Raw genomic sequence first — 54123 nt, 5'->3', positions numbered from 1 at the left:
GTTTAGAGCGGCGTACCGATAGTTCGGTACAGACCAATTCAGAAAAGTCCTTGGCACGCTCTCCGACCATGGACGGGGATGCCGAGCTGCAGATCCTTCACGAGGTGTTGGCCGAGGATCAGCCGCTGCAGCTGCACGCGGCGTCAGACATTGCGACGTTGATTTGACGGTTCGCTTTGGGTGGCACCAGCGGATCGACGCTTCGGCAATCGTAATTCACCTTGCCGCTTACCGAAGGGCTCTCACGTAAATTCCTTCAGCCCCCACGTCGCAGCGAACCCGCCATCTGCCTTCATCTGTCTTAGCTAAGGTGCGGGGGGCGCCGAAAATAACCTTTAAACATCAGAGCGGCCCCTACGGGCGGGTACGGGGGATAACGCTTTGTTTTCGTTGATCTGTTGCAGATCTGCTCGGGGAGCCAACGATCCCCCAGCCTCCGATCCCGCTCAGGTCACGCGCCTGAACCCTGCGTGCTGCCGTCTCGCGCCGCGCCGGGAACGCGCGTCCCTCCCCTCCTCGCAGGCAGTGGCCCCCTGCACCGCAGGGCCCGGGATCCGTCCTCCGGGATCCGGCGAATGCAACCCGTGCTTGATGCGGCCTGGTAACGCCTCGCGTGCACGATGGTCGGCCTGTGCGGGAGGTGGGTCATGCGGACGTGGATCGTGGCGGGGGTGGCGGTGCTGGCCCTCGCGGGCGGCAGCCAGGAGGCGGAGGCGCGCGGCGGTCGCGGGTTCGGCCGCCTGTTCTCCGGACACGTCCGCACGGTGGACCGGCCGACGGTGCCGGGCCTGTCCCGCGCGGGCCGCCCCGAGGCGCGGACCGGCACGCTGCGCGCCGAGCCCGCGCTCATCCTCACCCCCGGGCGGACGGCTGCGGCGGCCGGCGCGGGCGCGGGCGTCCCGGCGCTGACCGCCGAGGCGGTCCCGGCCGGCGAGCCGGCGGCGCGGCCCGCCCGCGCGGAGACCCCGCGGCCGGTCCAGGAGGCGCGCGCCGTCTACCCGCCCTGCGCCTCGGACCGGCGGGTCGGCGGGCTCGGGCAGGAGGCGACCGGCTTCTGCCTGATCAACTAGCCCGGGCGAAGCGGCTCGCGGGTTCCCCGTCGGGCCGGACGCCCCAGGCGTTCCGGATGGCCGAGCTAGCCGCGGGGCTTCTTCGGCGCCACGCCCTTGTCCGGATCGGGGTTGTGCTCGGGTTTCATCGTGGGACCCGGCGTGCCCTTGCCCGGATGTCCCGTCAGCTCGTCGATGTTGCCGAGCGCGCCGCCCGCATGCGTCGTGCCGGCCTCCGGCTTGGATTTCGTAGGCTTCTTCATGGCGCTTCTCCCAGGCCGCCCGAACTTGCATTTTATTGCAGTATACCGGTCGCGGCGCAGGGAGCGAACGCGCAACCGGCACGATTGTGCCGCTCTCACGCGGCGGGCGGGAGCGGCGTGCGGACGCGGCGGCGCTGGGCGGCATCCCGCACGTGGGCGACGAGCAGCGTGACGAGGCGCATCTCCATGCTCTCCGTCCGCCCGTGCGCCTCCGCCCGGATGGCCTCCGCCGCGAGGGCGTCCGCCTCGGCCTCCAGGGCGTCCAGGGTCTCGTCGGCCGCCGTGCGGACCGCGAGCCAGATCTCCAGGAGCCGCATCACCCGGCTGGACGGCCGCCGCGGCCGGTACCGCTGGTGGAGCGCCATCCCGGCCGCGCTCAGCGAGGCGAGGCCGCTCACCATCAGGCCGAGCCAGTAGGCCGCGTTCTGCGCTTGGTCGGACAGGCTCGGCAGGCTGCCGGACAGGTAGGCGGCCGTCCCCGGATGGATCGGCAGCGCCTGCACCTTGTCGTCGGTGTCCGGCGCCTCGATCCCGGCGAGGTCGTCGTCGAGGGCGACGAGCTTCGGCTTGCCGGTCAGCACCTCCCGGGTGATCTCGCCCGCGAGCCAGTCCGGCATCGCGCTGCGGGCGACGAGCCGGTGGCTCACCGACAGGGTGGTGATGTCGTCCCCCGGCGCCGGCAGGGAGCCGACGAAGGTGCCCTTGGGCAGGTCGATCGTGTCCAGGACCGGGTGCTCGCGGGCGATCGCGGCGGCCTCCTCGACCTCGAACGTGCGCGGCGCCCCGGACCCCTTGCGCAGGGCGGTGTAGAGCGGCAGCCAGACCTTGCCGGCGGCGGGCGCGACCACGAAGACCGCGCTGATGCGCCGGTGCCGGGCCGCCTCGGTGAGCTGGTCGATGGTCAGGATCTCGCGCCGCACGCTGTCGGGCGGGATGCCGAAATGCGCCAGGACGAGGTCGAGCAGGCGCGGGTCGAGCTTGCGCCCGTCGAGGAGCGCCACCGTGGTGCCGCGCAGCTTGAGCACGCTGTCGGCGGGGCTGCCGCCGGGAGCGACGAACACGGCGGCGTCGCGGCGCAGGATGGCCAGCGTCTGCCCGTCCTGGGCGGCCGCGTCGCTGCGCACGATGGCGAGCTGGCTCTCGCCCCGGTCCAGGGCCGCCGCGGCCCCGAGGCGGTCCGGCGCCAGGACGGTCCTGATGCGGACGCGCGGGTGCTGCGCGGCGAAGTGCTGCGTGAGGGCGGCGGCGGCCTGCCGGTCCTCGGCGCTGGTCCCGGCGACGGCGATCGTGAGGGTGAGCAGGCCGAGGAGCAGGTGGGACAGGACGGCGAGGACCGCCGCGGCGACAACGATCAGCGCGACGGCCAGCGTTGCAGCGCGGCCGCGAATCCAGGCCATGCGGGCCTCCCCCTGCGGCGGCTCGGTCCGATGCATCCTGTACGCGCGCCGCGCTCATTCATGCAACTTGACCAAGCAGCCTGACCCGCATCGCCCATCCCCGGCCCGGCCGGAGGATCCGGCGGCGGGGACGGCCCGTCCGGCGGCCGGCGCGCCCGCCGGGCTACCGGTGCGCTCCGGCGCCCCTAGATCGTCGATCGAGAGCGGCGACGGCAGATCCGGGATGATGGGGAAGCTTCCATGAGACTCGTCGCCGCGCGCGCCATGGCCCTGACCGCCGGCCTCCTCGTCGTCGGAGCGGTCCGGGTGCTGGAGATGGCCGGCATCCCCTATCCGGTCGAGGATTGCCTGCTCGCGGCCGCCTGCGCGACGGCCGTGATGCTCGCCGCGGGCTGGTAGGGGCCGGTCGCGGCTCCGCAGGGACGCCGTGCCGCGGCAACCGGCCGGTGCCGGGGCGGGTTGGCGCGGATGGAACCCTGGCGCGCCGGAGTCGCACGCATGAACCGACGGATCGCGGGCCTGGCGGCCCTCTGCCTCGCCGCGACCGGTGCGAGCGGGTCCGCGCTGGCCCGCGGCGGCTCCTACACGCCGCCGGCCGGACAGGCCGCGGCCACGGCGCCCGGCGGGACGCAGGGGCTGGCCGGTCCGCGCAACGTCTCCGAGGCCGTGCGGAGCGGGCAGGCCATCGGCGTGCCCCGGCGGCCCGACCGCGGCGGATTCCCCCGGCCCGGGGAGCGGGCGCCGGGCGTCGTCCCGCCCGGCCCCGGCCGGTTCTGAGCGAGCCGCGCGAAGCACCCGCTACGGCACGGCCACGCCGGATCCGATCTTGGTGGAGACCGCGGTGAACTTGGCATTGATGCTCGTGCCGAGGCTGCGCGCGCCCGCGATGATCGCCACGGCGATCAGGGCCGCGATCAGCCCGTATTCGATGGCTGTTGCGCCGCGCTCATCCGCGGCGAAGCGCCGAAAGATCCGTTTCATCGAGCACCCACCACGCTGAGATCAGATGAAGCGACTGTGTTCCGCTTCTCTTAACAAGCTCCTCACGAGCGTGTGATGTTGCGTGCTCTGATCTCGCCTCTCCACAAGCGCGGAGTCCTGGTCGATACAGGACGAGATCCTTGCCAAGGCAAGCAAATGTCGTCCTTTTAGAGCCGTCTACTGTAGCCGGTCGCTCGCGCCCGCGGCAGGGCGCGCGTCCGTCGGCAGCGGGCGCGCCCTGAACCGGGGCGCGCCTCGTTCGTCTCAGGAGGGCCCGATCCCAAGGGCGCCCACCAAGGGCTTCGCACTCGGCCCGCCCGGCTCGCGCCGCGGCGGGCCTTTTCGTGCGCGTCGGTCACCCGGGGAGCGTGACCGGCCGCCAGCCACCCTGCGGCGCCTCAGCGGCAGGCGTGACGCCGCCCGTCCTTGCCCAGATAGGTGCCCGTCCGCGGATCGTAGGACCGGAAGCGGCGGGCGCAGTAGCCGTCGTCGGCGGTGGCCGCGTAGGGCTCGGTCTCGGCGTAGCCGTAGGTCACCGGCGCGTAGCCGCCGTAATATCCGCCATCGTAGCCGTAGCCGTAGCCCGGGTAGCCGTAGGCCCCGTAGAGGCCGCCGGCGGCGAGCCCGAGCCCGACGCCGAGGCCCAGGCCGCCCACGCCGTAGCCGCGCCGGCCGTAGCCGTAGCCGTACTGACGGCCGTAGAAGCCGCGATTGTAGCCGTAGCCGCGGTTGAAGCCGGCGCCGTGACCGAAGCCGTGACCGCCGAGACCATGGCCGCCGAAGCCGTGCCCCCCGACCCCGGAGCGCCCGAACCCGCCGCCGAGGCCGCGTCCCCCGAAGCCCCCGCCGCCGATCCCGACCGAGCCGCCCCGGAAGCCGCCGCCGCCGATGGCACCGCCCCCGAAGCTGCCCGAGCCCGCCGTCAGCCCGCCCGAGAGGGCGTTGCCGCCGGCATACCCGCCGCCGATCCCTGCGCCGACCGCCTGCGCCTGCGCCGTGCCCGGGATCATCCCGAGCGCACCCGCGAGGAGTGCGCCTGCGATCATCGTGCGTGTCCGTTCCATCTCTGCCTCGTCGGGTGTGATGTGTCTTCAACAGTCAACGTTTCAGTGGGTCCCGCAATCCGGCCGGCGGTTCGGGCTTCGGGCGCGGCGCGTCAGCGGGCCAGCAGCGCCGCCGCGATCTCCGCCCATTCGGCCGCGAGGTCCGCGCCCGCGGCGGGCCGGCCGGCGCGCCGGTACCAGTAGGCGGCGTTGCCGGGGTCGTCCTCGATCCGATGCAGGTGGGCGTGCACCCAGGCGGCGTCCGGCCCGGGCTCGTCCTGGACGAGGGCGTGGGCCCGGGCCCATCCGGCGCCGGACGGGCTGCGGCCGTCCGGCCTGCCCGTCCACCACAGGGCCGCGAGGGGCGCCCCCAGGCCCGGCGGGGGTGCCGGCGCCTCCAGGGTGGCGCGGAAGTCGTCGAGGGTCATCGGTGTCTCCGCCGGTCTCCGGGGAGAACGGGCGGGCGGCGGGCCCCGGTTCCGGCCGCGCGGGCGTCCGGCGCCGGCCGGCGTCCCTCAGGCCTTGTCCGGCGCCCCGGCCGCGCGGCGCAGGCGGGCGCGCTCCGTGGCCTCGGCGCCGGATTTGCGCGCGTGCGCGGCCCGGTTGACCACCTGGAGGTTCGGCAGGCCCCAATAGCCGAGCAGGTCCGGCCAGGGCTCGTGCCGGTGCTCCGCCCAGACGCGGTGCAGCGGCACCCGATGGTCGACCTCCGCGGTGCGCAGCAGCCGCTTGCCCGAATCGGCGCAGCGGTGGCGCTGGCGGGCCTTCAGCACCTTCACCTGCCCGCTCGGGGCGATCCAGAGCTTCCAGGCGGTGACGCAGGCCGTGTGCCAGCGCGCCTGCGCGGTGCGGGCCGCGCCCGTGCCCCAGAGGTCGCGGTGCCAGCCGTAGCGGTAGACCGGCTGGCCGCAGAGGCAGCAATGCCCCGCGCCCCGGGCGTGGGCGGCCTCGCGGTAGGGCGCCGGCGGCAGGCGGAAGCGCAGGGCCGCCTCCCCCGCCGCGGCGGGGGAGGCGGCCGCGGGAGCGTCGGCGGCCGGAAGATCGGTGGCCAGGAGCTCGGCGGCGAGGGTTTCGGCGGCGAGGGTTTCGGCGATCCGTCCGGCCGCGGGTCCACCCCAGCGCCAGCCCGGTGGCGCTCCGGAGCGGGCCGCGAGCGCCCGGGCGAGGCGGTCCGCCCGCAGGACGTGCGCGCGCCAGTAGCTCTCGACGGCGAGCCGCGGCGTCGGCGGCACCAGAGGCCGGGCCAGGGCGTGGCGCAGCACCGCGCCCGGGAAGACCGGCGGCAGGGCCCGGGCGAGGCGCGCCCGCGCGCGCCGGTTCCGCTCCTCCCGCCAGGATGGCGGCTCGGCCGGCGCGGCATCTGATTCGGCGGAGGGCGGGATCGGTCCGGCGGACGGCATGGCGGGCCCTATAACGGGAAGCCCGAGGCCCTTCCAGCGGAGGCACGCACGGCCGGATCAGTCCAAAATCAGCCCAAAAGCGTGCAATTCCGAGTTGCGCCCCTCAAATGGGGGATGAAGGCAGGCTGCGAAGGCGCATCCTGCCCTCAGCCGGGGTCGGCGGGCGGCACGATGTCGCGCCGTCGCCTGAGGCGTGCGCAGGAGGCGACCATGCGGACCCACGAGGATTTCCCCCCCTGGACGCGCAAGCGGGTGCAGCGCTACCTCGACCGCGGGGCCGGGCCCTACGTGGTCCGCTCGATCGCCAAGCCCGGCCGGAAGTCGCGCGCGGCGGCGCCCGATGCCGAGACCGCGGACGCGCAGCCCGCGTCCACGCAGTCCCTGGCGCCGGACTGGTTCCAGGGCTCCAACGTCATCCTGCTGCGGCGCCCGAGCGCCTGACCCGCGCGGGGCAGCGCGAGACCGGCCAGGCCCGCCCGATCCGGGCGGGCGCCGCAGAATTGAGCCGGCCAAGATTGCGCAGGTTCAAGACTGGGCAGACCAAGACCGGGTAGATCCGGCGTTTCCCGACCGCAACAGCGGCCGAAGACCGTCGTCCGGCGGCGTCCCCCGCGCCGATTGCCGATTGCCCGGGCGGGACATCCCTGCCTTACTCAATTCTGCCGTGTGTCGTCCCGCACCCCCGGCGGGGCGCGCGGGCGCGCGACGCGCCGGCCAATCGATACGGGGGAACCATCATGCCAGCGCCCAACCCGACCTTCTCGGTCACGGTCGACGACCCGTCGGGCCAGGTCGCCGACCTGCGCAACGCCATCATCGCCAACGTCGCCTACGCGGGCGCGCTCTGGGCGCAGTTCCTCAACAGCAGCGCCAACATCGAGGTCCGCGTCGAGATCGCCGCGGTCGGCCGCGCGAACGGGGCCAGCGCCTCGAGCGGGGCGATCGGCACCTCGGGCGGCCTGACCCTCTACCAGGACGGCGCGCCGCTGGAGCTCGCCACCGGCCGCGACGTCACGGGCGCCGGCGCCGACATCCTGATCCGCCTCGACCCGACCTACGCCCGCAACGAGCTCTGGCTCGACCCGACCCCGGGGGCCACGCCCGCCATCCCCCAGAACCGCACGGACGCGGTCTCGGTCTTCACCCACGAGCTCGGCCACGGCCTCGGCTTCACGGGCTTCCGGGACGGCACGACCGGCGCCCTGCCGGGCAACTACCTCAACACCTTCGACCAGAACGTCGCGGGCTCCTCCGGCGGCCTCAGCTTCGTCGGGGCGACCGCCCAGGCGATCTACGGCGGGCCGGTGCCGCTCACGGTGGGCAATTACGGGCATTACGGGAACACCTCCGCGCCCCCCGGGGCCGACCCGCTGAACGGCCTGATGAACGGCGTCGTCTACTACCGGGGCCTGCGCTACGGCATCGGCGAGCTCGACCTCGCGATCCTGACCGATGTCGGCGACCCGGTCTTGGTGCGGCGCACCGGGACCGACGGGGCGGACACCATCACGGACGGCGCCCTCCCCTCCGAGATCGTGCTCGGCCTCGGCGACGACGGCGCCTTCGCGGGCGGCGGCAACGACATCGTCTACGGCAACCAGGGCAACGACGCGCTGTTCGGCAACCAGGGCGCCGACACGCTGTTCGGGGGCCAGGGCGGTGACGTGCTCTACGGCGGCCAGGGCGACGACGGGGTGTTCGGCAACCTCGGCGACGACATCCTGTTCGGCAACATCGGCGCGGACCAGGTCTTCGGCGGCCAGGGCAACGACACGCTCTACGGCGGCCAGGGCGACGACGTGCTCTCGGGCGATCTCGGCAACGACGTGCTCTCGGGCGACCTCGGCGCGGATCGCTTCGTGTTCGGAGCGAATTCCGGCGCCGACCTGATCCTCGGCTTCAGCCAGGCGCAGGGCGACCGCCTCGTGCTCGGCGGCCAGACCTACACGCTCGGAAGCGCCGCCAACGGCGACGCCCTGCTCACGCTGTCGGGCGGCGGCACGGTGCAACTCGCAGGCGTGCAGGCCAGCGCCGTCACGGCCGCCGCCTTCGCCTGAGCCCGGATCCGGGCGGTCGCCTCGGCCGTCCCGCGGGGGCCTTCAGGCCGGGCGGGGCGTCGTCGCGGCGGCCTGGAGCGCCTGCGCGCAGGCGGCGGCCTGTTCGGGCGGGAAGGTCAGGACGAGCTGCGCGCCCCCGAGCAGGGTCGGCAGCAGCACCGGCAGGCCGGTCGCGTTCAGGATTCCGGTCTGCCACTGCACCACGGGCAGGTGCGCGTCCCGGATGGCGCTGCCCTCGGGGGGCCGCGGGTTGCCGGGGGCGCAGAGGGCGCTCGCGGCCAGCAGCGCGACCCCGAGCTCGGCCGCCTGGGCGGGCTCGATCTCGACGGGGATCGCCCGCGCGCCGATGGTGATGCGGATGCGCGGCGCGTGCGCGCCCATCTCCACGCCGAAGCTCGGCGGGGCGCCGGCTCCGCTCGGGGCGCCAGGATCACTCACCACGATCACTCACGGAGGCGGCCTCTCCTTGCTGCGGGCTTCGCGGGCGCGGCCGTCGGTCCCGGGATCGGGACCGGCGGCCGCGTCGGGCGAGCGGGGTCACGCGACGTCCGTGCCACAACCCGCGCCCTGCCTCCAGCCCGGACGCGTCCGGCCCTGGAGGCGCAGGCCCGCGGAGACCGGGCGTCCGGCGCGGGCCGTCAGGCGGCGTCGCGGGTCCGCTCGGCCTGGCCGCCGACGCGGCCGAGGCCGATCGCCTTGGCCAGGGCGGAGCGCTGGGCCGCGTAGCCCGGGGCGACCATCGGGTAGTCGGCCGGCAGGCCGTAGCGCTCGCGGTAGCTGCGCGGATCGAGGCCGTGCACGCCGAGATGGCGCTTCAGGGTCTTGTAGCTCCGGCCGTCGACGAAGCTGACCAGCCCCTCGCGGGTGACGGAGCGGCGGATCTCGGCCGGCGTCGGCTTCTCGACCGGCTCGGCCGGCGCCGGGACCGGCTCCCCGGTGAGGCCCGCGAGCGCGCCGTGCACGCTGCGGATGAGGACCGGCAGATCAGCGACCGGGACGGGATTGTTCGACACGTAGGCAGCGACGATCTCGCCGGTCAGCTCGGCCAATTCGGGGTTCAGCCCCTGGTTTTCTTCTGTCATCATCCATTTCCGATTACACGCCCCCGGAGCCACAGATTGCATTTCGGGCCCCGAGATCAAGGGCGTACGGCGACTATGCAGTGCAGCCCACCTCGGATGTATACGCATATCGCCCTCGACGGACCGCGTCCCGCGGCGGCGGATGGACGCGGCGGCCCGGCCCCAGGCATCGCGAGCGGCGCCGGAATCGCGAGGCCTCGGGCCGGTTGACGGGGCGGGGCTTTCAGCCTATCCCGTGCGCCTCCGGCCGATCCGCCCCTCCGGGGGCTCATGGCCCGGAAGCCACGGACGCCAAATCCGTGAATGGCCGCAAGGGCTTGTTGGGGGATAGTTTAACGGTAGAACAGTGGACTCTGACTCCTCTAGTCCAGGTTCGAATCCTGGTCCCCCAGCCACTTGATACCCTTAAGCCTTTCCGACCTCCTCCCAGAACATCCAGGCTACCGGCATTGCCGCTCGTCCCGACGCGAAGGAACCCCTGACGTGCGGGCGCGGGTGCTGATCGTTGCCCTCCTCCTGGCCCTGTCCGCGGCCCCCGCGGCGGCCGCCGGACAGGATCCGCCGGACGAGGCGATCGAGCGCGGGGTCGGTGCGTTCGCGGCGACCGTCCGGCGCGGGTCGGTGGCCGAGGTGCGCCGGCGGATCCAGGATTGCTGGGACCAGCTCGCCCGCGCGCCGCGCGACCTGCAGGGCGCCTTCTACTGCGCGGCGCTGAATTTCGCGGCGGAGGCGTTCGACAAGCGGGCCGCCGCGACCTTCGGCGCCGGCCCGGAAGTCTCCCTCGACGATGCGCGCGTGAACGCGCGGCGCGCGCTGAGCGCCGCCGGCATCTCGCCCACGAGCGCGGCCGGGATCATCGAGGTGATCCGGGAGCGGTCGATCGCGGCGACCGCGCGGCACTTCTGAGCGGTGCGGCCGGCGCTGCCCTCACCGGCGGGGGCGCCGTGAGGCCCGGCGGACGACCGCCGCGCTGTGTCCACTACGTCGGCTTCCGGGACGATCGCTACTGGAACGCCTTCCGGATCTTCGGCGGCCCGCGGGTCATCCACCGGCGCTGGGACTTCTACGCGACCCGCGACGTCGGGCCCGACGACGTGGTGATCTTCGCGGAGGGGGACGAGACCCAGCCCCTGGCCGAGCGCAACGCCAGCGACATCGACGAGCGCTGGCTCTGAGGACGCCCGCGCGCCCGCACGGGGATCGTCCGGCCGTCAGGCGTCCGCCGGCACGGCCGAGTCGAGGAGGCGGTGCACCTGCGCGTCGCGCCGCGCCTGACGGAGGATGATCCGGGCGGCCGCGCGCGCGTTCGCGGCCCGGAGGTCGGCGTGCGGGCCTCCGTCGCGCCGCGCGCGCCAGGACAGGGCCCGGAACCAGTTCGCATTCGCAGCAGCCACGGATCGACGTTCAGCAAACGACCAGTGACCCGTCGGCCGGTTGGCAGCGAGCGTCGACATCGAGACAATCCGATTTGGATGATTCGCCTACGGCGATTGATCGAATGCGGAATGACACCGGCGTCTGAATTTGTAAACGGGAAAATCTACAAAAACGAGCGATCAGTCCGGGCGCGAGTACTGAGCCCTCGCCTCGCATGATTGAAGAGGCTCCCGCTTCGTCTACACCGCGAAGGTAACGCCCAGGCAGTGCGCAGTGCGTCGGGCAACCGTGCAGGGCCGGTCGAGACCCGCGCGCTCGATGGTCAGCCGGAAGGTCTCCGGAATGCCAGCGGTCGTCCGGACCTCGAGCAGCGCGCCCTCGCCGGAGATGTTGCGAACGAGGCAGTCGACGGGTTCGGGCTCATCCTGCAACCACAACTCTCCGATGCGAAACAGATCCGCACGCGGAACGCGACGACGCTCTGCCCTCATGGTCGATCCCCAGCCCGAATGACCGAAAATTCACTGACTCGTCTTGGGGGGCGCCCATCTCGATCCACGATCACATCTGACTTTTCGCCAGATCACGGACGAGACCGCACCCTTCACTGTCCTTCCATAGCTGGACAGACATTAATCAATCTTCAAGAAACGCAATCCAGAATAGAAATTGCAGGGGTTGCGGTTGTTTCTCCTCCCTCTGGAACGACTGCTTTGGCGTCTCGAACCCGGCATTCTCGAATGCCAGGGCTCCTTCGCCGCCCCTGCGACCCGAACCCGAGTTGGCGGCCGATGGCTCCCCGCCCGAACATGGTCACCGCCCTTCAGGAGCGACCGCGCCCGAGCGCGTGGACGTTCCGTGCCACGCAAGGCCTCGGCGTCCTCCTCGTGATCCTCGTGCTCGACGCGGCCGTCCTCGATTGGCGCATGTGCCGCGAGGTGCAGGCCGGTTCCAGGCAGCTGCACCACGGCGTGACGCAGGCGATCACGGTCCTCAGGCTCCGGGTGGGCTGGTGGTGATCGTCCCGCGCGCCTGAGCCCGCGCCGTCCGGATCGGCCCGCCCGGAACGACGAAGCCCCGCAGCCTCTCGGCCACGGGGCTCCTCGGTTTCCGCAGCGAGGGGCTCAGGCGAGGTAGCCCGCCCCCGTACCGAAGGTCGGCTGCGTCACGCCCGAGAGCTCCACCGTGCCGCCGCCGGAGAGCGTCAGCAGGGCGTTGCCGCTGGCGGCCGTCCCCACCGTGTAGGTCTGGCCCTGGAGGTCGAGGCGGTCGCCCTGGCCCTGGCTGAAGCCGAGGATCAGGTCGCGGCCCGAGTTCTGGCCGAACACGTAGCGGTCGGCCCCGAGGTCGCCCGACAGCACGTCGTCGCCGAGGTCGCCGGAGAGCACGTCGTCCCCCTGCCCCCCGAACAGCGTGTCGGCGCCCTGGCCGCCGTAGAGGCTGTCGGCGCCCTGGCCCCCGAGCAGCAGGTCCGCGCCGAGGTTGCCGAACACGAGGTCGTTGCCGCGGTCGCCGGACAGGCGGTCGTCGCCGAGGTCTCCCTGCACCCGGTCATCGCCCTGCCCGCCATAGGCCGCGTCCCCGCCCTGGCCGCCGTAGAGCGTGTCCGCCCCCTGGTTGCCGAACAGCAGGTCGCGGCCCTGGTTGCCGAACACGAGGTCGTTGCCCGCGCCCCCCGAGAGCGCGTTGTCGAGGCCGTTGCCCGTGACGGTGTTGTTGCCGGTCCCCGCCGTCAGGTCGGCGTTCTCGACCGTGCCCGGCAGGCGCAGGGCGCCGAAGCCCGCATAGGCGGCGGTGTCGATGGAAGCCGTCCCGGCCGCGGCCGTGAGGGCCGCCGGCACGCTCACGTCGATGCGGCGGCCGCCGGTCGCCGGGTCCGTGACGGCCGTGTAGCCGGCGCCCGGCGTGCCGTAGGGCGTGCCGACGAGGGCCGCGAGCCGGTCGTAGGCGGCGGCGTCGGTGCTCGCGTAGCTGCCGTCGATGGGGCTGATCGTGATGCGCCCGGCCGCGAAGGCCGTGGCTTCCGCGTTGGGGTCGCTGCTCGCCACGGCGCCCGTCGTGGTGAACCGCGCCTGGCTGGCGCTGCCCGCGACCGACAGGTCGGCGTCGGTGCCCCGGTCGATGGTGGTGAAGGCGTAGCGCGCCTCGCTCGCGCCGGTGGGCACGTTGACGCTGAGGCCGATGCCCGCCGGCAGGAGGGTCGCGGCGCCGCCCCGGGTGGCCTGGAGGTTCGCCACGAGCTTGCCGACGAAATCCGCCGCCGTGGCGAAGTCCGCGCCGCTGCCGCTCGCGGCGGTGAGCGCGATCGAGGGGATGCCGTAGTTGAACAGGGCGGTGGCGGCCGCCGCGACGGTGGCCGAATGGTTGGCGTTCTCGATGCCGACGGCGCGGCCCTGGTCGGCGCCCACCACCACGAGGTCCGGGCGCGGCATGGCCTGCAAGAGCCCCTGGGGGTCGAGGGCCACGGAAACCAGGGAGGCCGGCGTCGCGTTGCCCGCGTAGCTGCGCGCGTCGTAGGTGGTGATCGTCACCGGGTTGAGGAACAGGGCCGAGCCGACCCCGCTCTGGTCCGTCGTCGGGGCCAGGATCGTCACCCCGTAGCCGCGCGCCAGCAGGGCGTCCCGGGTGGCGTTGAGGCCGGGGGCGCCGATGCCGTCCTCGTTGATCAGCAGGACGTTGAGCGGGCCGCCCGCCGGGGCGGTTCCGGCGAGGTCGACCCCCGACAGGCGCGCCGCGAGGGCGTCGCGCGCGGCCGCCGTCGCGCCGAAGTTCCCGTCGACCGGCGAGACCGTGATCCGGTTGGCGAGGAACTGCGCCCCCTCCGCGGTCGCGCTGCCCGACGGGCTGGTGTTCGGGACGAAGCCCTCCGCGTAGGTCCCGTCCGCCTGCCGGGCATACGGGAAGGCGCTGCTCGATTCCGGGGTCACCTGCGTCACCGCCACGCCCGCCAGCGTGGCGGCGCCCGGCACGTTGATGGACAGGGCCTGGCCGGCGGGCAGAAGCGGCGCGCCGGCCTGCCGGGCCGCCGCGAGGCGGGCGACGAGGTCCGTCGTGAAGGTCGCCGCGTTGGCGAAGGCGGCGTCGTAGCTGCCGCCGGCCGATCCCGCCGAGACGGCAATGGCCGGCACGCCCTCGAACAGGCCCTGCAGCGCCCCGTTGACGGTGCCCGAGATGGTTTCGCTGGTGCCGATGTTCTCGCCCCGGTTCGTGCCGGAGATCACGAGGTCCGGAGCGGCGCCCCCGAACAGGCTCGGGCCGAGCACGTCGAGCCCGACGAGGGCGGCCGTCGCCGGGCGCCCGTCCACGTAGAAGTTGCCCGGGGCGAAGGGCGTGATCGCGATCGGCCCCGCGAGCGCCGCCGCGCCGCCGAGCGAGCTGCCCTGGGCGCTCTGGTTCACCGCCGGGGCGACGATGCGGACGTTGTTCCCCGCCGCGACCAGCGCGTTGTAGAGCGTCTGGATGCCGGGCGCGTTGTAGCCGTCGTCGTTCGTCAGGACGATGTTGAGAGCCATGGAGCGAGCCTCCGCCACGCAATTCGACTTACCTGTAGGCGGTAAATTTCTCGCGCGACGGATTAATGACAGGCCCGAATACGTTCGCGCGGGCGCGAATACCTTTGCCGGCTTCGCGGCGGGGCGCGGCGCACCGCCTCCGCCGGGTCCCCACCCCTCGGTCTCGCCCACAGTCTCAAGGGTGTCATGAGACTCCGCTCTGATGCCCGCGCGAGGGCCCGGGCGAGGACGTCCGAGGGACAGGCCCCGGGGGAAGAGTGCGATGCCCGAGGACGAGAGCGGCGGCGAGGCCGCGATGCTGGCGGCGATCCGCCGGGAGCTGATCGACAGCTACGACGAGGAGCTCGAGCAGAACCTGGAGGAGGAGCGCCTCGCGCGGCTCGACGGGGGCGGCAGCGGCCACGGCCTCGACCGCGGGCTCTACTTCCGCGAGCTGCTGCGCCTGCAGCACGAGCTCGTCCGCCTGCAGGACTGGGTGCAGCACCGCGGCCTGCGGGTGGTGATCCTGTTCGAGGGGCGCGACTCGGCCGGCAAGGGCGGCGTCATCAAGCGCATCACCCAGCGCCTCAACCCCCGCGTCTGCCGCGTCGCGGCGCTGCCCGCCCCGAGCGAGCGCGAGCGCACGCAATGGTACTTCCAGCGCTACGTGGCCCACCTGCCGGCCGCGGGCGAGATCGTGCTGTTCGACCGGTCCTGGTACAACCGGGCCGGCGTCGAGCGCGTGATGGGCTTCTGCTCCGAGGCCGAGGTGGAGGAGTTCTTCCGATCCGTGCCCGAATTCGAGCGGATGCTGGTGCGCTCCGGCATCGTGCTGCTGAAATACTGGTTCTCGATCACCGACGCCGAGCAGGCGCTGCGCTTCCACATGCGGATCGCGGACCCGCTGAAGCAGTGGAAGCTCTCGCCGATGGACGTGGAATCGCGCCGCCGCTGGGAGGACTACACCCGGGCCAAGGAGGAGATGCTGGCCCGCACCCACATCCCCGAGGCGCCCTGGTGGGTGGTCGAGGCCGTAGACAAGAAGCGGGCGCGGCTCAACTGCATCAGCCATCTCCTGGCACAGATCCCCTACGGCGAGGTCGCCCATCCGCCCGTGCACCTGCCCGACCGGGTCCGCCACGACGACTACATCCGCGCGCCGGTGCCGGCGGAGCTGATCGTGCCGGCCCGCTACTGAGCGGGGCCGCGCCACGGCCGGCCGCCGGCGCGCCGGCCGTGCCGCATCCCGCCCGCCCGGGGGCGCTCGCAGGCCCGATCGCGCGGCTCGCCGCGCTGCTGATCCTCGCCTTGCAGATCCTCGCCTTGCAGATCCTGGCGGGGGCGCCGGCCGCCGCCCAGGGGCTGCTGCCGCTGACGGGCGCGGGCGGCGACCCGCAGACCGCTGTGGCGCAGTCGCAGACCTCCGACCAGGTCTCGGTGACGATCGGCACCTCGATCCAGTCCTCCCTCGGCCCCTACGGCGACCCGTTCGGCCTGCGGGCCTACTTGGCGCAGCGCGGCGTCACCTACGTCCTCACCTACATCGGCGAGGGGCTCGGCAACGTCTCCGGGGGCCTGCGCCGCGGCGCCACCTACGGGGGGCGCCTCGACGCCTCGCTCGACGTCGACCTCGACCGGCTGGCGGGGCTGTCCGGCGCCCGCTTCCACACCGACGTCTTCCAGATCCACGGCCACGGCATGTCGCGGGCCTACGTGAACAACCTGACGACGGTCTCGGGCATCGAGGCCCTGCCGGCGACCCGGCTGTTCGAATTGTGGGTGGAGCAGCGCCTCCTCGACGACAAGCTTTCCGTGAAGGTCGGCCAGGTCTCCGCCGACACCGAGTTCGCCATCGCCCAGTCGGCGGTGGTGTTCCTCAACGCCGGCTTCGGCTGGCCGAACATCGGCGCCGTGGTGCTGCCGAGCGGCGGGCCGATCTACCCCCTCGCGACCCCGGCGGTGCGGGTGAAGTGGGTGCCGACCGAGGCCCTCTCCTTCCAGGTGGGCCTGTTCAACGGCGATCCGGCGGGCGTGCCGGCCCAGGGCGACACCACGGACCCGCAGCGGCGCAACCGCACCGGCACGAGCTTCCGGGTGAACGACCCCGCCCTCCTGATCGGCGAGGTCGCCTACGCCTACGCGGGCCTGCCCTTCGCCGAGGTTTTGCCCTTCGCCGAGGGCCTGTCCTTCGGCGAGGGCCTGCCCGGCACCGCGACGCTGGGCGCCTGGCATCATTTCGGCCGCTTCGACAGCCCGCGGCTCGACAGCGTCGGCGGCCGCCTCCTCGCCGACCCGGAGGCCAGCGGCATCGCCCGGCGCTTCCGCGGCGACAGCGGGATCTACGCCATCCTCGACCAGACGCTCTACCGGGAGCCCGGCGCTCCCGAGCGGGGCGCCTCGGCCTTCCTGCGCCTCTCGGGCGTGCCGGGCGACCGCAACCTGATCGACCTCTACGTGGATGCCGGCATCGCCTACAAGGGCCTGCTGCCGGGCCGCCCGAACGACACGGCGGCCCTCGGGGTCATCCACTCCCGCATCGGCCCGGCCGCGCGGGCCTTCGACCGCGACGCGATCCGCCTCGGCAGCGGCACGGGGCCGATCCGGAGCAGCGAGACGGTGATCGAGGCGACCTACCAGGCCGAGGTGGTGCCGGGCTTCACGGTGCAGCCCGACCTCCAGTACGTGATGCGCCCGGGCGGCGGCCTCGCGGACGCGAACGGCCGCCGCCTGCGCAACGCCACGGTGCTGGGGCTGCGGGCGACGGTCAACTATTAGGAGATGCCGCGTCTTAACCGAAGCCATGGGCGGCTCGCGACCCGTGGCGCGCCGCGGGATGGTCCGCTTCGAGGCGCTGGGTGAAGCAGAGAAGCACGACTGCTATGGGGTGGATTTCTGCCGGTCCGCTCTCGAAGCGATTGAATGCCAAAGCGGCCGTGGCTAACCATGCACGATGGGCGACTGTTCAAGAGTCGCCATGGGTGTGCTCCTCGGGTTGAACCTCAGCGCTTCACAAAGCCAATGTCGGCGGCCACTGCGCTCAGCCGCTCCGGCTCGCGCTCCTTCCGCTCGCTGTAGCGATCGACCAGGTAGTCGGCCCGATCGCGGGTCAGGAGCGTGAACTTCATCAGCTCCTCACACACGTCCACGACGCGCTCATAGAGCGGCCCCGGCTTCATCCGGCCGGCGTCGTCGAACTCCTTGTAGGCCATTGGCACCGACGACTGGTTCGGGATGGTGATCATCCGCATCCAGCGGCCGAGCAGGCGCAGGCTGTTCACCGCGTTGAAGCTCTGCGACCCGCCAGAGACCTGCATCACGGCAAGGGTGCGCCCCTGGGTCGGCCGGACGGAGCCCTCGGACAGGGGCAGCCAGTCGACCTGGCTCTTCATCACGCCGGTCATGTTGCCGTGCCGTTCGGGACTGACCCAGACCTGCCCCTCGGACCAGATCGACAGCATCCGCAGCTCCTGCACCTTCGGGTGGTCGGCGGTGCTGTCGTCCGGCAGCGGTAGGCCGTGCGCGTCGTAGATCCGCACCTCGCCGCCCATCGCCTCCAGCAGGCGCGCTGCCTCGTAGGCCAGGAACCGGCTGAACGAGCGCTCCCGGAGCGAGCCGTAGAGGATCAGGAAGCGCGGTGCGTGAGTGAACGCCGCCGGCACCTGCAACTGCTCGGTGGTCGGTACCTCGAAGTGCGCCTCGCTCAGGTTCGGCAAGCCATCGGTGAAGGGCTGGGCGGGCTTGTCCAAGGATCAGCTTTCTTGTACGTTCAAACGATAATTTGAAGATTGTAGCGAAAATGGACGAACCGCAAGCCCTCGCAGCGTTCGCGGCTCTCGCCCAGGAGCATCGCCTACGCCTGGTGCGGTCGCTCGTGACCGCCGGCCCGGACGGCATGGCCTCGGGCGTGCTGGCCGAGGCGGTCGGCGTCTCCGCCGCCGCCGTGTCCCATCACCTCAAGGAACTGAGCCGCGCCGGGCTGGTCGCCTCGCGGCGTGAGGGCCGCTCGATTATCTACAGCGCCGCCTACCCTGTTCTGTCCGACCTGATCGCCTTCCTCATGCGCGACTGCTGTCAGGGCCGCCCGGAAGTCTGTGCCCCGGCGATGGCCGCACTGGCCAACTGCTGTCCCCCAAACGGAGAGACTGTCCGTACCTGAGATGTTCGACGTCGTGATCTACCACAACCCCAAGTGCGGCACGTCCCGCAACAGCTGCATGCCGTCGGACTACCTGGCGTAGGGATCTGGCTGGTGCTCTACGGCGGCGGCAACGGGATCTATTCGATCGCGCGAGGGACGGTGCCTTTGGCCCTGTTCGGCCCCGTGCGCTACCCGCTGGTGGTCGGCCGCTTGGCCCGGCCGGGACTGATCACGCAGGCGCTCGCCCCGCCAGCCGGGGCGTTCGTGCTAACCCACGCCAGCCCGGGTGCCCTGTGGTGGCTGTTGCTCGCCCTAAGCCTCGCCAACCTCTCCCTCGTCGTAGCGCTATGGCAGGCGCGATAGCTGATCCGACCGCGCCATTCGACTCGACCTCTGATCCGAGCTTGCCATTGGCAAGTAGCGGACGACCGCTTTGAGGAAGGCCAAGCGCCTATCCGATAGTCCGGCATGGGTCGATAAAGGACCGTCCGGTTTCGGCCGCGGCGTCGAAGTCTGCTCCCTGACCCCCGGTCGCCCTTCGCGCTGTCGAGCGGATCGGGCTTCGACCTGCGATCCTGCGGCGGCCGGTCCGCCTCAGGCCCTAGGGCCGCCGCCGCGCCCGCCCGTAGGCCCGATGCCGAGGCCGCGGATCAGCGCGAAGGCGGCGAGCGCCGAGGCGACGGCGAGCAGGATCGCCAGGGTCGAGCCGTCCTCGTACTCGGCCAGCGGCAGGCCCTTGGTGTTCATGCCGAACAGGCCGGTGACGAGGGTCGGGGGCAGGAACAGGGCCGTCAGGATCGAGAGCGTGTAGAGCTGGCGGTTCGATTGCCGGGCGAGGTGGGCGGAGAGCTCCTCCTGCAGGAGCCGGCTGCGGTCGGCCAGCACGCACATGTCCCGGTCGAGGGCGTCGAGGCGCTGCGCCACCCGCGCCGCCGTGGTGCCGGCCGCCTCGGGCAGGCGCTCGCCCTCCTGACCCTCCAGCCGGTGGAAGACCGCCCGCAGGCCGAGGAGCTGGCGGTGCAGGCGCACGGCGTCGCGGCGGATCGGCCCGAGCCGGCGGCTCTCGTGGCGGATCCGCTCCTCCAGGATGTGGTCCTCGATCTCGTCGAGCTCGTCGGAGAGCCGCGTGCCGGCCGCCGCCATGGCCTCGACCACGTGCCCGACGAGGTGCTCGAGGAGCGCCACCGGCCCGGCGAGGCTTTGGCCCTCGGCGGCCGCGTCGCGGGAGGCCGCGGGGCCGCGGATCGGGTGGCGCCGCCCGCTGACCAGGACGTCCCGGCCCATCACGAAGTGCAGCCGCCCGCCCGCATCGGTGCCCGGGCGGCGGGCGGCCTCGGGGCCGGCCGCGGCCTCGCCCGTGGGATCGGCCACAAGGTCCGCCACCACCCCGCCGACATGGTCGCCCGAGACCGCGACGCGCTGGTGCGGGTCGGCCCCGAAGGCGGCGGCTACGAGGGCCGGCGGCCCGAGGCGGCCCGCGGCGGCGAGGGCGGGGAGGCGCGCGTCGTTGAGGTTGAGGTGGAGCCAGACGAAGCCCTCGCCGAAGCTGCCGGGCGCCGGCACCGGCTCCCCGGGGCCGAGCAGGCGGCCGCGGCCCGCGCCGTCGAAGCGCATCGCCCAGATCAGGCCGGGCAGCGCCGGCTCGTCGGTGAGGAGGCGCGCCGGCGCCGCGGACACGGCTCAGAAGACCTTCGAGAACAGGACGTAGAGGGTGCCCGAGAGGATCATCGCCACGGGCAGCGTCAGCACCCAGGCCAGGGCGAGCGCCCGCAGGGTCGAGAGCTGGAGCCCGGAGCGGTTGGCCGCCATGGTGCCGGCGACGCCCGAGGAGAGCACGTGGGTGGTCGAGACCGGCAGGCCGAACATGTCCGCCGCCCCGATGGTGCCCGCCGCCACGAGCTCGGCCGAGGCGCCCTGCGCGTAGGTGAGGTGGGTCTTGCCGATCTTCTCCCCGACCGTGATCACGATGCGCTTCCAGCCCACCATGGTGCCGAGGCCCAGCGCCACCGCCACCGCGATCTTGACCCAGAGCGGGATGAAGCGCGTCGCGGCGTCGAGGCTGCCCTTGTAGGCCTTCAGCGTCTCGACCTCGGCGGGCGAGAGCGCGCTCTCCTTGTCCTTCATCAGGAAGCGGATCGCCTCCGAGGCGAGGTACATGTCGTTGCGGGTGTTGCCGACCGCCTCGGCCGGGACCTTGGCGAGGGTGCCGTAGCGGTCGACGGCCTCGCCGATCTGCCGGATCAGCACGCTGAGCGAGGGGTAGGTGCCGCCCTCGATGGTGTGGGCGGCCACGTAGGCGGTCACCGCGGGCCGCGGGTCGCCGATCACGTCGTAGCCGGCGGCCTTGCGGGCCACGACCTCGGAGGCGGCCTGCGAGGTCGTCCGGAAGGTGGCCACGGCCGAGTCCGGCAGGGCGCGGTTGAGCGCGTAGGCGGTGGGCACCGTGCCGATCAGGATCAGCATGATCAGGCCCATGCCCTTCTGGCCGTCGTTCGAGCCGTGGGCGAAGGAGACGCCCGTGCAGGTCGCGATCAGGAGGCCGCGGATCCACAGGGGCGGCGGGGCCTTACCCTTCGGCTCGGCGTAGAGGGCGGGGTTGCGCACCACGGTCTTCAGCACGAGGAGCAGGGCGCCGGCCGCCACGAAGCCGAAGACCGGCGAGAGCAGCAGCGACCAGCCGATCTCGGTGGCCTTCGACCAGTCGACGCCCGAGGTGCCCGAGCGCCCGTGCAGGAGGGCGTTGGCGACGCCGACGCCGATGATCGAGCCGATCAGCGTGTGCGAGGAGGAGGCCGGCAGGCCGAGGTACCAGGTGCCGAGGTTCCACAGGATCGCGGCGATGAGGAGCGCGAACACCATCGCGAAGCCCGCCCCGGAGCCGACCTGCAGGATCAGCTCGACGGGCAGCAGGCTGACGATGCCGAAGGCCACCGCGCCCGAGGAGAGCAGAACGCCGAGGAAATTGAAGAAGCCGGACCAGACCACGGCGACGTTCGCGGGCAGGGAGTGGGTGTAGATCACCGTCGCCACGGCGTTCGCGGTGTCGTGGAAGCCGTTCACGAACTCGAAGCCGAGGGCGATCACCAGCGCCACGAAGAGCAGGAGGTAGGGCAGGTAGGTGGTGATCCGGACGCCCGTGGCCTCGACATCCGCGTAGATGCTGTAGCCGACGTAGAGCAGCGCCGCGGCGATCAGGGCCGTGAACAGTGCCGTGACCAGGAGGGAGCGCGAGCCGTCGAGGTTCGGCCGCCCGTGCGGCTCCAGCGCGGGCTGCGGGGCGAGGCCGCCGCCGAAGCCCTGTGCGGGGGAATGCGACATGGTTCAGCTCCCGGACGGCCGACGATGGATTACAAATCCTTGCCGTTCGTGCGATCGACACCAGAGGTTGACGACAGGTTGATGACGGCCCGCGACGCGCGAGCCGGATCGCCCGCGGCCCTGCATGCACCGCGGGGCTGCCTCCCGCGCGGACCCGCTCCCAAGCGGACCCCGGGTCCCTAACTCGGGGCCTCGCGCAACGCGGAGCCGCCCATGCCCACCTACTCGCTCGCCGTCGCCGACGGCGTCCTGTTCGTCTGCCTTCCCGACGGGGCCGACCTCGCGGGCGCCATCCGGCAGGAGACCTGCACGGCCTACGGGGCCGGGATCGAGCTGGAGATCGCCCGCGGGCTCGTCCTCACCGACGCCCTCGCCCCGGGCGACGAGGTGGTCTGGCAGGACGGGCCCGGGGGCGAGCTCCTCGACGATCGCGGCACGCGCTACCGCTACGCCGTCCGCCGGGAGGCGGGGCGGGCCCGGACGGCCCACTAGGCGCGCTTGCGCAGGGGCCGGACCCGGCAGGTGGCCGCCTCCGAGAAGCCCGTCGCGGCGCAGAAGGCGGCGAGTTCCGGCGCGTCCGGCCCGGCGCAGATCCGCAGGTCGCCGCAGCCGGCCGAGCGGGCCGCCTGGGCGGCGGCCTTGAGGAGCAGGCGGCCGATGCCGCGCCGGCGCTCCTCGGGATCGACCAGCAGCGTCGTGATCTCGGCGGAGGGCAGGTCGGCCGCGAGGGTCGGGTGCCAGTGGAGCACCACGAGGCCGCTCGGCGGCCCCCAGGCGCCGGCGAGCAGCGCGGCCCCGGGGCCCTGGCGCAGGGCCTCGAGGCGCTCCGCGAGGCGCGGCGCCGGCAGCGCCCACCCGGCCCCGCGCAGGAGCTCGGCGAGCCCCGGCGCGTCGGCCGCGGTCGCCGTGCGGATCTCGATGCCGTAGCGCTGCCCCACGCTCCCTCCGATTTCGCCCCGAACCCGGCCCGCGGGCCGATCCGGACTCCAAACCCCTGCGCCCGCCCCGCGGCTCCGTCCGGGGAAGATCCTGACCCCCGAAGATCCTGACCCGAAGATCCTGACCCGAAGCCCACGGGGGCAGTCGGGCGAACCGGACGCTGGCCGGCGCCGTTCCCCCTCCCCGTCCCTGTGCCCCCTCGATCCGCCCGCCCCGCGGGCCCGAAAGCTCCCGACCTTGCCCCGCTGGCTCTTCCTCGTCCTCTGCGCGGCCCTGGCGCTGGCCATCCTGGGCAGCGTGCTCCTCGTCCTGCGGGGCACGGTGTAGAGCCTTCGCCCTGAGGCGCGGGGTTTGTCACCGGGTTCCGGCCTCCGGCCCTTGAAACCCGGGCCGCCCGCCGTCGCTTGTGCGGCAGGCGGGATCGGCAGGCCGGGCTGGCAGGCCGAGTCTTCACGCAAGGAGGGCGCGCGATGGCCGAGGCGATGCGGGAGCGGCCGGCGGCCGGGGGGGCGGGGCGGCTCGGCCGCGATCTCGTCGCCGGGCTCGGCCTCGCCTTCGTGGCGGGCTTCGTGGACGCGGCGGCCTTCGTGGCGCTCGCGGGGCTGTTCACCGCCCACGTCACCGGCAACTTCGTGCTGATCGGGGCCGAGCTCGTCTCCACCTCGAGCGGCGTCCTCGCCAAGCTCCTGGCGCTGCCGGCCTTCGTGCTGGCGGTGGCGGGCGCGCGCCTCCTCGCCCTGGCGTTGGAGGCGCGGGGCCGGCCGCCCCTGCGCTGGCTCCTCGCCCTGGAGGCCGGGCTGCTCGCGGCCTTCGCGGGCGCCGGGCTCGGCCTCGCGCCCCTCGGCAACCCGGACGGCCCCGCCGCGGTGTTCGTCGGGATGCTCGGCGTCGCGGCCATGGGGGTGCAGAACGCGCTGGGCCGCCTCGCCCTCGCCCACCTCGCCGCCACCACCGTGATGACCGTCAACGTCACCCAGGCGGTGATCGACGCGGTCGACGCCCTGCGGGGGGCCGCGGGGGACGGCCCCGGCAGCCCCGCCCGGGGCCGCCTCGCGCGGATGCTGCCCGCCGTCCTGGCCTTCGCGCTCGGCGCGCTCGCCGGCGCCTTCGGCTACGCGGGGGCCGGGTTCTGGTGCCTCGCCCTGCCGGTGGCGCTCCTCCTCGGGCTGATCGCCCTGAAGGAGCCGGCCTGAGGCCGACCCCGATGGAGCCGGCCTGACGCCGGCCCCGATCCTAACGGGATCCTCACGGGAGGCGCCTCCGCTCCGCCTCGCATCCTGACGGCGCTCCGGCGATTCTCCCGGGCCTTGGGCGCCCCTCCGGCGCCCGCCCCGCCGTGGGAGCAGAGCCCGTGTCCGTCCTCGCCAGCTTGCCCGACCTCCTGCCCGACCTGCTGTTCGTGGCGGGCGGGCTCGCCTTCTTCGCCGCCAGCGCCGCCTACGCGACCCTGTGCGAGCGCCTCTGAGGGACGCCCGATGCCCGGCATGACCCTCGACCTCGCCCTCGGCGCCCTCGTGACCCTCGGCCTCCTCGGCTACCTGACCTACGCCCTGGTCCGGCCCGAGCGGTTCTGAGCCCCGCGAGAACACCCGCACAACGATCCCAGCAAGGACCACCACCCATGAGCCTCAACGGCTGGATCCAGATCGCGCTGTTCTGCGCGGCGGTGCTGGCGCTCGTGCGCCCCCTCGGCGGCTACATGAGCCGCGTCTACGCGGGCGCCCCCACCCTGCTCTCGCCGGTGCTCGGCCCCGTGGAGCGGGGGCTCTACCGGGCCGCCGGCATCGACGCGGCCGAGGAGCAGTCCTGGCGCGCCTACGCGGGCGGGATGCTGCTGTTCCACGCCCTCGGCTTCCTCGCCCTCTACGGGCTCCTGCGCCTGCAGGCCTGGCTGCCCCTCAACCCGGACGGACAGGGCCCGGTGGCGCCGGACCTCGCCTTCAACACCGCCGCGAGCTTCGTCACCAACACCAACTGGCAGTCCTACGGCGGCGAGACGACGATGTCGTACCTCGCGCAGATGCTGGGGCTCACCCACCAGAACTTCCTCTCGGCGGCCACCGGCATCGCCCTCGCGCTGGCCCTGGTGCGGGGCTTCGCCCGGGCCACCGCCGCCACGGTCGGCTCGTTCTGGGTCGATCTCACCCGCACGGTCCTCTACGTGCTCCTGCCCCTGTGCCTCGTCTACGCGCTGTTCCTGGTGGCCGAGGGCGTGCCGCAGACGCTGCACGGCGCGGTCGCGGCGACGACGCTCGAGGGCGCCGGCCAGACCATCGCGGTGGGGCCCGTGGCGAGCCAGGTCGCCATCAAGATGCTCGGCACCAACGGCGGCGGCTTCTTCAACGCCAACGCCGCCCACCCGTTCGAGAACCCGAGCGCGCTGTCGAACTTCGTCCAGGTGGTCTCGATCTTCGCGATCGGCGCGGCGCTCACCAACGTGTTCGGCCGCATGGTCGGGTCCGAGCGGCAGGGCTTCGCGCTGCTCGCCGCCATGGGCGTCCTGTTCCTCGCCGGCCTCGCCGTGGTCTACGCGGCCGAGAGCGCCGGGAGCCCGGTCCTCGACGGGCTCGGCCTCGCCGGCGGCAACCTGGAGGGCAAGGAGGTGCGCTTCGGCCTCGTCGCCTCGGCGCTCTTCGCCACGGTGACGACGGCGGCCTCGTGCGGCGCCGTCAACGCCATGCACGACAGCTTCACGGCCCTCGGCGGCCTCGTCCCGCTGATCAACATGCAGCTCGGCGAGATCATCGTCGGCGGGGTCGGCGCCGGGCTCTACGGCATGCTGGTCTTCGTGGTGATCGCGATCTTCGTGGCGGGCCTGATGGTCGGGCGCACCCCCGAGTACCTCGGCAAGAAGATCGAGGCCGGCGAGGTCAAGATGGCGATGCTGGCGATCCTGTGCCTGCCGCTCGCCATGCTGGGCCTCGCGGCGCTGGCGAGCGTCGTGCCGGCGGGGCTCGCGGGGCCCGCCAATGCCGGCCCGCACGGCTTCTCGGAGATCCTCTACGCCTACACCTCGGCGGCGGCCAACAACGGCTCGGCCTTCGCGGGCCTCACGGCCAACACCACCTTCTACAACGCGACCCTCGGCCTCGGCATGCTCGCCGGGCGCTTCCTGGTGATCGTCCCGGCGCTCGCCATCGCGGGCTCCCTCGCCGCCAAGCGGCGGGTGCCGGCCTCGGCCGGGACCTTCCCGACCGATGGCGGCCTGTTCGTCGGCCTCCTCGTCGGCGTCATCCTGATCGTCGGCGGCCTCACCTTCTTCCCGGCGCTCGCCCTCGGGCCCGTGGTCGAGCACCTGGCCGGCGCCGCCGGCCAGACCTTCCCGGCGGGGGGCTGAGGCCGATGCGCCACGCCGTCGCCCCCCGCCGCCTCCCCCGCCGGCCGCCGCGGCCCCACGGGGCCGCCGGGCCGCCGGTGCGGACCCTCGACCTCGTCCTCGCGCTGCTCGCGGTCGCGCTCCTCGGGGGCCTCGCCCTCGCGGCGGCGGCCGCCCTCGCGGGCCGGATCCTCGCGCCCTGAGCGCCGCCCGAACCCCCGCCCCCCTTCCGGACACCCGAGCATGTCGCCCTTCGCATCCCATCCAGCGCCCCACGCCGCGCCCCGATCCTCCGCCTCGCGCGCTGCCCTCCTCGGGCCGGCCCTGCGCGGCGCCCTCGTCAAGCTCGACCCCCGCACCTTGGCCCGCAACCCCGTGATGTTCGTCGTCGCGGTGGTGGCGGCGCTCAGCACGCTCCTGTTCGGGCGCGACCTCCTGGTCGGCGCGGACGGCCTCGCCTTCTCGGGCCAGATCGTGCTCTGGCTGTGGTTCACCGTGCTGTTTGCCAACTTCGCCGAGGCGGTGGCGGAGGGGCGCGGCAAGGCCCAGGCGGACGCCCTGCGGCGCAGCCGCACCGACACCACGGCCAAGCGCCTCACGGGCGCGGGCGAGGCCTTCGAGACGGTGCCGGCCACGAGCCTGCGCGTCGGCGACGAGGTGCTCGTGGAGGCGGGCGACCTGATCCCCTCGGACGGCGAGGTGGTCCGGGGCGTCGCCTCCGTCAACGAGGCGGCGATCACCGGCGAGTCCGCCCCCGTGATCCGCGAATCCGGCGGCGACCGCTCGGCGGTGACGGGGGGCACGCAGGTGCTCTCCGACGCGATCCGGGTGCGCATCACCGCGGCCTCCGGCTCCACCTTCGTGGACCGGATGATCGCCCTCGTGGAAGGGGCGGCCCGGCGCAAGACCCCGAACGAGATCGCCCTCAACATCCTGCTCGCCGGCCTCACCCTGGTCTTCGTGCTGGCGGTGGCCACGATCCCGAGCTTCGCGTCCTACGCGGGCGGGGCGATCCCCCTGGTGGTGCTGGTCGCCCTGTTCGTGACGCTGATCCCGACGACGATCGGCGCCCTGCTCTCGGCGATCGGGATCGCCGGCATGGACCGGCTCGTGCGCTTCAACGTGCTCGCCCTCTCGGGCCGGGCCGTGGAGGCGGCCGGCGACGTCGACACGCTGCTCCTCGACAAGACCGGCACCATCACCCTCGGCAACCGGCAGGCGGTGGCCTTCCGGCCCGTGACGGGCGTGGCGCCGGAGGCGCTGGCGGATGCCGCCCAGCTCGCATCCCTCGCCGACGAGACCCCGGAGGGGCGCTCGATCGTGGTGCTCGCCAAGGAGGCCCACGGCCTGCGCGGCCGCGACCTCGCCGAGCTCGGCGCCCGCTTCGTGCCGTTCTCGGCCGAGACCCGGATGAGCGGCATCGACCTCGCGGCCGCGCGCATCCGCAAGGGGGCCGTCGAGGCGGTGCTGGCCTTCGCGGAGGCCGCGGACGCGGACGCGGACGCGGGAGCCGAGCCCGAGGCCGGGGCGGGGGACCTTGCGCTCCGCACCCGCCCGGGGAGCGCCCTCGACCCCGCCCGGGAGGCGATCGCCGCGGAGCTGCGGGCGATCGCGGACGGGATCGCCCGCGAGGGCGGCACGCCGCTGGCCGTGGCCGAGGACGGGCGCCTCCTCGGGGTGGTCCACCTCAAGGACGTGGTGAAGGGCGGGATCCGCGAGCGCTTCGCGGAGCTGCGCCGCATGGGCATCCGCACGGTGATGATCACCGGCGACAACCCCGTCACCGCCGCCGCCATCGCGGCCGAGGCCGGGGTCGACGACTTCCTCGCGCAGGCGACCCCCGAGGACAAGCTGGCGCTCATCCGCCGCGAGCAGGGGGAGGGCAAGCTCGTGGCGATGTGCGGGGACGGCACCAACGACGCCCCGGCGCTCGCCCAGGCCGATGTCGGCGTCGCCATGAACACCGGCACCGCGGCGGCGCGGGAGGCCGGCAACATGGTCGACCTCGATTCCGACCCGACGAAGCTCATCGAGATCGTCGGCATCGGCAAGCAGCTCCTGATGACCCGCGGGGCGCTCACCACCTTCTCGATCGCCAACGACGTGGCGAAGTACTTCGCGATCCTGCCGGCGATGTTCCTCGGGCTCTACCCGCAGCTCCAGGCGCTGAACGTCATGGGCCTCGCCTCGCCCCGGAGCGCCATCCTGTCGGCGATCATCTTCAACGCGCTGATCATCGTGGCGCTGATCCCGCTGGCGCTGCGCGGCGTCGCCTACCGGCCGGTCGGGGCCGGGGCGCTCCTGCGCCGCAACCTCCTCGTCTACGGCGTCGGCGGCCTCCTGGTGCCGTTCGCCGGCATCAAGGCGATCGATCTCGCCGTCACCGCCCTCCACCTCGTCTGAGCCACAGCCATGTCCCGTTCCATGTCCCGCTCTCTCCCCCTGCCCCGCCAGCTCCGGCCGGCCCTCGTCCTCTTCCTGGCGCTCACGGCGCTCACCGGCCTCGCCTACCCCCTCGCCGTGACGGGGCTCGCCGCCCTGCTCTTCCCCGCCTCCGCCGCCGGCAGCCTCGTGGTGCGCGACGGGCACGTCGTCGGATCGAGCCTGATCGGGCAGAGCTTCGCGGCCCCGGGCTACTTCCACGGCCGCCCCTCGGCCACCGTGGCGCCGGACCCGGCCGACCCGTCGAAGACCGTGCCGGCCCCCTACAACGCCGCGAATTCCGGCGGCTCGAACCTCGGGCCCACCAGCGCGGCGCTGGCCGAGCGGGTGCGGAGCGCGCGCGACGCCCTGCAGGCCGAGAACCCGGGGCGGCCGGTGCCCGTCGACCTCGTCACCGCGAGCGGCTCGGGCCTCGACCCCGACATCTCGCCCGAGGCCGCCCTGTTCCAGGTGCCCCGCGTCGCCCGCGCCCGGGGCCTGCCCGAGGCCCGCCTCGAGGCCCTGGTGGCCGGGCAGGTGCGCGGGCGCCTCCTCGGGCTCCTCGGCGAGCCGCGGGTGAACGTGCTCGCCCTCAACCTCGCCCTCGACGCGCTCGGCCCCGCGGCGCCCCGGTGACGAGACCCGGTGACAAGGCTTGGTGATCCGGCGCGCCCGCGCGCGCCGGATCCTGTAGGATCGCGCCCGCCATGAGCGAGCCGCCCCGCGACCCCGAGCGCCCCTCCCCCGACGCCCTGCTGCGGGCGGCGCGGTCGGGCGCGCGCGGCGCACGGGGGCGCCTCAAGATCTACCTCGGCGCGGCGCCCGGCGTCGGCAAGACCTACGAGATGCTCACCACCGCGCGGGCCCGCCGGGCCGCAGGCCTCGACGTGGTGGTGGCGCTGGCCGAGACCCACGGCCGGCGCGAGACCGAGGCGCTGCTCGCCGGCCTCGAGACCGTGCCGCGGCGGCGCACGGCGCACGGCGGCAGCGTGCTGGAGGAGATGGACCTCGACGCGGTGCTGGCCCGGCGCCCGGCCCTCGCCCTGGTGGACGAGCTCGCCCACACCAACGCGCCGGGCTCGCGCCACCCCAAGCGCCACCAGGACGTGGAGGAGCTCCTCGCCGCCGGCATCGACGTGGAGACCACCCTCAACATCCAGCACCTCGAGAGCCTGAACGACGTCGTCGCCCGCATCACCCGGGTGCGGGTGCGCGAGACGGTGCCGGACGCGGTCCTCGATCGTGCCGACGACATCGAGGTGGTGGACCTCAGCCCCGACGACCTGATCCAGCGCCTGCGGGACGGCAAGGTCTACCGCGCCCCCGACGCGGCCCGGGCCCTCAGCCACTACTTCTCCCGCGGCAACCTCACGGCGCTGCGCGAGCTCGCGCTGCGGCGCACCGCCGAGCAGGTGGACGACCAGCTCCTCAGCCACATGCGCGAGCACGCGATCCCCGGCCCCTGGGGGGCGGGCGAGCGGGTGCTCGTCTGCGTGAGCGAGGACCCGCGGGCCGCCGGCCTCGTGCGCTACGCCAAGCGCCTCGCCGACCGCCTGCACGCGCCCTGGATCGCCCTGACCGTCGAGGGGGCCCGCGCCGCGAGCCTGAGCGAGGCCGAGCGCGACCGGATCGCCGGGACGCTGCGCCTCGCCGACCGCCTCGGCGGCGAGGCGGTGACGATCCCGGGGGGCCGGCGCATCGCCGAGGACATCCTCGCCCACGCCCGCGCGGTGAACGCCAACCACGTGGTCGTCGGCAAGTCCGCCCGCGGCTGGCTGTTCCCCCTCCTGCACGGCTCGGTGGTGCACGACCTCGTGGCCCGCGCGGGCTCGATCAGCGTGCACGTCGTGGCCGGCGAGGCGGAGGCCGCGCCCGCCGCCCGGGCCGCGCGCGCCCTGCCGCGCGAGCTTGCCCGCGCGCGCGAGCCCGCCCGCGCCCTGCCCTACGCCGTCGCGCTCGCCGCGGTGGCGGGCGCCCTCGGCATCGGCCTCGCCCTGCAGCCGGTGCTCGGGGCGGAGAACGCCGACCTCGCCTTCCTGACCGCCGTGGTGGTGGTGGCGATCCGCCACGGGCTCGGGCCCGCCCTCGCCGCGGTGGCGGCGGCCTCGCTCGCCTACAACTTCTTCTTCCTGCCCCCGGTCTACACCTTCACGGTGGCCGACCCCGCCAACGTGGCGGCGCTGATCCTGTTCACGGTGGTGGCGGTGCTGGTCTCGAACCTCGGCGCCCGGGCCCGCGCCCAGGCGGTGCTGGCCCAGGCCCGGGCGCTTGGCACAGAGCGGCTCTACGGTTTCAGCCGCAAGCTCGCGGGCTGCGGCACCCTCGACGACGTGCTCTGGGCCACCGCCTACCAGGTCGCCGCCATGCTGCGGGTGCGGGTGGTGCTGCTGCTGCCCGAGCCGGGCGGCCCCGGGGACGCCCCCGCCCCGACCTCTTCGATCCCTGCGGGCGCGCCCCCGGCCCGCCCCCTCGCGGTGCGGGCCGGCTATCCGCCCGAGGACGCCCTCGACGCCGCGGACCTCGCGGCGGCCCAGTGGGCCTTCGACAACGACCGGCCGGCGGGGCGCGGGGCCGACACGCTGCCCGGCGCCCGCCGGCTGTTCCTGCCGCTGCGCACCGGCCGCGGCACCCTCGGCCTCGTCGGCCTCGACGCCGACCGCCCCGGCCCCCTGCTCTCGCCCGAGGAGCGGCGCCTCCTCGACGCGCTCTGCGACCAGGGGGCGCTGGCCATCGAGCGGGTGCGCCTCGTGGAGGACCTCGACCGGGCCGCGCGCGCCGCCGAGACCGATCGCCTGCGCCAGGCGCTGCTCACCTCGATCAGCCACGACCTGCGCACGCCGCTGGCCTCGGTGCTCGGCTCGGCCAGCACCCTGCGGGACCTCGACGGGGCGCTGGACGCCGCCGCCAAGGCCGACCTCCTCGGCACGATCATCGAGGAGGCCGAGCGCCTGAACCGCTTCATCGCCAACCTCCTCGACATGACCCGGCTGGAGGCCGGCGCGGTCGTCCCGAACCTCGCGACCCAGGACGTCGCCGAGATCGTCGACACGGCGCTGCGCCGGACCGAGCGGGCGCTGGCCGGGCACCGGGTGGTCCTCGACCTCGCCCCCGGCCTGCCGCCCCTGCGCCTCGACCCGGTCCTGTTCGAGCAGGCCCTCGTGAACCTCCTCGACAACGCCGCGAAGTACACGGCCCCCAGCACGACCGTCACGATCTCGGCGCGGCGGGAGGGCGCGCGGGTGCGCCTCCGGGTGCTCGACGGGGGCGAGGGCCTGCCGGAGGCGGAGCTGGAGCGGATCTTCGAGAAGTTCCACCGGGCCGCCAAGGGCGACCGGGTCCGGGCCGGCACGGGCCTCGGGCTCGCCATCGCGCGGGGCTTCGTGGAGGCGATGGGCGGCACGCTGACGGCCGGCAACCGTCCCGGGGGACCGGGGGCCGCCTTCACCCTGCTGCTGCCGGTGCCGCCGGGCGACGGGAGCCCGGCGCCGGAACCCCCGGCGGCCCCGCGCCGGGACCGGTCGCACGAGCCCCATATGAGCACCCCATGAGCACCCGCATCCTCGTGGTCGACGACGAGCCGCCGATCCGCCGCCTCCTGCGCACGGGCCTCACGAGCCAGGGCTACGAGGTCGTGGAGGCGGGCACCGGCGCGGCCGCGCTGGAGGCGCTGGCCCGGCCCGGCGCCGACCTCGTGATCCTCGACCTCGGCCTGCCGGACCTGCGCGGCCACGAGCTCCTCGCGCGCATCCGCGCCGCCCACCCGGACCTGCCCGTGGTGGTGCTGTCGAGCCGGGACGACGAGCCCGGCAAGGTCGAGGCCCTCGACCTCGGAGCGGACGACTACGTGACGAAGCCCTTCGGCATGGGCGAGCTGCTGGCGCGCCTGCGCAACGCCCTCCGGCACCGCCTCGCCACGCAGGGGGAGCGCCCGGTCTTCCAGCTCGACGGCCTGAGCGTCGACCTCGTGCGCCGCCACGTCCGGGTGGACGGCCGCGAGGTCCACCTCACCCCCCGCGAGTACGACTTCCTGCGCGTGCTCGTGCAGCATGCCGGCAAGGTGCTGACCCACGCCCAGCTGATGAGCCGGGTGCTGGCCTCCTCGGACCCGCAATACCTGCGGGTCTACATCCGCCAGCTCCGGCACAAGCTGGAGGCGGACCCGGAGCGCCCGCGCCTCCTCCTCACCGAGACCGGCGTCGGCTACCGCCTGCGCGCCCCGGACCCGCCGGAGCGCTGACGCGTACCAAATCCGCTTGATCCCTTCGGGCTCCGCTTCGATCGAGCGGAGCCCGTCTCAGCAGCCGACGCAGATGCCGGTGTCGAGGCCGCCCCGGGGACGGGCCGCGCGGATGCCGCTGCCCGCGCCGCGCAGGCCGGAGGCGCGCACGCCCCGGCCGGAGCGCAGGAGCACCGGGCCGCCGTAGATCTCGTCGGGCTGCCGGAACTGCACCGCCCGCTGGTTCTGATAGCGCAGGGTGTTGAGGTCCGAGGTGAAGTTCTGCTGCAGGGTGCGGATCTCGCCCTGCCGGGCCATCAGGTCGTTGTAGCTGTTGGGATTCGTCGCGGAGAGGCCCTGGGCCGCCGCGGGCGCGGATGCCGTGGCGAGGAGGGCGGCGAAGACGGTGGCGAGAGCGATGGGGTGGACGCGCATGGGGTCGGACCCTGAGCAGGTGGCACCGGCCCTCGGCCGGCCTTCCCCGGGTCGACGCGGGGAGCCTCGGCCAAGTTCCGGCGGACGGTCGGGGCCAGAATGCCGCGCCGGGGCCCCCTTGGCCAGGGTCGGCGCGCCTCAGGCCGTCCGCGGCGCCAGGCTCATCCCCGGCGCGCACCCGCCCGCGAGACGGACGAGCGGGGCGGAGGCGCGGATCGCCACGAGGCCGATCGCGCCCCCGGCGATCATGTCCGTCAGGAAGTGGGCGCCCTGCACCGGCACGGCGAGGAAGCAGGCCGCCTGCACGGCCAGGATCGGCCAGCGGGCCGGGGTCGGCCAAGCCGCCCAGGCGTAGAGCAGGATCGTCGTGGTGTGGAAGCTCGGGAAGGAGATCGCCCCGCTCGGGATCTCCTCCGCGTAGAGATCGACGAGGCCGGCCCGGAGCGCGTCGTAGGCGGGCTTGAAGTCGGAGAACGCCACCGGCAGGTCGGGGTGGAGCGCCGGCGACATCCCGTGCTGGACGTAGGCTCCGTAGGCCGGGACCAGGATGGCGGCGAGGTAGACGAGGGCCAGCGCGAGGGCCGTCGCGGCGATGAGGCGCGCGAGCCGCTCGAAGCACCCGTGGCGGGCCAGCACGACGACGAGGATCAGGGCCATCTGCGGCCAGATCAGGTAGGCGACCCGGCAGGCGGTGCCGATGGCAGGGTGGGCCGCGTGCCACGCGAAGTAGGCGGGCCAATCGAAGCCGAGGAGCGCGTCGAGGCGGGCGAGCGCGGCATCGGCCGGCGCGAAGCCGCGGCCCAGATAGGCCGGCGCGAGGTGGCCGACCGCGTTCAGGGCGCCGAGGAGCAGGACGTGGGCGAGGGCGAGCGCCGCCACCGCGCTGCGATCCCAGCGCCCGGCGGCGAGCAGGACGCCCGCTGCCCCCAGGGCGAGGCAGAGAGCGAGCGGGCCGGCCGCGTGGGCCGGCAGGCGGATGCCCTGCGGCATCAGGGCGAGCAGGGAGAGGTTCATCGCGATGCCGGCGAGGCCGACCCTGCAGGTGCAGACGAAGAAGCGGCGCGTCGAGAGGACGTCCATGCTCATGGAAGGATGCCGGCGGCTGGGGATCGGTCCCGGACTACCTTCCTCGATCAGCCTTACCGGATACTTAAAAAATCCGCCTCCTCAAGCATAGACAAACATAGATTGAACAATATCAGAATTAAATCCAGGATTGTAATCCCGATCCGCCCTCAGGCCATCCCGTCGATGGCCACTCGCAGGTGCTTCGGGCCGCGCAGGGCCGCGCCCGGCCGGTAGGGCGGCGGGTCGGCGACGAGGCGTGGGTTCCTGAGGCGCCGCGCGAGCGCCGTGAGCGCCGCCTCCGCCTCGAAGCGGGCGAGCGGGGCGCCGACGCAGTAGTGCAGGCTGCCACCGAAGCCGAGGTGGCGGTTGTCCCGCCGGTCGGGGTCGAAGCGCTCGGGATGGGCGAACACCGCCTCGTCCCGGTTGCCGGAGGCGAGCATCAGCACCACGCAGGCGCCCTCGGGGATCGTGACGCCGCAGACCGGCACGTCGGCGAGCGCCCGGCGGGTCCGGAACTGCACCGGCGGCTCGTAGCGCAGCAGCTCCTCCACCACCCGCGGGCCCCGCCCCGGCTCCGCGGCGAGGCGCGCCAGCTCCTGCGGGTGGCGCAGCAGCGTCAGGGTGCCGTTGGTGATGAGGTTCACGGTGGTCTCGTGGCCCGCCACCAGCATCAGGATCGCGGTGGCGATCAGGTCGTAGTCGCCCATCCGGCCGCCCTCCGGGGCGTCGTGGTTGGCGAGCCCCGAGAGCATGTCGTCGGCCGGGTGCCGGCGCTTCTCCCGGATCAGGTCGGCCATGTAGGCCGAGATCTCGTCGAAGGTCCGGCTGTTCTTCGCGCGGAGCTCGTCGTCCTGCAGGCTGTCGGGCTCGAGCGCCGTGGCGAGCTGCGTCGCCCAGCCGTGGAACTTCGGCTCGTCCTCGGTCGGCACGCCGAACAGCTCGCAGATCACCGTGACGGGCAGCGGGTAGGCGAGGTCGTCGACGATGTCGATCTCGCGGGCGTCGCAGAGCTTGTCGAGGAGGTCGGCCACCAGCCGGTCGGAGCGGGCGCGCATGCCCTGCACCCGCTCGCGGGTGAACTGGTGCATCACGGCGGCCCGCAGGGCGTCGTGGTCCGGCGGGTCGCGGAAGATGAAGGGCCGGTGCGCGTCGGTGATGCGGTCGCGGATCGGCTTGACGATCCAGTCCGTGAACGGGTTGCCGGTGCGCGGCCGGTCGGCGGGCGGCAGGGTCTCGGAGCTGATGCGCGGGTCGGCGAGGAGCTGCGAGACCGCCGCGTGGGTCGCCGCGACCCAGGTGCCGCAGTCGGTGCCGTCCTCCTGGCGGGAGACCGGGCAGGCGCGCAGGCGCGCGAACAGCGGATAGGGATCGGGCCGGTTCGCCTCGTCCTTGATCTGGCGCAGGAGGGTGGGGTCGGCGGTCTGTTCGGCGGTCTGTTCGGCCATGGCGGTCCTGGATCAATCGAGGCCCGGCGGCAGCACGGCGAGGTCGTGCGGCTGGTCGGTGGCGCCGCGGACCGGCGGGAAAGGCGCGCGGGCGGTGATCGTCCGGGCGTAGGTGGGGAGCCAGCGGCCCGCATCCACCGAGACCGCCGCGATGGTGCGATTCCCCTGCCCGTAGAGGGCGAGGAAGCGGCCGCGCTTCGGGTCGCCCTGGGCGATCACGAGGCCGTCGGCCCCCTCGGTGAGGCCGGCGGACTTGATGGTGATGCCCCCTTGCGTCGACCAGAAGGTCGGCAGCGCGGCGTAGGGCTCGCCCGGCCGGGCGCCGGCGAGCAGGCGGCCGGTGTGCTCGCCCTGCGCCACCGCGTGGCTCCAGTGCTCCAGGGCGACCCGGCGGCCGTCGTAGACCGGGTGGGGGAAGCGGGCGACGTCGCCGGCCGCGAGGATGCGCGGGTCCGGCCGGCCGTCCGCGTCGAGGACGAAGCCGTGCCCGTCGCAGTCGAGGCCCTTGGGGTCGAAGCTGAGGCCGGAGCCCGCGAGCCAGTCGGTGTTGCGCACGGCGCCCAGCGCCGCCACCACGCAGTCGGTCTCCAGGCTGTCGCCGCCGGCAAGGTGGGCGCGGACCACGCGGCCCTGCCCGTCATCCTCCAGCCACTCCACCTCGGCGCCGCAGCGCAGGTCCACGCCGCGGGCCTCGTGGAGCGCCCCCACCACGGCGCCGAGATGGCGCCCGAGCACCCGCGCGAGGGGGGCGGGCCCGGGCTCCACCAGGGTCACGGGCAGGTCGAGGCTGCGGGCGGCCGCCGCCACCTCGCAGCCGATGAAGCCGCCGCCGATCACCACGACCCGCCGCGGCCGCGCCGCCAGCGCCCGCGCGAGGCGCGCCGCGTCGTCCCGGCCCCGCACGGTGTGGACGCCCGCGAGCCGCCCCTCGTGGGGGTTCGGCCAGGGCCGCGCCCGGGTGCCGGTGGCGATGAGCAGCCGGTCGTAGGGCAGGTCCGTCCCGTCCGCGAGGCGCACGCGGCCGGCCCGCCGGTCCAGGGCCTCGGCGGCATTGCCGAGGTGCCAGTCCGCGTCGAGCGGCACGAGGTTCGGCAGGGTGGTGGCCTCGGCCGCGACCTCTCCCGTCAGCACGTGCTTGGAGAGCGGCGGCCGGTCGTAGGGCGGGTGGGGCTCCGCGCCGACCATGGCGAGGCGGCCGGCGAAGCCGGCGCGGCGCAGCGCCTCGGCCGCGCGCAGGCCGGCGAGCGCCGCTCCGACGATGACGACGCGCTCAACGGGTGCCCCGGGGGATGCCATGCCGCGTCAGACCTCGCGGGACGCGGAGTCGGCGGGATCCACCCCGGGATCTTCCACCCGGATCGCCTGGACCGGGCAGGATATGCGGGCGCGCTCGATGTCGTCGCGCTCCGTGCGGGGGGGCGCCGGGTGGTAGAACAGGGCCTCGTGCCCCTCGATGCGGAAGTGCCGGGGCGCCGCGTAGCAGCACTGGGCGTAGCCCTGGCAGCGGTTGAGGTCGACCACCACGCGCAGGGACGATGCGGCGGCGGTGGCGTCGGGGGCGGGCTCGGGCATGGAGGCGGAAAGCCGCTCGGGGCCCGCGGGTTCCCGGGGGCCCCTGCGGCCATCACGCCCCGAGGCCCAGCCGCCCCCAGCCCGGCAGCTTCAGGGCCGGGCGGCGCAGGTCGACGCCCGCCACCGCGCCGAGGAGGTTGACCTCGACGCCCTCCACCCAGCCGAGGGTGAGGCCCACGTAGCCGCGCAGGCTGATCCGCAGGCCGGTGCCGCTCGGCGTCACCTCCACGAGGCGGCCGGGCGGGGTCCAGTCCTTGCCGAGCGCGGTCGGCGGCAGGGTGGCGCCGCTGTCGGGGATGCGGGCGAGGACGTGGGCCGCGAAGGTGTTCGAGTTCGGCCCCGGCCAGACCTGGTAGGAGCCCAGCGCCCGGTAGGGGTAGTCCGCCACCGCCGCGCGCACCTGCGGGATCGCCCGCTCCGCGGCCGGGCCGTCGAGGGCCAGCACCGTCTCGGGGTCGTTGCCGAACCAGCGCCCGTCCGGCGCGTAGGCGTCGGTGCGCACGGGGCTGCCCCAGCCGACCACGTCGTAGCGGGTGTAGCGGGGGGCGCCCGCCGCCTTCACGACGATCCAGCTGTGATGGGCAAAGATGCCCCGCCAGCGCCCGACCCGTGCGGCGTAGACCCGCACCATGGCGGCCGGCACGGTTCCGGCCGGCGGCAGGAGCCCGGTGCTCGACCAGTCGGCCGCCGACCAGCTCTCGGCGCGGCCGCCGCGCGACGTCCACCACAGGGCGTGGGTGGCGAGCGGCAGCAGGAAGACCACGAGGAACAGGAGGAGGAGGCCGATCGTCAGGCGGATCAGCGCGAAGGCAGCGGCGGTCACCCCGCAGATGTCAGGCGCCGCCCCGCTTCCCGCAAGCGGTCCGCGGCGTCGCAGGGGCGGGCGCCGCGCCACGTCGGCGGGCCGGTTACGATACCGCACGATTTCCCGCGGGGAACCGCGGCGGTTCATGGACGAGAGCGTAAGATTTCGTTAAGTTTTCGGCTCCCGGGACCGGCATTCGCGCGGCATGCGCGCCAATCGATCCGGCCCGCCCGAGACGTCAGCCGGGAGACCACCATGTCCATCGGAGCGCGTTGCGGCCTCGGCGCCGCCCTGATCGCGGGCCTCCTCGCCGGCGCCCTGGCCGGCCTGCCGGCCCGGGCCGAGGAGAAGGGCGGCTGGACCGACCCGCCGGCCCGCGCGGCGCCCGCCGCCAGGACGGAGCCCGGCAAGGCTGAGTCCTCCAAGGCTGAGTCCTCGAAGGCGGAGGCTGCCAAGGAGACTGCCAAGGCCGAGGCTACCAAGGCCGAGGCGGCGAAGCCCGAGGCGCCGAAGGCCGACACGGCCGCCGCCAGGCCCGTCAAGCCCGTCCGGACCGAGGCCGCGCGGGCGCCCGCCCGCCGCGCCGCCGCCCGGCCCGTCCGCACCCGCGCCGCCGCGGTGGAGACCCCGCGCCGCAGCCGCGTCGCGGCGCCCGAGCCCCGCCCCCTCGCCCGCCGCACGGAGCGCACGCCGCGCTACGCCACCGCCGAGCCGCGCTATGCCGAGCCGCGTTACGCCGAGCCGCGCTTCGCGGGCCCGGCCTACGGCTACACCGCCGGCGACGACCGCCTCGCTCGCCTGCGCGCCGCCGAGGCGCAGGGCTACATCGTGGTCCGCCAGCGCTCCGTGGTGTTCCCGGACGGGCGGGCGCTGCGCACCTACCGGCCCTACGAGGGCGACGAGGACGGCTTCTGATACCGTCGGCGCTTGATCAAAGCGGAGACGGTATCAGCCAGCCCGCGCGGCGCTTGAGCGAAGCCCAAATCCGCCATCCCAAAGGGATCAACCGGATTTGGTAGGAGTCGGCGCGCTCACGCCTCGGGCAGGTTGTCCGGCTGGGCGTAGCGGAGGCTGATGTCCGGGCGCTCGGCCGAGGCGGCGCCGGCCTTGATGATCGCGGTGCGCAGGATCGCGCTGCCGGCGATGACGGCGAGCGCCGCGACGGTGCCGGCCCGCGGGCTCAAGGGCCGCCCGGAGAGGCGCGCGGCGGCGATGAGGCCGAGGGGCAGCGCCGCGCCGAGGCCCGTGGCCAGGACCTTCTCGGCAAAGCCGGCGCGGCCGGTGAGCGCCGCCGCGACCCCCTTGCGCCGGTAGATCACGGCGGAGGCCGCGTCGCCCGCGAGGTCGAGGGCCAGCGCCGCCGCGGCCAGGGTCTCGAGGCGCCGCCGCAGGCCCCCGTCCCGCTCGCCGAGCCACAGCGCCATGGCGCCGGAGGCCACCGAGGAAGCCCCGAAGCGCACCGCCAGCGCCCGCGGGGCCGCGGCCCAGAGGGGCGTCGAGGTCGCGGCGAGCAGCGCCGCCGTGTAGGTCGAGAGCCCCGCCCCGGCGAGCGCCGCGGGCAAGCCCGCCGCGCGGGCGGTCGCGCGCGCGGGCCCGGGCGCCACCCCGCGGTCGGCGGCGAACTGGGCCGTGGCGGAGAGCGTGGCGGCGCCGATGAAGCCCGTGAGGATCCAGGTGCCGATCGACATGGGCGACGTCGCCTTGGCGACCCGGAACATGTTGTAGAACCGCTCCGGCGTGTGCAGGTCGTAGACGAGGAGCGCCGAGCCGAGGGTGGGCGCCAGCATCGCGAGGTAGCGCCCGCGCCGCGCCAGCCCCTCGGCCTCGGAGCCCCGGGTCGCGTCCGCCACCGCGGCGATGAGCGCGCTCGCGCCCGACAGGCCCGCCAGGAAGACGTAGCCGCCGACCACGTTCGCCTCGAAGGGCGCGGGCTTCAGCTGCGGCCGGCCGTAATAGGTCGGGCCGTCCCAGTTGGCGCCGGTGCCGAGGGGGCGCTCCGTGACCGTGCCGGTGGCGCCGGGGGGCCGGGCCGGCGGATCCTCGGGGCCGCGGTGGAGGACCGGGTAGGGCGCGGTCACGATCGCCCCCCGCGGTCGGCGAACAGGAGGGTGGCGGCCAGCGTCAGCCCCGCCACCGCGGCGAGCCCCGAGAACAGGGCGGGGGCCACCCGCTGCGAGGGCCGCGTCGGGGCGGCGGGCAGGTTGTAGACCTCCGGCCGCTCGGTGAGCAGGAAGAAGGCGTTGAGGTAGGCCATGCCGTCCGTGGCGCCCGGCGCGCCGGGCGTGCCGTAGAGGTAGGCGGAGGGCACGCCCCGGGCGTGCAGGTCCTCGACCCGGCGCTCCGCCCGCGCCTGCAGGTCGGACACCTCGCCGAACTGGATGGAGTCGGTGGGGCAGGACTTGGCGCAGGCGGGCTCCAGACCGCCCTTCAGGCGGTCGTAGCAGAGGGTGCACTTGTGGGCCTTGCCGTCGAGCCGGCTCACCTCCACCACCCCGAACGGGCAGGCCGGCACGCAATAGCCGCAGCCGTTGCAGACGTCCTGCTGGACGACCACCGTGTCGAACTCGGTCTTGAACAGGGCGCCCGTGGGGCAGGCCTCCATGCAGGGCGCGTGGTGGCAGTGCTTGCACACGTCGCTCATCATCAGCCAGCCGCTCTGGAAGGGCTGCTGCGTCTCGGCGCGCACGCCCGCCGGCCCGGCCGTCTCGATGAAGCTGACGTGCCGCCAGGTGTTGGCCGAGAGCGCGCCGGTGTTGTCGAAGCTCTGGCCGGTCAGGCCGAGGTTGTCGGCCGGCAGGTTGTTCCACTCCTTGCAGGCGACCTCGCAGGCCTTGCAGCCGATGCAGACGGTGGTGTCCGTGAAGAAGCCGTAGGACTTCCCCGGCTCGATCCGCACGCCCGCCGTCAGCTCGGCTTCGTGCGGGATCACCCGGTCGAGGCTCGCGGCGTGGTGCTCGACGGCCCGCGGGTGCATGTGGAAGACGTTGTCGGAGGCGGCGGCCATGCGCGTCAGATCCGCTCGATGCGCTGCGCGCGATAGCCGATGATGTTGCGGGCGGTCGCGTAGGTCACGCGCACCCGTGCCTGTTCGCGCTGGAGCCGCTCGAGGTCGTCGGGCTCGGCGAGTCCGTGGGGACCGAGCACGAAGAGGTGGGAGGCCCCCGCCGCGTCGGTGAGCTGGAAGCGGCTCTCCTGGGCGATCGTGACGATCCCGCAAAGCGTGGACCCGCGAAGGGTGGGCATTCGGATCCCGTCTCCCACCCGCCGCAGGTCCCCGGAACGCGGGCTCGCGTCGCGGGGTCGGCAGGCCTCGCAGGCCAACCGGTCCTGATTGGAAACGTTCCGGAGTGGGCCGCCGTTTCGGGCGCCGCGGGCGCGCGGCGGGCCCCGCGCCGCCGGCTACGGTCGGAGGCGGACCCGATCGATGATGTCGCTGCGCGAGGCGTGCGCGGCGAAGTAGTTCGGCGCGCCCTGGAAGTCCTCGTCCATCGGGTCGTAGGGCTTGAACGCCACGCCGCGCGGCATGATCGGACCCACCCGGAAGCCGTGGGCGGTCAACGTCCGCCAGAAGTCGTTGAGGAGGAACTTCGAGTAGATGTTGGCCAAGCCGTACTCGAACTGGATCGACAGGATCCGGCCGCCGGCGAGCATGTCGGCGAAGCCTTCGAGCACGAGATGCTCGGCACCCTCGACGTCGATCTTCAGGAAGTCGATGCGCTCGATCGCGTTCGCGCGGCAGTAATCGTCACCGGTCTCGACCCGCGCCGGGACGGTCTTCCAGTCCGCCGCGTGGATCCGGGTGCTCTCGGCGATGAGCGAGGAGGTGCCGTCGTGGTCGGGATTGTACTGGATGTCGAGGCTCTGCCTGGCGTTCGAGAGACCGAACGCGTTCAGCCTCACGCCGTCGGTCCGGCCGAAATTGTCCTCGAGCTTCCGGAACGTCGCCGGCACGATCTCGAAGGCGTGGATCTGCGCGTCGGGGAAGTGGCGCAGGCAGGCCCCGACATAGTCGCCGCGGTTGGCGCCCACGTCGAAGACGGTTCGGATCCCGCACGTCTCCAGGTTCCGCAGGAGATTGAACTCTCCATTGGTCGACATATCGTAATTCAGGTTCTTGTAGCAGCGAACATAGATGTTGGCGGCACTGTATAGGGGTTTCGACAGAACACCGCCGTGGTTGGCAACGATCCGACCCAGTCTCCACGCCGCCTGTCCCAACATAGGAATGTATCCTAACTGATTTGATGGCCGATCAGTATATTATTCGCAGCATCGCGGGCAAGCACGAATTGCAGAAGTCTCTATTGGCCTGCGGAATTGGGATTGTCTGCTGATAAAGCATGTTGCAATGCGGAATTTCCGGGCGCCGCCCCCGCCCCGCCCCCTGCGACGGCGCGCGGGTTCGTTCGGCCGCCCGTCGCTGCGCCGCGACCCGGGGTGGATCCGGTCCCCGGCGCGGCCGGAACCCCGCCTCCACCCCCGGGTTGCCGCTGGCAGGCAGGATCCGGCGCGCGACGCGAGGGTCCGGAGCGGAGGTGCGGCCATGGCCGGGAACGGGCGTCGGAGCGGAACCGTGGGTCAGGGGACCACGAGCAAGGGCACGGTCGGCAAGGGCACGGTCGGCAAGGGCACGGTCGGCAAGGGGCTCGGCGCCCGGGTGTCCGGCTTCCTGCGGGACTGGTCGATCCCCCGCCAGCTCGCGGGCCAGGACGTGCAGGCGGAGGCCGCGCGCTCCTCCGCCTCGGAGCGGCTGCGGCCGCGGCTGGAGGAGGCCGACCGGATCGGCTCCAGCATCTGCCCGTTCTGCGCGGTGGGCTGCGGCCAGCTGATCTACTCCAAGAACGGCCGGCCGATCCACGTGGAGGGCGACCCGCGCTCGCCCGTCAACGCCGGCACCCTCTGCCCGAAGGGCGCGGGCACGCTCGGCATGCTGCTCTCGCCCGAGCGCGTCACCTCCGTGCTCTACCGGGCGCCGCGCTCCGGTGCGTGGGAGGTGCGGCCCCTCGACTGGGCGATGGAGCGCATCGCCCAGCGCACCAAGGCCGCCCGCGACGAGACCTTCGTGACGAAGCTGCCGGACGGACGCATCGTCAACCACACCCTCGGGATCGGGTCGCTCGGGGGGGCGACCATGGACAACGAGGAGAACTACCTCATCAAGAAGCTGTTCGGCGGCGGCCTCGGGATGCTCAACATCGAGAACCAGGCGCGCATCTGACACTCGTCCTCGGTGCCGAGTCTCGGCACCTCCTTCGGGCGCGGCGCTGCCACCATGGCGCTGTGGGACCTCGCGAATTCCGACTGCATCATCGCGATGGGCTCCAACATCGCGGAGAACCATCCGATCGCCTTCCGCTTCGTCACGGAGGCGCAGCGCCGCGGCGCGACCGTCATCCACGTGGACCCGCGCTTCACCCGCACGAGCGCGATGGCCGACATCTACGCGCCGATCCGCTCAGGCTCCGACATCGCGTTCCTGGGGGGCATGATCCGCCACATCCTGGAGAACGACCTCTGGTTCCGGGACTTCGCCCTCGAATACACGAACCTCGCGCACATCATCGAGGACGGCTACGAGGACCCGGAGCAGAACGACGGCCTGTTCTCCGGCTTCGACCCGGAGACCGGCGCCTACAGCGAGGACACCTGGCAGTACAAGGGCAAGACCGTGCCCTCCTCGATCGCCGAGCACCGGGCGCAGACGCAGGAGCAGGCCCAGGGCGGCTACGAGAGCATGACGGAGGGGCCGCCCCCGCAGGACCGCACCCTGCAGCACCCGAACTGCGTCTACCAGATCCTGCGCCGCCACTACGCGCGCTACACGCCCGAGATGGTCGAGCGGGTGACGGGCTGCCCGCAGGCGACCTTCCTCAAGGTGGTGGAGGCGCTCGCCCGCAACTCGGGGCGGGAGCGCACCGGCGCCTTCACCTACGCGGTGGGCTGGACGCACCATTCGACCGGCGTGCAGATCATCCGCGCCTGCACCATCGTCCAGGCGCTGCTCGGCAATGTCGGGCGGCCGGGCGGGGGCATCATGGCGCTGCGCGGCCACGTCAGCATCCAGGGCTCGACGGACATCCCGACGCTCTACAACATGCTGCCGACCTACCTGCCCCAGCCGAACGTCTTCCACGACCACGCCACCCTCGCGCGCTACCTGAAGACCGAGACGCCGACCACGGGCTGGTGGGCGAACATGCCCAAATACGCGGTCTCCCTCCTCAAGGCCTGGTACGGCGAGGCCGCCACCCGGGCCAACGACTGGGGCTACCAGTTCGTCCCGAAGCTCACCGGCGACTGCTCGCAGGAGCCGATGACCATGGCGATGGCGGACGGGGTGGTGCGCGGCCAGTTCATGCTCGGCCAGAACCCCCTCGTCGGCGCCGTCAATGCGGACTTCGTGGAGCGGGGCCTCGGGCGCCTCGAATGGCTCGTGGTGCGCGACTTCGCCCTGACCGAGACGGCGAACTTCTGGCGGACGGGGCGCCTGATCGAGCGGGGCGAGCGGGCGCCCGAGGACATCGAGACCGAGGTGTTCTTCCTGCCGGCCGCCATGCCGGGCGAGAAGGAGGGCTCGGTGACGAACACGAGCCGCCTCGTGCAGTGGCACGACAAGGTCTGCGAGGCGCCCGGCGACAGCCGCTCGGACCTGTGGTTCATCTACCACCTCGGGCGCCGCCTCAAGGCGCTCTACGCCGGCAGCCGCGAGACCCGCGACGGCGCCATCCAGGCGCTCACCTGGGACTACCCCACCGAAGGGGACAAGGCCGAGCCGGACGCCGAGGCGGTGCTCGCCGAGATCAACGGCTACACGGTCGCGGACGGCGCGCCCGTGGAGAGCTACAAGGCCCTCAAGGACGACGGCTCCACGGCCTGCGGCGGCTGGATGTACTCGGGCATCAGGCCGCGGGCGGGCCACAACCTCGCCCGGTCGCGCAAGGCCGACGGGCCGGGGGGCCCGGGCTCGCACGCGGGCTGGGCCTTCGCCTGGCCCTCGAACCGGCGCACCCTCTACAACCGCGCCTCCGCCGACCCCGAGGGCCGGCCCTGGTCGGAGCGCAAGCGCCTCGTCTGGTGGGACGAGGCCGAGGCCACCTGGACCGGGCTCGACGTGCCGGACTTCGTGGAGACGAAGCGACCCGACGAGCGCCCCGACTGGTCGAAGCGCCCGCACGGGATGGACGCGCTGGGCGGCAACGACCCGTTCATCATGGAGGCGGACGGCAAGAGCCAGCTCTTCGTGCCGACGGGCCTCAAGGACGGGCCGCTGCCGACCCACTACGAGCCGATCGAGAGCCCGGTGCGGAACCCCCTCTACGGGCGGCAGATTAGCCCGGGCGCCAGGCTGTGGGGGCGGCCCGGCAACGAGCTCCACCCGCCCGCCGACCCGCGCTTCCCCTACGCCTTCACGACCTTCCGGCTCACCGAGCTGCATTGCGGCGGCGTGCCGACCCGGGTGATGCCCCACACCGCCGAGCTGCAGCCCGAGGCCTTCGTGGAGATCTCGCCCGAGCTCGCGGGGGAGCTCGGCATCCGCCACCTCGACTGGACGGTGCTGTCGTCCCTGCGCGGCGAGATCGAGGTGAAGGCGATGGTGACCGAGCGGGTGCGGCCCTTCCGGATCGACGGGCGGGTCGTGCACCAGATCGGCATGCCCTGGGTGTTCGGGCGCGAGGGCTACGCCCGGGGCGCCGTCGCCAACGTGCTCCTGGCGATCACGGGGGACGCCAACACTAGCATCCACACCACCAAGGCGCTCACCGTGAACCTGCGCGCCGGGCGGCTCACGCGGGTCAAGCGGGAGGCGCGCCATGCCCGCTGAGGCGTCCGGGGCGGGCCGCGGGGGCGGAACCCCCGGCCGGCGGGCGCTCGCGGCCCTCGACCGGGCGCTGGCCGGGCGCCCGGGCAAGGACGACGACGCCTTCAGCGAGGCCACCCTCTGCCTCGGTGCCTTCCGGGACGCCCTGATCCGCCGCCGCCGCGGCGATGCGCAGCAGGGGGGAGACGCGCTGGAGCACCTCAACGCGGTGCTCAGCGTGGTGCTCGCCGGGCACTTCCCCCTCGGCGCCGTGCCCTGGGGGGAGATCGAGGCGGCGCGGGCCTGGCTCGCCGCGCTGACGGAGACCCTGGAGCCGGCGTGAGCCCTCAGCGCCGGTTCTCAGCGCCGGTTCTCGGTGGCGAGCCGCACCGCGAGGCCCGCCAGCACGGTGGCCATCAGCCAGCGCTGCACGCGCACCCAGGCCGGGCGGCCGGCGAGGAAGCCCGCGACGCTGCCGGCCGTGACCGCGATGAGGGCGTTCACGGCGACACTGATCGCGATCTGCACGCTGCCGAGCACGAGGGACTGGGCGAGCACGTCGCCCTGCGCGGGGTCGATGAACTGCGGCAGCAGGGAGAGGTACATCACCGCGATCTTGGGGTTCAGGAGGTTCGTCAGGAACCCCATCAGGAACAGCCGCCCCGGCCCGTCCGGCGGCAGCGCCTGCGGCGCGAAGGGCGAGCGGCCCCCCGGCCGCACCGCGCACCAGGCGAGCCAGAGCAGGTAGAGCGCGCCCGCGATCCGCAGGGCGTCGTAGGCGAACGGCACCGCGACGAGGAGCGCCGTGATGCCGAAGGCCGCGCACAGCATGTAGACCACGAAGCCGAGGGCCACCCCGGCGAGCGAGATCAGCCCGGCGGTCCGCCCCTGCGCGACCGCGCGCGAGACGAGGTAGAGCATGTTCGGCCCCGGCGTCAGCACGAGGCCGAGGGCGATCAGGCTGAAGGCGACGAGGTTCGCGGGCTCGGGCATGGGGCTCCTCCGGGGAGCACCATCCGCCGCGCGCCCCCGGAAATCCAGCCCGGCGGGGCGCGTGAGCGAGGGCGGCCTCCGTCGTCCCGGAGGGATCACCCGGATTTGATGTCAGATCTCCGCCTTGGCGTCGGCGAGGAGCTGGGCGAGGCCCGCATCCACCTCCGCGGCGAGCATCCGCCGCTCGGCCTCGGTGAGATCGCCCGCCCAGCCGCGGGCCGAGAAGCCCTCGCGGCAGCGGGCCCGCTCGGATTCGAGGTAGGCCTCCGTCTCGGCGGGCCGGGTGCGCAGGGCGTGCACGAGGCCGAACCAGGCCGCCCGCTCCACCACCGCGAGGCGGGCGCGCAGGCGGATGTCCACCGCCCGCTCGGGGCTGACCGCGTCGTCGCTCATGACGATCCCCTCACCGGCGAGCCCCTCAGCGCCGCTGCTCGCAGCGGGTCTTCACGTAGGAGCCCTCCCCGCCCCCGTGGCCCGCGTTGGCGGCGAGCACCGGGCCCTGGATCAGGCATTCCTGCAGGGTGTGGGCGGGCCCCGTGATGACGTCGAGGGCGGTCTCGCGGCTGCAATCGGGCGCCTGCACGGAGCTCGCGCAGACGAGGGCGATGACGAGGATCTGGTTCATGAGACGGGCCTCCCTGACCCTGCGCGGGCGGCGGGCGCCCGCCCGAAGGCCGATCGCGGATAAGCTCCGCCGGCCGGCCGCGGTTCCGGTCCATGGCGCCGCAGCCCGCCGCGCGATCGCCCAAACGAGAAGGCCCGCCGGATCGCTCCGGCGGGCCCCTTTTCGTCAGGCGTGGTCTCGGGGGTTCAGGCGAAGTAGCCGGTGCCGTCGCCGAAGGCCGCCGCGGTGACGCCCGACAGCTCCACCGTGCCGCCGCCGGACAGGCTCAGCACCAGGTTGCCGCCGGCCGAGGCCGCGCTCGTGTAGGTCTGCCCGTTCAGGTCCAGGCGGTCCCCCTCGCCCCGGCTGAAGCCGAGGATCAGGTCGCGGCCGGAATTGGCCCCGAACACGTAGCGGTCGGCCCCGAGGTCGCCCGACAGGATGTCGTCGCCGAGGTCGCCTGAGAGCACGTCGTCGCCCTGGCCACCGTAGAGGGTGTCCGAACCCTGGCCCCCGAACAGCGTGTCCGTCCCCTTGTTGCCGAACAGGATGTCGGCCCCGAGGTTGCCGAACAGCACGTCCGAATCCATGCCGCCGTAGAGGCTGTCGTTGCCCTGCCCGCCCCAGAGCGTGTCGTTGCCCTGGTTGCCGAACAGGACGTCGTCGCCCTTGTTGCCGAACACCGAGTCGTTGCCGGCGAGCCCCAGGTAGGTGTCGTTGCCCCCGAGCAGGAGGATCGCGTCGCCGCCGGCGGTGCCGAGGAGCGAGTCGTCGCCGTCGGTGGCCGTCGCCGCGGTTCCGCCGCCGCCGGCGGGACCGGTGGGACCGCCGCCACCACCGCCGCCGCCACCACCGCCGCCGCCGCCGGTGCTCGGAACGGGCGTGGTGTCGGTGAGGGTGACGTCGTTGCCGTCATCGCCCTTGTAGCTGATCGTGAAGGTCCGGCCGCCGCGCACGAGGCTGGCGCCCTCCGCGAGGCCCGCGAAGGTCCCGACCACCGAGTCCGTGCCGTCGTTCTCGATCAGGGTGAAGACCCGGCCGGTCGTGGAGGCGAAGCTGTCGACGCTCCTGAGGTCGAGCTTGGCGCCGGAGAGGCTCACGGTGCCGTCGACGACGACCTCGTCGTTCGCGCTGCCCGAGCCCAGACGCTCGACGAGGGTGGAGCCCGCCTTGAGGGCGAGGCCACCGACCGTCTGGTCGTAGCCGCCGAGGTCGAAGGTGGCATCCGCCGCGACCGTGAGGGCACCGTCGTCGGAGACCACGTCCGCGGCAGCGGCCCGCAACGTGCCGGCCAGCACCGTCGTCGTGCCGTCGGCGGCCGACCGCCCCGAAAGCGTCAGCGTGCCGCTGCCGTCCTTGACGAGGTCCAGATCGCCGTCGAGGTCGCCCGAGAAGGTCGTGTCCGCGTCCTGGCGGATGGTCAGGGTGGCCACGTCCTCGCCGTCGCTGGTGACGAGGCCGGCCCCCGACAGGCCGCCGACCGTCTGGTCGTGGCCGCCGAGGTCGAACGTGCCGTCCTCCGCGACCGTGAGGGCACCGTCGTCGGAGACCACGTCCGCGGCAGCGGCCCGCAGCGTGCCCGCCTGCACCGTCGTCGTGCCGTCGGCGGCCGACAGGCCCGACAGCGTCAGCGTACCGGCGCCGTCCTTGACGAGGTTCAGGTCGCCGTCGAGGCCGCCCGAGAAGATCGTGTCCGTGTCCTGGCTGACGGTCAGGGTGGCCACGTCCTCGCCGTCGCTGGTGACGAGGCCGGCCCCCGACAGGCCGCCGACCGTCTGGTCGTAGCCGCCGAGGTCGAAGGTGCCGTCCTCCGCGACCGTGAGGGCGCCGTCGCCGGGGATCACGTCCGCGGCAGCGGCCCGCAGCGTGCCGGCCAGCACCGTCGTCGTGCCCTCGGCGGCCGACAGGCCCGACAGCGTCAGCGTACCGGCGCCGTCCTTGACGAGGTTCAGGTCGCCGTCGAGACCGCCCGAGAAGATCGTGTCCGTGTCCTGGCTGACGGTCAGGGTGGCCGCCGCCTCGCCGTAGCTGGCGACGATGCCGGCGCCCGACAGGCCGCCGATGGCTTGGTCGAACCCGCCGAGGTCGAACGTGCCATCCGCCGCGACCGTGAGGGCGCCGTCGTTGGAGACCACGTCCGCGGCAGCGGCCCGCAACGTGCCGGCCAGCACCGTCGTGGCGCCGTCGGCGGCCGACCGCCCCGACAGCGTCAGCGTGCCGCTGCCGTCCTTGACGAGGTTCAGGTCGCCGTCGAGGTCGCCCGAGAAGGTCGTGTCCGTGTCCTGGCTGACGGTCAGGGTGGCCGCCGCCTTGCCGTCGCTGGTGACGAGGCCGGCGCCCGACAGGCCGCCGACCGTCTGGTCGAACCCGCCGAGGTCGAACGTGCCATCCTCCTCGACCGTAAGGGCGCCGTCGCCGGGGATCACGTCCTTGGCAGCTGCCCGCAGGGTACCCGCCTGCACCGTCGTCGTGCCCTCGGCGGCCGACAGGCCCGAGAGCGTCAGCGTGCCGCTGCCGTCCTTGACGAGGTTCAGGTCGCCGTCGAGGCCGCCCGAGAAGATCGTGTCCGTGTCCTGGTAGACCGTCAGGGTGGCCGCCGCCTCGCCGTAGCTGGCGACGAGGCCGGCGCCCGACAGGCCGCCGATGGCCTGGTCGAACCCGCCGAGGTCGAGCGTGCCGTCCGCCTCGACCGTCACCGCCGAGTCGTCCGAGAACGCACCCTCGGCACCGGCCGCCAGCGTGCCCTCGTGCACGATCGTGGCGCCGTCGTAGCCCGCACCGCCGACCAGGCTGCCGTCCTTGGCGGTGTGACGGCTCAGGGTCAGCTTGCCGGTGCCGAACTTATCCAGGCTGAGACCGCCGGAGCCGTCCTCGATCGCGCCGCCGAAGACGGAATCCGCCTCGGTGTCCACCGCGAGCGTGGCCGCCGTCTCGCCGTCGTTGGTGACGGTGCCCAGCCCGGACAGGCCGCCGATGGCCTGGTCGTAGCCGCCGAGGTCGAGCGTGGCGCCGTCGGCGATGCTCACCGCCGAGTCGTCCGAGAACGCGCCATCGGCCCCGGCCGCCAGCGTGCCGGCCTTCACGAGCGTGGCGCCGCTGTAGCTGTTTCCGGCCGAGAGGGCCGCGGCGGCCTTCGCCGACCCGTTGTTCCAGGGCGGCCCGGCGACCGACAGGGTCAGCGTGCCGCTGCCCGTCTTCTGAAGGCCGACGACGCCCGCCGCCTCGGCCTCCTCGTCGAACCCGTCATCGATGGTGCCCCGGAAGGTCTCGACGCCGTCGTCTCCGACCTCGAAGATCACGTCGGCCGCCTGCGCGACGCTGTTCGTCACGCCGTTGTAGAAGCCGATCGCCTTGTAGCCGCTGAGGGTCGCATCCTCGCCCTTGAGATCCAGAATTCTGCTCGGTGCCATGGTACGCGCTCCTGCGACGGTCACTCCGGCCTCGGTCGTCCTGGGACCGCAGGCCTAGGTATTCGGGTTCGGGGCAGCCGGGCGCGGTCCCTCCGCCGGCTCGGTGGCCGGGGAAGGTCATCCGTGCGCGGATGGTCCCTGTGGGCTACACAACTATAAATCGAGCACTTGGCCCGACTAAAATCGAGAACAGCAATCCCTCGCTGCCCTTAGGAGACTTTGTATCACTGTTTTTCAGGCTTTTTTAGGTTGACATAACAAATGATTAACGCGCGATCCGCCACCTTTGTCCTCAGAACACGCGATAAAGCCGATCAGTAGGCTGATGGGTTTCGCCCGCTCGTCGTCGTTCCGGTGCAGCGCTCGGAGCGGACCGGTTCGATGCGGCAAAGCTGTCTTGAGGAAATCGATCGTTGATCGTGCAACGATCTCCTGGAAAATCCGGGCCGCATCACGCCTCCGCCGGCATCTCGGCGTTGTCGATACGCTCGGGCGCGGCCCGATACGATGCGTCGACGCGCGAATAGGCTGCGGGCGCGGGCCGGACCAGGCCTGACGGAATGTTGCGGCCGCGCAACGTCCGGTGCGCTTCTCGGGGCTCGGCCCCCGGCCGCGCGCCGCCTGCGCAGTCTTCCGCGCCCCGCCCGGAAGCCCGCCCGGGCCGGATGGCCGCCCGGGCCGGAAGGCCCGCCCTACCCCTCCCGGGCGGCGAGGCGGTCGATCAGGCCGCGCATGCCCTCCGGCACCGGCGCGTCGGCCTCCCGCGCGTAGAGGGCGCGCAGCTGGCGGCCGATCTCGGCGAGGCTCAGCGAGCCCTTCAGGATCACCCGGTCGGCCTGGGCCGCGAGGCGCGCCTTCTCCTCGGGGGTGATCTCCTTGGCGGTCAGCACCACCACGGGCAGGTCGCGCCCGTCGGGCCTGGCGCGCAGCGCCCGCAGGAAGCTGAAGCCGTCCATCTCGGGCATCATCAGGTCGAGGAGGATCAGGTTCGGGGTCATCCGGTCGAGCCGCTCGAGGGCGGCACGGCCGTTCTCGGCCTCGGCGGTCTCCCAGCCGTCGCGGCTGAGCGTCCGGCGCAGGCGCTCGCGGGCATCCGCGTCGTCGTCGACGATGAGCGCGCAGGCCGAGACCCCGGCGGGGCGGTAGCGGTCCATCAGGACCTTGAGGCGGTCCCAGGCGATCGGCTTCACGAAGTAGTCGGTGGCCCCGAGCGCCTGGCCGAGGCCCTGCTCGGCCACCACCGAGGTCATGATGACGGGGATGCCGGCGAGCTCGGGGTCGCTGCGCACCGCGTGCAGCACCGCCCAGCCGTCCATGCGGGGCATCTCCACGTCGAGGAGGATCGCCCGGGGCTTCAGCGCCCGGGCGAGCGTCAGCCCCGCCCGGCCGTCGTTGGCGGTGCGCACCCGGAATCCCTCGCGCTCGAGGAAGCGCTGCAGGAGCTCGCGCGCGGCGGGGTCGTCGTCCACGAGGAGGACGGTGTCGTGCTCCTCGTGCTCGGGGATCGGCGGCGCCTCCAGCGCCCCCTCGGCGGGGGCCGCCTCGGCATCCTCGGGGGCGAGCACGGCGGGCAGGCGGATCGTGAAGGTCGCGCCCGCGCCGGGCCGGCTCTCCACCGTGATGTCGCCGCCCATCTTGCGGCAGAAGGCGCGGGTGATGGCGAGGCCGAGCCCGGTGCCGCCGAACTGGCGGGTGGTGGATTCGTCGGCCTGCGCGAAGCGCTCGAACAGGCGGCCGATCTGCTCGGGGCTCAGGCCGATGCCGGTGTCGGCGACCGAGAACTGCACCCAGTCCGCCGCGTCCTCCCGGCGGCGCTCGACGCTCAGGGCGATCAGCCCGTTCTCGGTGAACTTCGCGGCGTTGCCGATCAGGTTCAGGAGGCACTGGCGGATCTTGGTCTGGTCCTGGCGCATCGTCCCGAGGTCGGGGCCGAGGCGGGTCTCGAAGCGGTTGCGCTTCTTCTCCACCAGCGAGCCGGTGGCGTCGGCGACGTCGGCGACGAGGGCCTCCACGGAGAAGTCCTCGGCCGAGACGGTCATGCGCCCGGCCTCGATCTTCGAGATGTCGAGGACGTCGTTGATCAGGCTGAGGAGGTGGCGGGCCGCCGCCTCGATCTTGCGCAGGTCCGGCAGCAGCGCGGCCTGGCCGAGGTCCTCGAGCTCCTCGCCGAGCATCTCCGAGTAGCCGATCACCGCCGAGAGGGGCGTCCTCAGCTCGTGGCTCATGTTGGCGATGAACTGGCTTTTCGCGAGGTTCGCGGCCTCCGCGGCGCGGCGTGCGGCCTCCACCCCGGCCTCCGCCTCCTTGCGGCCGCTGATGTCGATGTTGAGGCCGACCCACTCGCGGATGCGCCCGTCCGGCTCCAGCACCGGCACGCCCTGCACCTCGGTGTGGCGCCACTGCCCGTCCGCGCGGCGGAGCCGGTACTCGACGCAGTAGGGCGTCGCGCTCTCCACGCAGCGCGCCCAGACCTCGGCCGCGTGGGCGCGGTCGTCGGGGTGCACCGCATCGACCCAGCCCCAGCCCTGGTAGGCCTCCTCGGACTGGCCCGTATAGGCGCTCCAGCGGGGCTGCGGCGGCGTCAGGGCGCCCGCGGCGTCCGTGGTCCAGATCACCGCCGCGGAGGCGTCCACCAGGGCGCGGAAGCGCTCCTCGGAGCGGCGCAGGCGGTCCTCGGCGGCGCGGGTGCCGGTGACGTCGGTGTTGGTGCCGTACCAGCGCAGGATCCGCCCCTGCGCGTCCCGGTGGGGCAGCGCCTGCGACAGGAACCAGCGGTAGGCGCCGTCGGCGCCCCGCAGCGGGAAGGTGTCCTCCCAGGGCTCCCCGGCCGCGATGGCGGCCCGGTAGCGCGCGGTCACGGCCTCGACGTGGTCGGGGTGGTGCACGGCGCGCCAGCCCCAGCCCCGCATGGTGTCGAGGCTCGTGCCCGTGAAGTCGTACCAGCGCCTGTTGTACCAGACGATGGTGCCGTCGGGCTCGGCCATCCAGGCGAGCTGCGGCAGCGTCTCGGCGAGGTTGCGGTAGTCGGCGTCGGCGATGGCGCCCACCTCGGGACCCACCTCGGGGCCCGCGTCCCGACTGTCGTCTCGGCTCATGCGCTGACCGGCGTCCCGCTGTCCCTGCCGGCGGCACCGCCGGTCGTCCGGGGATCCCTATACCATCTCGCGGGCGCGCTCATCGTTTCCCGCGCTCCGGTGCCGGCGGCCGCGCCCCGGCGCCGCGGGCCGCCCGCAGGGAATCGAGCGCGTAGAGGGCGAGCGCCAGCCAGATCAGGCCGAACATCACGGCCTGCGGCGGGGCGACGCGCTCGCCGTAGGCGGCGACGCTCAGAACCAGCAGGCAGGTCGGCGCGAGGTACTGCAGGAGGCCGAGGGTGGCCAGCCGCAGGCGCACGGCGGCGGCCGCGAACCAGATCAGCGGCACCGCCGTGGTGATGCCGGTGAGCATCAGGAGCGCGCGGTCGCCCGCGGCGGGGGGCAGGAGGGGCGTCGGGTCCTGGGCGAGG

General features: G+C 73.6%; 54 protein-coding genes, 1 tRNA gene and 1 pseudogene (1 of these 56 cut by a window edge). 25 read left to right on the top strand and 31 right to left on the bottom strand.

Annotated elements, in window-relative coordinates; all coding sequences use genetic code 11:
* The first annotated feature begins 647 nt into the window (after nt 1–647).
* Entirely contained in the window at nt 648–1070 is a 423-nt protein-coding gene (locus ACLBXP_RS07580) for a hypothetical protein (protein WP_447666976.1), read from the top strand.
* Nucleotides 1071–1135: 65 nt separating this feature from the next.
* On the opposite strand, the gene ACLBXP_RS07575 is transcribed toward ACLBXP_RS07580, so the two are convergent.
* Complete coding sequence (locus tag ACLBXP_RS07575; RefSeq protein ID WP_447666975.1) at nt 1136–1312, bottom strand: hypothetical protein; 177 nt, start codon at nt 1310–1312, stop codon at nt 1136–1138.
* Between the two features lie 95 nt (nt 1313–1407).
* Entirely contained in the window at nt 1408–2709 is a 1302-nt protein-coding gene (locus ACLBXP_RS07570) for a TAXI family TRAP transporter solute-binding subunit (RefSeq protein WP_447666974.1), read from the bottom strand.
* A gap of 240 nt (nt 2710–2949) precedes the next feature.
* Here ACLBXP_RS07570 and ACLBXP_RS07565 point away from each other — a divergent pair, with 240 nt between their 5' ends.
* Together ACLBXP_RS07565 and ACLBXP_RS07560 are read left to right on the top strand one after the other, a co-directional pair.
* Entirely contained in the window at nt 2950–3108 is a 159-nt protein-coding gene (locus ACLBXP_RS07565; RefSeq protein ID WP_447666973.1) for a hypothetical protein, read from the top strand.
* A 99-nt stretch (nt 3109–3207) separates the two neighbouring features.
* The gene (locus ACLBXP_RS07560; protein ID WP_447666972.1) at nt 3208–3486 is read left to right on the top strand and encodes a hypothetical protein; all 279 of its coding nucleotides are present in this window, start codon (nt 3208–3210) and stop codon (nt 3484–3486) included.
* 21 nt (nt 3487–3507) lie between these two features.
* On the opposite strand, the gene ACLBXP_RS07555 is transcribed toward ACLBXP_RS07560, so the two are convergent.
* The 4 genes from ACLBXP_RS07555 to ACLBXP_RS07540 all read right to left on the bottom strand — a co-directional run bounded on the left by ACLBXP_RS07555 (nt 3508) and on the right by ACLBXP_RS07540 (nt 6133).
* A complete protein-coding gene (locus ACLBXP_RS07555; protein ID WP_447666971.1) occupies nt 3508–3690 on the bottom strand; it encodes a Flp family type IVb pilin in 183 nt (60 codons plus the stop codon).
* A gap of 398 nt (nt 3691–4088) precedes the next feature.
* Entirely contained in the window at nt 4089–4754 is a 666-nt protein-coding gene (locus ACLBXP_RS07550; protein WP_447666970.1) for a BA14K family protein, read from the bottom strand.
* A 92-nt stretch (nt 4755–4846) separates the two neighbouring features.
* On the bottom strand, nt 4847–5161 hold the full coding sequence (locus tag ACLBXP_RS07545; protein WP_447666969.1) for a hypothetical protein: 315 nt from the start codon (nt 5159–5161) through the stop codon (nt 4847–4849).
* Between the two features lie 87 nt (nt 5162–5248).
* A complete protein-coding gene (locus tag ACLBXP_RS07540; RefSeq protein WP_447666968.1) occupies nt 5249–6133 on the bottom strand; it encodes a hypothetical protein in 885 nt (294 codons plus the stop codon).
* Between the two features lie 210 nt (nt 6134–6343).
* On the opposite strand from ACLBXP_RS07540, the gene ACLBXP_RS07535 reads away from it, so the two are divergent.
* Nucleotides 6344–6574: a hypothetical protein gene (locus ACLBXP_RS07535; protein WP_447666967.1), complete on the top strand. Its 231-nt coding sequence runs from the start codon at nt 6344–6346 to the stop codon at nt 6572–6574.
* Between the two features lie 296 nt (nt 6575–6870).
* Nucleotides 6871–8190, top strand: a complete 1320-nt coding sequence (locus ACLBXP_RS07530; protein WP_447666966.1) for a calcium-binding protein — start codon at nt 6871–6873, stop codon at nt 8188–8190.
* 42 nt (nt 8191–8232) lie between these two features.
* On the opposite strand, the gene ACLBXP_RS07525 is transcribed toward ACLBXP_RS07530, so the two are convergent.
* Both ACLBXP_RS07525 and ACLBXP_RS07520 read right to left on the bottom strand, forming a co-directional pair.
* Nucleotides 8233–8628 carry a hypothetical protein gene (locus ACLBXP_RS07525; RefSeq protein WP_447666965.1) on the bottom strand — a complete coding sequence of 132 codons (396 nt, stop codon included), beginning with the start codon at nt 8626–8628 and terminating at the stop codon, nt 8233–8235.
* A 200-nt stretch (nt 8629–8828) separates the two neighbouring features.
* Nucleotides 8829–9272: a MucR family transcriptional regulator gene (locus ACLBXP_RS07520; protein ID WP_447667118.1), complete on the bottom strand. Its 444-nt coding sequence runs from the start codon at nt 9270–9272 to the stop codon at nt 8829–8831.
* Nucleotides 9273–9593: 321 nt separating this feature from the next.
* On the opposite strand from ACLBXP_RS07520, the gene ACLBXP_RS07515 reads away from it, so the two are divergent.
* From ACLBXP_RS07515 to ACLBXP_RS07505, 3 genes are all read left to right on the top strand, one after another.
* Nucleotides 9594–9667 (top strand) — tRNA-Gln (locus ACLBXP_RS07515).
* A gap of 88 nt (nt 9668–9755) precedes the next feature.
* Complete coding sequence (locus tag ACLBXP_RS07510; protein WP_447666964.1) at nt 9756–10178, top strand: hypothetical protein; 423 nt, start codon at nt 9756–9758, stop codon at nt 10176–10178.
* 38 nt (nt 10179–10216) lie between these two features.
* Nucleotides 10217–10447 carry a hypothetical protein gene (locus tag ACLBXP_RS07505; RefSeq protein ID WP_447666963.1) on the top strand — a complete coding sequence of 77 codons (231 nt, stop codon included), beginning with the start codon at nt 10217–10219 and terminating at the stop codon, nt 10445–10447.
* A 36-nt stretch (nt 10448–10483) separates the two neighbouring features.
* Here ACLBXP_RS07505 and ACLBXP_RS07500 read toward each other — a convergent pair whose 3' ends face one another.
* Nucleotides 10484–10666: a hypothetical protein gene (locus tag ACLBXP_RS07500; protein ID WP_447666962.1), complete on the bottom strand. Its 183-nt coding sequence runs from the start codon at nt 10664–10666 to the stop codon at nt 10484–10486.
* A 222-nt stretch (nt 10667–10888) separates the two neighbouring features.
* Nucleotides 10889–11140 carry a PilZ domain-containing protein gene (locus ACLBXP_RS07495; protein ID WP_447666961.1) on the bottom strand — a complete coding sequence of 84 codons (252 nt, stop codon included), beginning with the start codon at nt 11138–11140 and terminating at the stop codon, nt 10889–10891.
* A gap of 300 nt (nt 11141–11440) precedes the next feature.
* On the opposite strand from ACLBXP_RS07495, the gene ACLBXP_RS07490 reads away from it, so the two are divergent.
* The gene (locus ACLBXP_RS07490) at nt 11441–11668 is read left to right on the top strand and encodes a hypothetical protein (RefSeq protein ID WP_447666960.1); all 228 of its coding nucleotides are present in this window, start codon (nt 11441–11443) and stop codon (nt 11666–11668) included.
* 105 nt (nt 11669–11773) lie between these two features.
* On the opposite strand, the gene ACLBXP_RS07485 is transcribed toward ACLBXP_RS07490, so the two are convergent.
* On the bottom strand, nt 11774–14161 hold the full coding sequence (locus ACLBXP_RS07485; RefSeq protein ID WP_447666959.1) for a 5'/3'-nucleotidase SurE: 2388 nt from the start codon (nt 14159–14161) through the stop codon (nt 11774–11776).
* Nucleotides 14162–14423: 262 nt separating this feature from the next.
* Between ACLBXP_RS07485 and ppk2 the strand changes: the two genes are divergently transcribed.
* Both ppk2 and ACLBXP_RS07475 read left to right on the top strand, forming a co-directional pair.
* Entirely contained in the window at nt 14424–15338 is a 915-nt protein-coding gene (gene ppk2, locus ACLBXP_RS07480; protein ID WP_447666958.1) for a polyphosphate kinase 2, read from the top strand.
* A 125-nt stretch (nt 15339–15463) separates the two neighbouring features.
* Nucleotides 15464–16915 (top strand): carbohydrate porin, encoded by a 1452-nt coding sequence (locus ACLBXP_RS07475; protein WP_447667117.1) that lies wholly within the window; start codon nt 15464–15466, stop codon nt 16913–16915.
* A 224-nt stretch (nt 16916–17139) separates the two neighbouring features.
* Here ACLBXP_RS07475 and arsH read toward each other — a convergent pair whose 3' ends face one another.
* Nucleotides 17140–17886, bottom strand: a complete 747-nt coding sequence (arsH, locus tag ACLBXP_RS07470; protein ID WP_447666957.1) for an arsenical resistance protein ArsH — start codon at nt 17884–17886, stop codon at nt 17140–17142.
* Between the two features lie 50 nt (nt 17887–17936).
* Between arsH and ACLBXP_RS07465 the strand changes: the two genes are divergently transcribed.
* Both ACLBXP_RS07465 and ACLBXP_RS07460 read left to right on the top strand, forming a co-directional pair.
* Nucleotides 17937–18296 carry an ArsR/SmtB family transcription factor gene (locus ACLBXP_RS07465; RefSeq protein WP_447666956.1) on the top strand — a complete coding sequence of 120 codons (360 nt, stop codon included), beginning with the start codon at nt 17937–17939 and terminating at the stop codon, nt 18294–18296.
* Nucleotides 18297–18350: 54 nt separating this feature from the next.
* Nucleotides 18351–18641: pseudogene (locus ACLBXP_RS07460) on the top strand (MFS transporter); the annotation flags it as partial.
* 231 nt (nt 18642–18872) lie between these two features.
* On the opposite strand, the gene ACLBXP_RS07455 reads toward ACLBXP_RS07460, so the two are convergent.
* Both ACLBXP_RS07455 and ACLBXP_RS07450 read right to left on the bottom strand, forming a co-directional pair.
* Nucleotides 18873–19955, bottom strand: a complete 1083-nt coding sequence (locus ACLBXP_RS07455; protein WP_447666955.1) for a CorA family divalent cation transporter — start codon at nt 19953–19955, stop codon at nt 18873–18875.
* 3 nt (nt 19956–19958) lie between these two features.
* Complete coding sequence (locus ACLBXP_RS07450; protein WP_447666954.1) at nt 19959–21596, bottom strand: inorganic phosphate transporter; 1638 nt, start codon at nt 21594–21596, stop codon at nt 19959–19961.
* Nucleotides 21597–21809: 213 nt separating this feature from the next.
* Here ACLBXP_RS07450 and ACLBXP_RS07445 point away from each other — a divergent pair, with 213 nt between their 5' ends.
* Complete coding sequence (locus tag ACLBXP_RS07445) at nt 21810–22088, top strand: hypothetical protein (RefSeq protein WP_447666953.1); 279 nt, start codon at nt 21810–21812, stop codon at nt 22086–22088.
* On the opposite strand, the gene ACLBXP_RS07440 is transcribed toward ACLBXP_RS07445, so the two are convergent.
* On the bottom strand, nt 22085–22534 hold the full coding sequence (locus ACLBXP_RS07440) for a GNAT family N-acetyltransferase (protein ID WP_447666952.1): 450 nt from the start codon (nt 22532–22534) through the stop codon (nt 22085–22087). The genes ACLBXP_RS07445 and ACLBXP_RS07440 overlap by 4 nt on opposite strands.
* 483 nt (nt 22535–23017) lie before the next feature.
* Here ACLBXP_RS07440 and ACLBXP_RS07435 point away from each other — a divergent pair, with 483 nt between their 5' ends.
* From ACLBXP_RS07435 to ACLBXP_RS07400, 8 genes are all read left to right on the top strand, one after another.
* On the top strand, nt 23018–23728 hold the full coding sequence (locus ACLBXP_RS07435) for a YoaK family protein (protein ID WP_447667116.1): 711 nt from the start codon (nt 23018–23020) through the stop codon (nt 23726–23728).
* A gap of 282 nt (nt 23729–24010) precedes the next feature.
* Nucleotides 24011–24109 carry a K(+)-transporting ATPase subunit F gene (locus ACLBXP_RS07430; RefSeq protein WP_447666951.1) on the top strand — a complete coding sequence of 33 codons (99 nt, stop codon included), beginning with the start codon at nt 24011–24013 and terminating at the stop codon, nt 24107–24109.
* Between the two features lie 47 nt (nt 24110–24156).
* Complete coding sequence (kdpA, locus tag ACLBXP_RS07425; RefSeq protein WP_447666950.1) at nt 24157–25872, top strand: potassium-transporting ATPase subunit KdpA; 1716 nt, start codon at nt 24157–24159, stop codon at nt 25870–25872.
* Between the two features lie 5 nt (nt 25873–25877).
* Nucleotides 25878–26054 (top strand): hypothetical protein, encoded by a 177-nt coding sequence (locus tag ACLBXP_RS07420; protein WP_447666949.1) that lies wholly within the window; start codon nt 25878–25880, stop codon nt 26052–26054.
* A gap of 40 nt (nt 26055–26094) precedes the next feature.
* On the top strand, nt 26095–28254 hold the full coding sequence (kdpB, locus tag ACLBXP_RS07415; protein ID WP_447666948.1) for a potassium-transporting ATPase subunit KdpB: 2160 nt from the start codon (nt 26095–26097) through the stop codon (nt 28252–28254).
* A gap of 21 nt (nt 28255–28275) precedes the next feature.
* A complete protein-coding gene (locus tag ACLBXP_RS07410; protein WP_447666947.1) occupies nt 28276–28908 on the top strand; it encodes a K(+)-transporting ATPase subunit C in 633 nt (210 codons plus the stop codon).
* A 71-nt stretch (nt 28909–28979) separates the two neighbouring features.
* A complete protein-coding gene (locus tag ACLBXP_RS07405) occupies nt 28980–31820 on the top strand; it encodes a DUF4118 domain-containing protein (protein ID WP_447666946.1) in 2841 nt (946 codons plus the stop codon).
* Nucleotides 31817–32509, top strand: a complete 693-nt coding sequence (locus tag ACLBXP_RS07400) for a response regulator (RefSeq protein ID WP_447666945.1) — start codon at nt 31817–31819, stop codon at nt 32507–32509. Before ACLBXP_RS07405 ends, ACLBXP_RS07400 begins: the two co-directional genes overlap by 4 nt.
* Nucleotides 32510–32566: 57 nt before the next feature.
* Here ACLBXP_RS07400 and ACLBXP_RS07395 read toward each other — a convergent pair whose 3' ends face one another.
* The 6 genes from ACLBXP_RS07395 to ACLBXP_RS07370 all read right to left on the bottom strand — a co-directional run bounded on the left by ACLBXP_RS07395 (nt 32567) and on the right by ACLBXP_RS07370 (nt 37840).
* Nucleotides 32567–32923, bottom strand: a complete 357-nt coding sequence (locus ACLBXP_RS07395; protein WP_447666944.1) for a hypothetical protein — start codon at nt 32921–32923, stop codon at nt 32567–32569.
* A gap of 138 nt (nt 32924–33061) precedes the next feature.
* Nucleotides 33062–34009, bottom strand: coding sequence for a phosphatase PAP2 family protein (locus ACLBXP_RS07390; RefSeq protein WP_447666943.1), 948 nt, complete (start codon nt 34007–34009; stop codon nt 33062–33064).
* A gap of 149 nt (nt 34010–34158) precedes the next feature.
* A complete protein-coding gene (locus ACLBXP_RS07385) occupies nt 34159–35436 on the bottom strand; it encodes a cytochrome P450 (RefSeq protein WP_447666942.1) in 1278 nt (425 codons plus the stop codon).
* Nucleotides 35437–35448: 12 nt separating this feature from the next.
* The gene (locus ACLBXP_RS07380; protein WP_447666941.1) at nt 35449–36732 is read right to left on the bottom strand and encodes an NAD(P)/FAD-dependent oxidoreductase; all 1284 of its coding nucleotides are present in this window, start codon (nt 36730–36732) and stop codon (nt 35449–35451) included.
* A 6-nt stretch (nt 36733–36738) separates the two neighbouring features.
* Nucleotides 36739–37008 carry a ferredoxin gene (locus ACLBXP_RS07375; RefSeq protein ID WP_447666940.1) on the bottom strand — a complete coding sequence of 90 codons (270 nt, stop codon included), beginning with the start codon at nt 37006–37008 and terminating at the stop codon, nt 36739–36741.
* A 52-nt stretch (nt 37009–37060) separates the two neighbouring features.
* Complete coding sequence (locus ACLBXP_RS07370; protein ID WP_447667115.1) at nt 37061–37840, bottom strand: DUF3750 domain-containing protein; 780 nt, start codon at nt 37838–37840, stop codon at nt 37061–37063.
* 228 nt (nt 37841–38068) lie between these two features.
* Between ACLBXP_RS07370 and ACLBXP_RS07365 the strand changes: the two genes are divergently transcribed.
* Nucleotides 38069–38728: a hypothetical protein gene (locus ACLBXP_RS07365; protein ID WP_447666939.1), complete on the top strand. Its 660-nt coding sequence runs from the start codon at nt 38069–38071 to the stop codon at nt 38726–38728.
* 116 nt (nt 38729–38844) lie between these two features.
* Here ACLBXP_RS07365 and nrfD read toward each other — a convergent pair whose 3' ends face one another.
* From nrfD to ACLBXP_RS07345, 4 genes are all read right to left on the bottom strand, one after another.
* On the bottom strand, nt 38845–39891 hold the full coding sequence (nrfD, locus tag ACLBXP_RS07360; RefSeq protein WP_447666938.1) for an NrfD/PsrC family molybdoenzyme membrane anchor subunit: 1047 nt from the start codon (nt 39889–39891) through the stop codon (nt 38845–38847).
* Nucleotides 39888–40817, bottom strand: a complete 930-nt coding sequence (locus ACLBXP_RS07355; RefSeq protein WP_447666937.1) for a 4Fe-4S dicluster domain-containing protein — start codon at nt 40815–40817, stop codon at nt 39888–39890. Before ACLBXP_RS07355 ends, nrfD begins: the two co-directional genes overlap by 4 nt.
* A gap of 5 nt (nt 40818–40822) precedes the next feature.
* Complete coding sequence (locus ACLBXP_RS07350) at nt 40823–41056, bottom strand: hypothetical protein (protein WP_447666936.1); 234 nt, start codon at nt 41054–41056, stop codon at nt 40823–40825.
* 156 nt (nt 41057–41212) lie between these two features.
* Complete coding sequence (locus tag ACLBXP_RS07345) at nt 41213–41911, bottom strand: FkbM family methyltransferase (RefSeq protein WP_447666935.1); 699 nt, start codon at nt 41909–41911, stop codon at nt 41213–41215.
* Nucleotides 41912–42356: 445 nt separating this feature from the next.
* On the opposite strand from ACLBXP_RS07345, the gene fdh reads away from it, so the two are divergent.
* Together fdh and ACLBXP_RS07335 are read left to right on the top strand one after the other, a co-directional pair.
* Nucleotides 42357–45635 carry a formate dehydrogenase gene (gene fdh / locus ACLBXP_RS07340; RefSeq protein ID WP_447666934.1) on the top strand — a complete coding sequence of 1093 codons (3279 nt, stop codon included), beginning with the start codon at nt 42357–42359 and terminating at the stop codon, nt 45633–45635.
* Entirely contained in the window at nt 45625–45954 is a 330-nt protein-coding gene (locus ACLBXP_RS07335) for a hypothetical protein (protein ID WP_447666933.1), read from the top strand. Before fdh ends, ACLBXP_RS07335 begins: the two co-directional genes overlap by 11 nt.
* Before the next feature lie 17 nt (nt 45955–45971).
* Here the strand turns inward: ACLBXP_RS07335 and ACLBXP_RS07330 are convergent, their stop codons facing one another.
* The 6 genes from ACLBXP_RS07330 to rarD form a co-directional block, all read right to left on the bottom strand.
* The gene (locus ACLBXP_RS07330; protein WP_447666932.1) at nt 45972–46604 is read right to left on the bottom strand and encodes a LysE family translocator; all 633 of its coding nucleotides are present in this window, start codon (nt 46602–46604) and stop codon (nt 45972–45974) included.
* 111 nt (nt 46605–46715) lie between these two features.
* Nucleotides 46716–46997 carry a hypothetical protein gene (locus tag ACLBXP_RS07325; protein WP_447666931.1) on the bottom strand — a complete coding sequence of 94 codons (282 nt, stop codon included), beginning with the start codon at nt 46995–46997 and terminating at the stop codon, nt 46716–46718.
* A 25-nt stretch (nt 46998–47022) separates the two neighbouring features.
* Complete coding sequence (locus tag ACLBXP_RS07320) at nt 47023–47229, bottom strand: hypothetical protein (protein ID WP_447666930.1); 207 nt, start codon at nt 47227–47229, stop codon at nt 47023–47025.
* Nucleotides 47230–47414: 185 nt separating this feature from the next.
* Nucleotides 47415–50618, bottom strand: a complete 3204-nt coding sequence (locus ACLBXP_RS07315; RefSeq protein ID WP_447666929.1) for a beta strand repeat-containing protein — start codon at nt 50616–50618, stop codon at nt 47415–47417.
* 692 nt (nt 50619–51310) lie between these two features.
* Entirely contained in the window at nt 51311–53713 is a 2403-nt protein-coding gene (locus ACLBXP_RS07310) for a response regulator (RefSeq protein ID WP_447666928.1), read from the bottom strand.
* 79 nt (nt 53714–53792) lie between these two features.
* Nucleotides 53793–54123, bottom strand: partial view of an EamA family transporter RarD gene (gene rarD, locus ACLBXP_RS07305; protein WP_447666927.1) — the end only. Its footprint extends 554 nt past the window's final position; only the last 331 of its 885 coding nucleotides appear in the window; its start codon lies off the right edge, out of view; the stop codon is at nt 53793–53795.

This window comes from Methylobacterium sp. A54F (genome assembly GCF_053346035.1).
The sequence above is the reverse complement of the archived record's forward strand: the minus strand, read 5'-3'. Positions and strand labels throughout refer to the sequence as shown.

What these genes read in the sequence shown, in the direction of transcription:
- ACLBXP_RS07580 (WP_447666976.1), top strand. Translation starts at nt 648, where the DNA reads ATGCGGACGTGGATCGTGGCGGGGGTGGCGGTGCTGGCCCTCGCGGGC.
- ACLBXP_RS07575 (WP_447666975.1), bottom strand. Translation starts at nt 1,312, where the DNA reads ATGAAGAAGCCTACGAAATCCAAGCCGGAGGCCGGCACGACGCATGCG.
- ACLBXP_RS07570 (WP_447666974.1), bottom strand. Translation starts at nt 2,709, where the DNA reads ATGGCCTGGATTCGCGGCCGCGCTGCAACGCTGGCCGTCGCGCTGATC.
- ACLBXP_RS07565 (WP_447666973.1), top strand. Translation starts at nt 2,950, where the DNA reads ATGAGACTCGTCGCCGCGCGCGCCATGGCCCTGACCGCCGGCCTCCTC.
- ACLBXP_RS07560 (WP_447666972.1), top strand. Translation starts at nt 3,208, where the DNA reads ATGAACCGACGGATCGCGGGCCTGGCGGCCCTCTGCCTCGCCGCGACC.
- ACLBXP_RS07555 (WP_447666971.1), bottom strand. Translation starts at nt 3,690, where the DNA reads ATGAAACGGATCTTTCGGCGCTTCGCCGCGGATGAGCGCGGCGCAACA.
- ACLBXP_RS07550 (WP_447666970.1), bottom strand. Translation starts at nt 4,754, where the DNA reads ATGGAACGGACACGCACGATGATCGCAGGCGCACTCCTCGCGGGTGCG.
- ACLBXP_RS07545 (WP_447666969.1), bottom strand. Translation starts at nt 5,161, where the DNA reads ATGACCCTCGACGACTTCCGCGCCACCCTGGAGGCGCCGGCACCCCCG.
- ACLBXP_RS07540 (WP_447666968.1), bottom strand. Translation starts at nt 6,133, where the DNA reads ATGCCGTCCGCCGGACCGATCCCGCCCTCCGCCGAATCAGATGCCGCG.
- ACLBXP_RS07535 (WP_447666967.1), top strand. Translation starts at nt 6,344, where the DNA reads ATGCGGACCCACGAGGATTTCCCCCCCTGGACGCGCAAGCGGGTGCAG.
- ACLBXP_RS07530 (WP_447666966.1), top strand. Translation starts at nt 6,871, where the DNA reads ATGCCAGCGCCCAACCCGACCTTCTCGGTCACGGTCGACGACCCGTCG.
- ACLBXP_RS07520 (WP_447667118.1), bottom strand. Translation starts at nt 9,272, where the DNA reads ATGACAGAAGAAAACCAGGGGCTGAACCCCGAATTGGCCGAGCTGACC.
- ACLBXP_RS07495 (WP_447666961.1), bottom strand. Translation starts at nt 11,140, where the DNA reads ATGAGGGCAGAGCGTCGTCGCGTTCCGCGTGCGGATCTGTTTCGCATC.
- ACLBXP_RS07490 (WP_447666960.1), top strand. Translation starts at nt 11,441, where the DNA reads ATGGCTCCCCGCCCGAACATGGTCACCGCCCTTCAGGAGCGACCGCGC.
- ACLBXP_RS07485 (WP_447666959.1), bottom strand. Translation starts at nt 14,161, where the DNA reads ATGGCTCTCAACATCGTCCTGACGAACGACGACGGCTACAACGCGCCC.
- ppk2 (WP_447666958.1), top strand. Translation starts at nt 14,424, where the DNA reads ATGCCCGAGGACGAGAGCGGCGGCGAGGCCGCGATGCTGGCGGCGATC.
- ACLBXP_RS07465 (WP_447666956.1), top strand. Translation starts at nt 17,937, where the DNA reads ATGGACGAACCGCAAGCCCTCGCAGCGTTCGCGGCTCTCGCCCAGGAG.
- ACLBXP_RS07450 (WP_447666954.1), bottom strand. Translation starts at nt 21,596, where the DNA reads ATGTCGCATTCCCCCGCACAGGGCTTCGGCGGCGGCCTCGCCCCGCAG.
- ACLBXP_RS07445 (WP_447666953.1), top strand. Translation starts at nt 21,810, where the DNA reads ATGCCCACCTACTCGCTCGCCGTCGCCGACGGCGTCCTGTTCGTCTGC.
- ACLBXP_RS07435 (WP_447667116.1), top strand. Translation starts at nt 23,018, where the DNA reads ATGCGGGAGCGGCCGGCGGCCGGGGGGGCGGGGCGGCTCGGCCGCGAT.
- ACLBXP_RS07430 (WP_447666951.1), top strand. Translation starts at nt 24,011, where the DNA reads ATGCCCGGCATGACCCTCGACCTCGCCCTCGGCGCCCTCGTGACCCTC.
- kdpA (WP_447666950.1), top strand. Translation starts at nt 24,157, where the DNA reads ATGAGCCTCAACGGCTGGATCCAGATCGCGCTGTTCTGCGCGGCGGTG.
- ACLBXP_RS07420 (WP_447666949.1), top strand. Translation starts at nt 25,878, where the DNA reads ATGCGCCACGCCGTCGCCCCCCGCCGCCTCCCCCGCCGGCCGCCGCGG.
- kdpB (WP_447666948.1), top strand. Translation starts at nt 26,095, where the DNA reads ATGTCGCCCTTCGCATCCCATCCAGCGCCCCACGCCGCGCCCCGATCC.
- ACLBXP_RS07410 (WP_447666947.1), top strand. Translation starts at nt 28,276, where the DNA reads ATGTCCCGCTCTCTCCCCCTGCCCCGCCAGCTCCGGCCGGCCCTCGTC.
- ACLBXP_RS07405 (WP_447666946.1), top strand. Translation starts at nt 28,980, where the DNA reads ATGAGCGAGCCGCCCCGCGACCCCGAGCGCCCCTCCCCCGACGCCCTG.
- ACLBXP_RS07400 (WP_447666945.1), top strand. Translation starts at nt 31,817, where the DNA reads ATGAGCACCCGCATCCTCGTGGTCGACGACGAGCCGCCGATCCGCCGC.
- ACLBXP_RS07395 (WP_447666944.1), bottom strand. Translation starts at nt 32,923, where the DNA reads ATGCGCGTCCACCCCATCGCTCTCGCCACCGTCTTCGCCGCCCTCCTC.
- ACLBXP_RS07390 (WP_447666943.1), bottom strand. Translation starts at nt 34,009, where the DNA reads ATGAGCATGGACGTCCTCTCGACGCGCCGCTTCTTCGTCTGCACCTGC.
- ACLBXP_RS07385 (WP_447666942.1), bottom strand. Translation starts at nt 35,436, where the DNA reads ATGGCCGAACAGACCGCCGAACAGACCGCCGACCCCACCCTCCTGCGC.
- ACLBXP_RS07380 (WP_447666941.1), bottom strand. Translation starts at nt 36,732, where the DNA reads ATGGCATCCCCCGGGGCACCCGTTGAGCGCGTCGTCATCGTCGGAGCG.
- ACLBXP_RS07375 (WP_447666940.1), bottom strand. Translation starts at nt 37,008, where the DNA reads ATGCCCGAGCCCGCCCCCGACGCCACCGCCGCCGCATCGTCCCTGCGC.
- ACLBXP_RS07365 (WP_447666939.1), top strand. Translation starts at nt 38,069, where the DNA reads ATGTCCATCGGAGCGCGTTGCGGCCTCGGCGCCGCCCTGATCGCGGGC.
- ACLBXP_RS07355 (WP_447666937.1), bottom strand. Translation starts at nt 40,817, where the DNA reads ATGGCCGCCGCCTCCGACAACGTCTTCCACATGCACCCGCGGGCCGTC.
- ACLBXP_RS07350 (WP_447666936.1), bottom strand. Translation starts at nt 41,056, where the DNA reads ATGCCCACCCTTCGCGGGTCCACGCTTTGCGGGATCGTCACGATCGCC.
- ACLBXP_RS07345 (WP_447666935.1), bottom strand. Translation starts at nt 41,911, where the DNA reads ATGTCGACCAATGGAGAGTTCAATCTCCTGCGGAACCTGGAGACGTGC.
- ACLBXP_RS07335 (WP_447666933.1), top strand. Translation starts at nt 45,625, where the DNA reads ATGCCCGCTGAGGCGTCCGGGGCGGGCCGCGGGGGCGGAACCCCCGGC.
- ACLBXP_RS07330 (WP_447666932.1), bottom strand. Translation starts at nt 46,604, where the DNA reads ATGCCCGAGCCCGCGAACCTCGTCGCCTTCAGCCTGATCGCCCTCGGC.
- ACLBXP_RS07325 (WP_447666931.1), bottom strand. Translation starts at nt 46,997, where the DNA reads ATGAGCGACGACGCGGTCAGCCCCGAGCGGGCGGTGGACATCCGCCTG.
- ACLBXP_RS07320 (WP_447666930.1), bottom strand. Translation starts at nt 47,229, where the DNA reads ATGAACCAGATCCTCGTCATCGCCCTCGTCTGCGCGAGCTCCGTGCAG.
- ACLBXP_RS07315 (WP_447666929.1), bottom strand. Translation starts at nt 50,618, where the DNA reads ATGGCACCGAGCAGAATTCTGGATCTCAAGGGCGAGGATGCGACCCTC.
- ACLBXP_RS07310 (WP_447666928.1), bottom strand. Translation starts at nt 53,713, where the DNA reads ATGAGCCGAGACGACAGTCGGGACGCGGGCCCCGAGGTGGGTCCCGAG.